Genomic DNA, 57,671 nt, shown 5'->3' with positions numbered 1-57,671 from the left:
CGCCCTCCTCGTATCGGCGCATCCCTGACGGCCTGTCGGCCAATTAGTGACCAGTGGTTACTAATGGTGTTAGGGTCACTGCTGGCCGCCTTCGTCGTCGCCTTCACCCAGGGCGCCGTCATCCCCGCGCTCCCGCTGTTCCGGCGCCAGCTGGGCGTCTCCGCGTCATCCGCCGCCTGGCTGGTCACCGCGTTCATGCTGGCCTCAGCGGTGGTCACCCCGATCGCCGGGCGGCTGGGCGATCTGCTCGGCCACCGCCCCGTCCTGCTGGCCTGCCTCGGATTCCTGGCTGCCGGCGGCGCGCTCGCCGCGGCGGCCGACCACGCGGGCTGGTTCGGCGGTGTGCTCGCGGGGCGGGCACTGCAGGGCGTGTCCGGCGGTGTGTTCCCCCTGACGTTCGGGCTGGCCCGACGCTGGACCCCACCCGAACGACTGCACGGTGTGATCGCCGCGCTGAGCGCGATGTTCGGCGTCGGCGGGGCACTCGCGATGGCGGTCGCGGGGCCGCTCGCCGGTGCGCTGGGCACGGCGGCGCTGTCCCTGCTGTCGGTGCTGATCACCTTCCTGGCCCTCGCCGGGGTGCTCACCCGGCTGCCGCGCGGTGCCGCCCCGGCGCGCACCGGACGGCACGGCACAGTGCTGGACCTGCCCGGCACCCTGCTCCTGGCGGCGGCGCTGGTGGCGCTGCTGCTGGGCGTGACCCAGGGCCGTACGTGGGGATGGGGGTCGGCCGCCACTCTCGCCACGCTCACCGGCGCCCTCGTGCTCGGTGCCGGCTTCGCCGCCGTCGAGTCGCGGTCGCCCGAGCCGGTCGTGGATCCGCGCCTGCTGCGCGGCCGTGGCCCCGCGCTCATGCATCTGGCCACGTTCGTGATCAGCGTGGCGATGTTCGCCGCGGTCACGCTCATCCCGCAGTACGCGCAGACCCCGGTACACGCGGGCTACGGGTTCGGGACGTCGGCCACCGAAACGGGATTGCTGCTCGCGCCGATGGCCGTGGCGATGGTGGCGGCAGCGCCGCTGTCCACGCGGCTCGCGGCCCGCGCGGGCAGCAGGGCCGCGTTCCGGGCGGGCGCGGCCCTGGCCGCGACGACCCTCGCGGCGCTCGGCGCGGCGCACGGCGCGCTGTGGCAATTCGCCCTGGCCGGGACGGCGCTCGGGGTGGCCTACGGGTTCGCGTTCGCCTCGTTGGGCGGGCTGGTCGTGAACGCGGTGCGTCCGGACCGGACCGGCGCGGCGACCGGCGTCAATACGCTGCTTCGCACGCTCGGTGGCGCGGTGGGCGCACAACTCGCGGCCGTGATCATCACCGGCTCGGCTGCCGCGCCCCCCACGGAGGCCGGCTACACCATGGCCTTCCTCGCGTCGGCCGCGGTCGCCGCCGTGGCCCTCGCCCTGTCAACCGCGCTACCGAGGAAGCGGACGCCAGGCGGCCGGCATCCGACTCGATCGCCATCGAGGCTGTGCGCTGCCCGGCGAACCCGGCGGGACAGCGCACGGCCGTGACATGGATCCCGACTACCCCCGTGCCACCGCGATCGAGCCCTGGAGCCGTTCCCCCGCCTCGAAGATCATGTACGGCACTCCGCGTTCGGTGCCGAACGACGGCGCCGCCGACCTGCCGTTCTCCGGTGGCCCGGAGCGGGAGTTGTAGAAGACGCCCAGATGGCGACGGCGCGAGAAGTCCGCGCCCACCTCGGTGATCATGAGGTCGCCGCCGCTCTCCTTGTCCTTGTTGTAGACCACGTACGCGGAACCGTCGCGCGTGAGCAGGTGGGGGCCGCCGACGTTCACCGCGCCGACGTCCGAGTGGCGCACCAGCGGGGTCTGGTCGAAGGTCCAGCTCCGGCCGTCGGCGGACCAGCCCCAGCAGATGTCGCGGTGGTTGGTGGTGTTGTTGAGCATGAACAGCATCACGTAGCGGGCTCCGCGCGAGGGCAGGTCGTGCCGGAAGACCCTGGCGTACGACGTCTCGGTGGTGCCCGACGGCATCATCGAGGCGGACAGGACGACCTTGTCGTAGGTGAAGTGGACACCGTCCCGGGAGCGGGCGAGCCGTGTCGTGGTGTTCTCGCCGTGGAAGTACAGCCAGAACTCCTTGACGTCCTCTCTCCACAGCACATGCGGCGAGGAGACATGGCTGACGGAGTAGTGCGGGCTCCACTTGTTCGACACGATCGGGTTCGCCGGGTACTCCGTGAAGGGGCCCTCCAGCGAGTTCCCGTAGGCGAGGCAGATGCCGCCGGGCGCGTCATGCGGCGCGTAGTAGAGGTAGTAGCGGCCGAGCGGTGACGCCAGCTTGTCGTAGACGCCGCGCACGGTCGGGAAGATGATCTCGCCCGTCGGGTTGTACTTCAGCTGCGACGGCGTCAGCAGTGTCCGGACGTACGTGTAGTCGGGGAAGCCTCCGGGCGCGGCCGACGCGGTCTGCGTCGACAGGCCGCCGAGGGTGAGCGCGGCGCCGGTGACGGCGGTCGCGCGCAGAAACATACGACGATCCGGGCCGGACTGCGGCTCTTGCATGATCGGCTCCTGAGGTCGGTTGCGGTTGAAGGGGGTGCTGTTGACGGGGTTGTTGGCGGAGGGACGTCACAGTTGGGTCGCGGCGGTGACACACAGGCCCCCGAGCGCCACGGCCCATACATACGGCAGTGTCCGCACCATCACCTGTTGCGGTGAGACGCCCGAGTACTGGGCGGCCCACACGGTCTGGGTGCTGGTCGGATCGGCGACACCGAAGACCTGGTTGTACGAGGTGGCCATGCCGAGGACGGCGGTGGCCGGGTAGATACCGGTGGCGATGAGGACGCCCGCGATGCCGGCGCCGAGGCCGAAGACATTGAGCGGGCCGCGGTACAGACACAGGGGCACCAGCACCGTGAAGACCAGCACGAACAGCACCGCGTTCTGCGGGCTGACGGCCTTGACGAGCGGTTCGAGGGCGTCGACCGCGCCGGGCAGCTTCACCGCGGCGAGCAGGATGCCGATCGCCACGAACAGCGTGATCGGGGGCGCCGCCACCTCGAAACCGCCGTACAGGGTGCGCAGCAGCCGTCGGTTCATCTCGCGCGGCCGTGTCGTCGTCACCAGCGCGTACAGCACCCCCGCCAACAGCGAGGGAATAATGGCCAGTTCGAAGCCGAGGGCCAGCACCAGCGGTACCACCGGCGTCAGCAGCGCGTACCACGGGGCGTCGCCGAGCGACTGCCGTCGGCCGCGTGCGGCCGGCCCGCCCTCGAGCGACTTGAGCGACCAGGTGTGCTCCACGCCGCGCCGCCGCGACTCCACCAGGACGTATGCGACGGCCGCCACCAGCGCGAACGGGAACAGCTTCACCATGAAGCCGCGCACGGTGTCCACGGGCAGTTCCAGCGCCGTGGAGAAGAACTGCCACACCGGCAGCTCGAACGGGACACCCACCGCGATGCCCATCAGGATCGTACCGGCGGCCGTCACCTTGGGGATGCCCACCGCGATCATGGCCGGGATCCCGATGAGCCCGGCGAGCATCGCCGCGGGCGCGGACCCCGTCACCGTGCCCACGAGGGCCGACACCGCGAGGACGCCGAGCGCCACGAACACCGGCCGGTCGCCGCCGAACTCCACGATCTTGCGGACCAGCGTGGCCGCGATACCGGTCTCCTCCAGGAGCTTGCCGAGCCACGAACCGAGCAGGATCGCGATCATCGTGGCCGCCAGCGCGGGCGCGCCCTCCTGGAGCACTGTGTCGAGCACGCTGTTCTTGCCGGTCAGCGGCGCGCCCGCGGCGAACGCGATCGCCACGGCGAGCAGCACCAGCGCGAACGCGGTGGGCAGCCTGCGGGTGAGCATGGCGGCGACGCCCGCCGCCATGAGGAGCAGAATCACGACACCCATGGGTCCGTCTCGCTTTCGGGCACCTCTGGTTTTTTGGACATTGCGGCGGCCAGCGCCTCGGTGAGCAGCAGGGGGCTGCGGCCGAGGCCGCAGACAGCGCGGGCGTAGGCGTGCGCGGCGAGTTCGTCGGCGCCCGCGACGTGCGCGTACAGGCGACGCGGCCCGAGCCGCAGCGCGGTGTGGCCGAGCGCCCGCTTGAACTCGGCCCGGACACGCGCGTGATGGAGCCAGGCGTGCGCCCGCTCGTGGGCGAGGGCCGCGGCCAGCACCGACCCGGCGGGAAACCAGTTCCGCCAGCCGAGCTCGGCGACGAGCCGTTCGGCGCGGTCGACCGTGTCGACGTACACCTCGACCACCGGCGGCCGCGACCGGTACCGCGCCAGCAGCCCGGCGGCGAGCCCGCCGTCCCGCTCGACCACCCGGACCGGCACCGGATCGGGACTCATACGGCGTCCGAACTCCTCGGCCGCCTCGGCCCATCGGCGCAGGACCAGCGGATCGCGACCCTCATGCGTGGGCGTCCCCGCGAGCAGCCGCACGGCGAGGTCCAGATCCTGGTCGCGGCCGGGGTCGAGGCCCAGGTCGCCGCTCATGCGCGGGACTCCACGACCGCGACCACCGGCTCGTCGGCCGCGCGCGTACGCAACTCACTGCGGGCCAGCGCGAGCAGCGCCTCGGGTTCGAGCACCCCGGACAGATCCGCGATCCGGCCGCCCACCAGCAGGCGCACCGCGGGCGCCCGCACCCCGCCGTCGCCGTACGAGGTGGACTCCCGCACCAGCGAGGCGAGCACCTCGCCGGCCGCGCCCACCGTCGTCGTCCGCACCCGCGCGTCGGACACCCCGAGCCGCACCACCCCGTCCGCGTCCACGACCCGCACCGGCTGCCGTCCCGCCCGCAGCCGGCGCCGCACCTCCGTGCCGTACACCGTGTACGCGTCCGTGCCGGCCAGGATCCGCACCCGGGCCTCCTGCGCCTTGAGGCTGGCGGCGGCCGCGCGCAGCCGCTCGGCGTCATCGGCGCGGTGCGCCCGGTCCCGGGTGCGCAGCTCGGTCGCGCCGGTGGCGACGGCCCGTACGGTGCTGGTCTGCGGGTCGACCGTCACCTCGACCTCCACGCCGTCGGCCGCGGCGCCCTGTGCGACGACCGCCCGCTCGGCCTCGGCGCGCACGGCGAGGATGTGCTCCTGGGTGGCGCCGGGGATGATCCGCTCGACCTGCTCGCGGACCAGCGCGAGCGCCACCCCGATCGGGCTGATGACCTCGTGGTGACGGGCGATGCGCCCTTCCAGACCGGCGGCCCGGGCCAGCTGCGGGGTCACGGCCGCCGCTCCGCCGCCCCCGCCCACCAGAACGGCGGTCTCCCGGCCGAGCCGGTAGTCGCGGATCATCGTGTCCACGACCGCCCGCACCGACGCGGTCCCCGCGTCCAGCACGGCCCGCGCCGCGCCCGCCACATCCAGGCCGAGCAGGGCGGCGAGCGGGGCGAGCGCCGCCCGCGCCACCTCCGGGTCGCACCGTGCGAAGTCGCCCTCGGGAACCCGGCCGAGCGCGTTCGCCGCGCATGTCATCGTCACGGCGAACCGGCCGCCCGCCGCGTCCAGCACCACATGGTCGTCGGGGTCGCCGTCCACCGGCCGCACCATGGTGACCTTCGCGTCCCGCAACTCGTCGAGCGAGGCGAAACAGGCGTAGGGAAGCCCGGCGATATGCGCGCTGCGCGGACCGATGCCCGTGACCTTCCCTCCGGAGACCCGCACCATGGACCCGCCACCGACACCGACGGTGCGCACATCCAGGGCGTTGAGGTACGACGCCCTGCCGAGGATCGTCGCGTGCCGCACCGCCACCTTGCCGCGTCGCACCACACTGATGTCCGTCGATGTGCCACCCGTCTCCAGGAACATCCCCTCGCTGATCCGCTCCCGCATCAGCGCCCCCGCCACACCCGCAGCCGGACCCGACAGGACCGTCAGCAGTGGACGGCGCCGCATCTCGTCCAGCGACATCACACCGCCGTCGCACCGCATCACCATCAGCGGCGCCGTGACCCCGGCCTTGGTGATGGACGAGTCGACGAGATCGGCCGTGGCCAGCATGCGCGGCAGGATCGCCGCGTTCACCACGGCGGTACGGGTCCGCTTGTGCAGCCCGTACAGCGATGTGATCTCGTGTGCCGCCGCGACCGGCAGCCCCGTGGACCGCGCCACGTCGAGCACGGCCTGCTCCCCTTCGGGCCGGTCCACCCCGAACGGCTCGGTGGCGACGATGACCTGGGCGCCCTCCTCCTGTACGAGGGTCACGGCCGCCCGCACCGCAGCGCTGTCGAACGGGTCCGCCACATGCGCGTACACCAGCGGAAGCCGCTTGCCGGGGGCCACTTCCAGCTTCCCGAACGCGGCGAGGCGCCGGGTGAACACGGCACCCGCGCCCGTGCCGATCCCGATGAGCCCGACCTTCGCCACATCGCCCTCCAGGAGCGCGTTCGTGGCCTGGGTCGTGCCGTGCGCCAGGAACGTGACGTCGGCCGGGGTGCGCCCGGTCTGTTCGAGGAGACGGCCGAGCGCCTGGACGATGCCGTGTGCGACGCCGTCCTCATGGTGGTGGCTGGTGGGCACTTTCACCTGGCCCACCAGTTCGAGCGTCGTGGCATCGACGGCCACGGCGTCGGTGAACGTGCCGCCCACGTCGATACCGACGCGGACGCGACGGTCAGGGGACATGTCAGGCACCTCCTTGTGCGTTGACGTGCGTATGTTGCCGAAGGGGGACCGGTCAGTAGCCGCGGACGTCGGGCCAGCTCCGCTGCACGCCCGACCGGTCCAGCACCCGCGCGAATTCCTCGAACCGCTTGTCGTCCGCCTGCACCTGGTGCGGCTCCACGTCCTCGGCCAGGCAGTGCGCGGCGAGCGCGCCCGCGACCTCGCCGACGTTCCATTCCACGGGGTGCAGGCGGTAGCAGCCGTTGGTGATGTGCGTCGTGCCGATGTTCTTGCCGGCGGGCAGCAGGTTCCGCACCCGGCGCGGGACCATCGCGCCCAGCGGGATCTCGAACGGCACCGAGCCGATGTCGATGTAGGTGTCGCCGCCGGTCGAGGGGTGCAGATCGATGCGATAGCCCCCGACGCCGACCGAGTCCCGGTAGTGCTTGGTGCCGTACGGGCCCACGACGTCGATGGCGACGTCCTGCTCGACGACGGTCGTCACCGCCTTGACGCGCCGCGACTCGCGTACATAGGCCGCCTTGGCGAGGCCGTCCGCCGTGCCCGTCACATCGGGGCGGATGCGCAACCCGGGGAACCCGGTGCCACCGTCCGCGCGCGGCGCCTCGGTCTGCAGCCAGTACAGGACGGACAGCGACAACTGCCGTGCCTCGCGCAGCGCTTCGGCCTCCTGGCCGACGAAGGGCTTCAGCCAGTAGTCGTTCAGGGGCCAGTTGACCAGGGTGATGTCCGAGTCGAAGGCCCCGGGCCGGTGCAGCTTGCGGGCCAGGATCCGGCGGAAACCCCACAGCTCCTTGTCCCCGGCGTCCGCGCTCTGGTCCGCGCTGACATCCAGCGGATCCAGCTCGGGGTTGGGCACGAACGTGCGCGGTACGGGCTCCAGGGTCCGCGGGTCGGGAGCCTCGAACCCGAGCAGTGGCCCCGGCCAGAATTCGGGGCGGTAGGCGCGCCAGAAGTCATAGGTCTCGGGCCGGTCGATCGTGTGGTCCTGGCCCTCGTGGTGGGAGAGCGCGAAGCACACCGTGATGCCCTGCTGATTGCCGGGCTGGGCCTGGGCGGGGGCGTGCGGCTCCCCGAACTCGTCGTGCGACTCGGCCCCGCACGCATGCTCCACACCGGCCGGCTCGAGCAGCTCACCGGTCTCGGTGGCGTCGATGACGTAGGGGGCGGCGACGGTGCGCAGCGTGCCGGTGCGCAGGTCCCGTACCGTGACGGCCGTGATGGCATCGTTGTCATGCTCGGCGGAGACGGCCCGGTGCTCGGTCAGGACGGTCAGCAGCCCGGAGGCGCGGTGGGGCGCGAGCATCGCCTCCAGGACGGCGAGCGCGACGCGCGGCTCGTGGCACAGTTTGCTGACGCGGCCGGCGCCCGGGTTGAGTTCGGTGAGCCCGAGCGCCTCGCCCCGCAGCGGATACCACTGCCGGTAGTAGGCCCGGATGCCCTCGCGCAGGGCCCGGTACGTCGCCGTCGTGCCGAACCGCTCCACCCACGGGTGCTCGTCCGGCGGCACGGCCTGCGCCGTCAACTGCCCACCGATCCAGTCGGTCTCCTCGGTCATCACCACGCGCCGGCCCGCGCGGCAGGCGGCGAGTGCGGCGGCGACGCCGCCGAGGCCGCCACCGACGATCAGGATGTCTGGCTGGGGTATCACCGTGCTCCTCGTGCTCGTGACTGAACTTCGTTCCATGGCCCCGGAGTTGCCCCGGCGCCGGTCGCTACCGTGGCGGGACGGGCGGGCCCGCCGTCTCGCCCGCACGGAACTCGCAGGCCACCAACGGCTCCTCCGCCTCCTCGCCGGCCACGAGCGCGGCGAGCAGCCGGACGGCCGCGGCGCCGAGCCGGTGCCGGGGGATGTCGAACCCCGTCGGCACGGGCCGGGCGGCGAGGTCGGCGGGCGGGCTCCCGAGCAGCCCCAGCGAGACGTCGCCCGGGCAGCCGAGCCCGGCCTCCCGGACGGCGGCGTTCAGCGCCCGCCACGCCGCGCCCGTGTCGGTCTCCTCGGCCACGAACGCGGTCACCCCGTCCGCGACCAGGGCCCGCACCCGCTGTGCGGTCAGCTCACCCGCCGGATCGGCGCAGCGCAGCACCGCGCCGGGGCCGCCCGTGAGGCCCGCCGCCGCCAGACCGTCCAGGAAGCCCCGCTGACGGTCCGTGGACGCGGGCGCGTCGTCGTCCTCCCGTACGAGCACGATCCGCCGGTGCCCCAACTCGGCCAGATGGGCGACGACTTCACGGCTGGCGCTGACATAGTCGGCACCGACCCAGGCCACCCCCTCCAACTCCTCGCGGCGGCCCAGATGCACCACCGGAAACCCGTCGGCGACGAGCCGCTTCAGCTCGGCGCGCGGTACATGCCGGCCGAGGAAGAGGCATCCGTCGGCCAGCCGGACCCGGCTCAGCGCGTCCGGTCCCGCGGCGCCCGCGCCACCGGTGCTCGACCCCGTGAACAGCACCAGGTCGTATCCCCGGGCGGCCGCCTCCTGCTCCACGCCCACCAGGAACGGGTAGTACGAGTGCTGTACATCGGTCGGGAAAGTGGCGGTGAAGCTGAAGACGCCCAGCAGGTTGTTGCTGGCCGCCGCCAGTCGCCGGGCCGCCGGGTCAGGCACGTAGCCGAGACTGCGGGCCGCGTCGAGGACGCGCTGCCGGGTCTCCTCGGAGATCGCGGCGGCTCTGCCGTCGCCGCGCGCCGACAGGACCAGCGACACCGTCGCCTGCGACACTCCGGCGAGCCCGGCCACCTCGGCCTGCCGCGGCCGTGACGTACGGCTCGCGGGCGCCGGATTCCGTCCCGGTTTCGCCCGCTTCCTCGGCTGATCCACCCCTGACGTCCCCTCGCTCACCGATCTGTTAATGCGCATTACTAATGCGCATTAATGAACTCTGGCGTGAGCTTCACCCACCGTCAAGAGCCAGGACGGAACCATTCCCACGGGACGGAACCATCCTCACGGGACGCACACCTCACGGAGCACGGAGCGATCGCTGTCGCGCCGTGCCGGCGCCCGGTCAGGCGGGCCGCGGCGGTGGCCGGTCCCCGCACGATCCCATCGTCAGATTCCGGACGTCCTCCTGGTCCACCCGGAGCGCCACCGCGGTCAGCAGTGGGGCCAGGGCGCTCAGATAGGCAGCGGCCGACGGCGCCGTCCCCTCGGGCTCCGCCGCGGCGAGCTCCCGCACCGACCGCTCGGCACGGCGGGTGACCGCGCCGGCCAGGCGCAGCAGTCCCGCGCCCGCGCAGCCACCGGCCAGGACACGGCCCCCCGGTGGGGGAGTGGTGGCCGGGGCGTACCGTTCGCGGGCCGCTTCCAGGCGGTGGTACGCGGCCGGGCCGAGCCGGGGCGGGTCCGGCTCGGTCAATCCGGCGGCGAGGTCCAGCAGGTCCCGCTGGACCTCGCGCAGCAGCGCGTCGCAGTCGTCCGTCATCGCGTCGGCGGAGATCGCCGCGCCGATGGTGGCGTTGGCCTCCTCCACATCGCCGAGGGCGGTTTGCCGGGCCAGGGTCGCGTCGGTCACGGTCACGGCACCATCCAGGACAGCAGGGATGTGGACTGCAGATGGACGAGCAGGCACATCAGGGGCACGAAGACCGCCGTGGCGGCCAGCACCCGGCGGAAGAGCTCGCCCTCCCGTCCGGAGAGGCCGACGGCGCTCGCGCCGATGGCCAGGTTCTGTGGGCTGATCATCTTGCCGAGCACACCCCCCGACGTGTTCGCCGCGGCGGTCAGCACCGGCGAGTGCCCGGCCCCCTCGGCGGCGCTCACCTGGAGGGCGCCGAAGAGGGAGTTGGACGAGGTGTCCGAGCCGGTGACCGCGGTCCCGAACCAGCCGAGCAGCGGCGACAGCATGGGGAACAGGCTCCCGGCGCCGGCCAGGAACGCGCCCATCGTGGCGGTCTGCCCCGAGGCGTTCATGACGTACGCGAGCGCCAGCACGGCCGTCACCGTGACCGCGGCGGTGCGCAGCTGACGCAGTGTGCGTCCGTATGCCGCCACCGCCTGCCACGCCGGTACGCGCAGGGCCAACGCCGTGATCAGGCCGGCGACCAGAAGCACGGTGCCACCGCCGGCGAGCCAGTCGAGCTTGAACCGGACCAGCCCGAGCGGCTCCCCGTCGGGCGAGGTGATGTGCAGTCCCGGCCAGTCGAAGGTGGCGGTGGTCCGGGCGAGCGCGTCCGCGACCGCCGGAACGGACACCACCGAGAACAGGGCGATGACGACCGCGTACGGGGTGAAGGCGCGGACCACCTCGGCGCGGGTGTCCGCCGGCCGCGGCGGTGCCTGGACGCGCACCGCCGTACCGGCCGTACCGGCGCTCGCCGTACCGACGGAAGGCGTACCGGCACCGGCCGGGTCGCCCCCGACGGGCGCGGGACCCTCCGCTCCACCCGCCCCACCGGTTCCATCGGGCTCCTCCGCCGGTGCTTCCCCCGCCGGCCGCCACCGCCGCAGAAGCAGCAGCACCGCGGCGGCCGAGACCAGCGCCGCGGCGACATCGGTCAGCTCCACCGGCCCGTAGTTGGCCATCAGATACTGCACCGCGGCGAACGTGGCCCCGCACACCAGCGCCGCCGGCCACACCTCCCGCAGCCCCCGTCGGCCGTCGAGCACGACCAGCAGCGCCAGTGGCACGAAGACCGCGAGCAGCGGCACCTGGCGGCCCGTCATCGCGCTCACCTCGTCCAGCGGCAGCCCGGTCACCCGGGCCAGGGTGATCACCGGGAGTCCGACGGCTCCGTACGCCACCGGCGCGGTGTTGGCGATCAGGGCGACCGTGGCCGCCTTGACCGGGGTGAGGCCGATCGCGATCAGCATCACCGAACAGATCGCCACCGGTGTGCCGAAGCCGGCCAGCGCCTCCAGCAGCGCCCCGAAGCAGAAGGCGATGATGACGCCCTGCACCCGCCGGTCGTCGCTCACCTTGGCGAAGGCGCGGCGCAACACCTCGAAGTGGCCCGAAGCCACCGTCATCTGGTAGATCCAGATCGCGTTGACCACGATCCACAGGGCCGGGAAGAGGCCGAACGCCGCGCCCTCCGCGGCGGAGCCGAGCGCCGGTCCCACCGGCATCCCGTACACCGCGACGGCCACGGTGAGCGCCAGTACCAGACCGGTGAGCGCGGCCAGCCAGGCGCGCACCCGGACCACGCCGAGCAGGGTGAAGAGCACGAGCAGCGGTACCGCCGCCACCAGTGCGGACCATCCGGGGCTGGAGCCCACGGGGTCGGTCACTTGCTGGTACACGGAAAACCTCCCAGTTCCGCCGCGCCGAGGGCGACCGGTGTGGTGGGCAGGGCCGAGCGGGGTCAGAACACGGGGGTCTCGGTGTAGCTGCCGAAGACCTCGCGCAGCGCGCCGGTGATCTCCCCCATGGACAGATGTGCCTTGACCGCCTCGATGGTGGCGGGCATCAGATTGGCGTCGCCGTCCTTCGCGACGGCGAGGAGCCGGTCCAGCGCGGCCGCGGCGCGCCGCGGGTCGCGGTCCTGGCGGATCCGCCGCAGCCGGGCGATCTGCCGGGCCTCGGACGCGGGGTCGAGCTGATGGGTCTCGATCTTCTCGGAGTCCGTCTCGTCGACGTACTTGTTCACCCCGATCACCGGGCGGTCTCCGGCCGCCTTGCGGCGGGCGAATTCATAGGCGGTGTCGGAGATCTCCCGCTGGAAGAAACCCTGCTCGATGGCGGCCACCACACCGCCCAGCGCCTCGATCTTCTCCAGGTAGTCGTCGATGCCCCGCTCCAGCTCACCGGTGAGGTTCTCGACGTAGTAGGAGCCGCCGAGCGGGTCGATGACATGGGGCACCCCGGTCTCGTCGGCGAGGATCTGCTGGGTGCGCAGCGCCGTCTTCATCGCCTGCTCGCTGGGGATGGTGTACGCCTCGTCCAGGCCGTTCGTGTGCAGCGACTGGGCCCCGCCGAGCACCGCGGAGAGCGCCTGGAGGGCGGTCCTGATGACGTTGTTCATGGGCTGTGGCTTGGTGAGGGTGGCCGCGGCGGTCTGCGCGTGGAAGCGCAGCCGCATCGACTGCGGATCCTCGGCGCCGAAGCGTTCGCGCATCATGCGCGCGTAATAGCGGCGTACGGCACGGAACTTGGCCACCTCCTCGAAGAGGTCGGCCTGGCTGACGAAGAAGAACGACAGCCGGGGGGCGAAGGAGTCCACGTCCACCCCGGCCGCGACCACGTCCTCGACATACGCCTTGGTGATGGCCATGGTGAAGGCGATCTCCTGCTGGGCGTTGGCCCCCGCCTCGCTGATGTGATACCCGCTGATGTTGACCGGGTTGTAGCGGGCCATCTCCCGCGAGCAGTGGACGATGGTGTCCCGGACGATGCGCATGCTGGGGCGGACCGGGAAGATCCACTCCTTCTGCGCGACGTACTCCTTGAGGATGTCGTTCTGAATGGTGCCGGAGAGCTTGTTCAGGTCGTAGCCACGCCGCTCGGCGACCGCCACGTACATCGCCAGCAGGATCCACGCCGAGGGGTTGATCGTCATCGAGACGCTGATGTTCTCGAGGTCGATGCCGTCGAAGAGCGCTTCCATGTCGGGCAGTACGTCGATGGCCACGCCCTCGCGGCCGACCTCGCCGAGGCTCATCGCGTCGTCGCTGTCCAGGCCCATCAGGGTCGGCATGTCGAAGTCCACGGACAGACCCGTCTGGCCCTGGGCGATCAGGTAGCGGAAGCGTTCGTTGGTCTCCTCGGCCTGCCCGAAACCGGCGATCTGCCGCATGGTCCAGGTGCGGCCCCGGTACATCGTCGGGTACGGGCCGCGGGTGTACGGATAGCGGCCCGGGAGGCCGATGTCGGACCAGTCCTCCGGCAGGTCGGCCGGGGTGTAGACCCGCTTGACGGGCAGGCCGCTGCCGGAGAGGTACCGCTCCTTCGACTCGGGCCGGCGGGTGGTGAAGGCGGCCAGCTCGCGGCCCTCCCAGTCGGCCAGTTCCTCGGTCACCGCGTTGGCCAGCGCGTCGGTGGTCAGCCGGGTGTCATCCGTTCCAGGGGCGTCGCCGTTGCCGTCAGCCACGTCGGGTTCCTCGCTTTCGTGTGCTCACAGTTGTCCGATCAGCCGCCGGGCGGCCGAGGCCGGGTCGTCGCGCTTCGCCGCGACCTCGTCCACGGCCGCGTCGAAGGCCCCGGTGCCGGGGCGCAGCCGGTCCCGTATCAACTCCTCGGCCGCCCACCGGATCCGGGTGGCGGCGGCCCGGCGGGTGCGCCGCTCGCGCTCGCCCACGCGCTCCATCCAGCGCAGGTGTTCGTCGAAGCGGTCGATGAGGGCGCGTACGCCGTCGCCGCGGTCGGCGGCGGTCCGCTCGATGGGGACGTTCCACTGGCCGGGCCGCCGCTTGCCCAGCCGGAGCATCTCGCACAGTTCGGCCGCCGTACGGTCGGCGCCCTCGCGGTCGGACTTGTTGACCACGTGCACATCGGCGATCTCCAGCAGCCCCGCCTTGATGGCCTGGACACCGTCGCCGAGCCCGGGGACACTCACCACCGCCACCGACTGCGCCCCGCTGACCACATCGACCTCGGCCTGACCCACACCGACCGTCTCCAGGACGACGACGTCGCGACCGGCCGCGTCCAGGACGGTGACCGCGTCGAGCGCGGCCCGCGCGAGGCCGCCGAGGGCGCCCCGGGTGGCGAGGGACCGGATGAAGACGCCCGGGTCGCCCGCCAGCGCCGACATCCGGATCCGGTCGCCGAGGATCGCCCCGCCGGTGAAGACGCTGGACGGATCGACGGCGATGATCCCGACCGTGCGTCCCGCCCCGCGGTACTCCGCCGCCATGGCGGACACCAGGGTGCTCTTCCCGCTCCCCGGCGGTCCCGTCACACCGATGACGTGTGCCCGTCCGGCCGCGCGGTGCAGCGGGGCGAGGAGGGCGTCGGTGCCGGGGGCGCGCCGCTCCACCTGGGTCAGCGCCCGTGCCACCGCCGACTGCTCCCCGCGCAGCACCCGTTCGGCGAGCGGCGCCATGACCGTCACGGCTCCCTCCCGGGCAGCGGCTCATCGGCCATGCGCCGCAGCAGTTCCCGGTTGTCGATCACCCGGCGGGCCTTGAACTCCGTGCGGTCGAAGGTGTGCTGCCGCACCGGCACCACCGTCGCGCCCACCCCCAGTACGGTGCGCAGCCGGTTGGAGATGCGCTCGGCCCAGCCGGGCAGCGAGCTCTCCGGCTGCCCCGGGTCGTACTCGACCTGTACCGCCAGGGTGTCCATCGCGGTCTCCCGGCTGATGACGACGCGATGCTCCCCGCCGTAGCCGGGGACCGCCATGACCACGTCGTCGATGGCGCTGGGCTGGATGTTCTCGCCGCGGATGGTGAACATGTCGTCGATCCGGCCGTAGATGCCGCGCGGCAGGAAGGGATAGGTGCGCCCGCGCTCCGCCGTGGGGGCCTCCCACCGGGTGAGGTCTCCCGACAGCAGCCTGATCATCGGCTGGCTGGTCCGCTCCAGCGTCGTGTAGACCGGGGTGCCCTCCGCGCCGTACGGCAGCCTCCGGTGCCCGGCCGGGTCGCACACCTCGGTGTAGACGAGGTCCTGCCAGCACAGCACCCCGGGTTCGTCCGCCGCCGCGGCCAGATTCATCCAGGGCGCGACCTCGGCCATGCTCCCCGAGTCGTACACCTCGGCCCCGAACGCCTCGACGATACGGGAGCGGGTGCTGGGGATGCTCGCCCCCGGCTCGCCGGAGAAGAACATCGCCCGCAGGCCCAGCGAGGCCGGGTCGACGCCTTCGTCCGCGGCGACCTCGGCGAGGTGGAGGGCATAGGACGGGGTGCCGTAGAAGACCGTGACGCCCATCTGCCGCATCCAGCGCACCGTGCGCGCCGTCTGGCCAGGAGTGCCGGCGCCGAACGGGAAGACCCGGGCGCCGAGCCGCTCCGCGCCGGTGTACGCGCCCCACGAGCCCCAGTAGAGGCTGAGCGGGGAGGCGATCAGCACGGTGTCCGACGGGCGGATGCCCATCGCCCACATCACCCGGGCGTGTGCGTTGGCCACGCTGCGCCAGTCGCGCTCGCCGATGCCGAAGGCGGTGGGGCGGCCGGTGGTGCCGGAGGTGCCGTTGATGTGCTTGACCTCGTCCGGGGACACGCACAGATAGCTGCCGAAGGGCTCGTTCGCCGCCTGGTCCGCGCGCAGCTCCTCCTTGCGCACCACCGGGACCTTCTCGAAGTCGGCGAGGGTGCGGACGGACGACGGGTGGATGCCTGCCTCGTCCCACTTCCGGCGGTAGAACGGGGCGTTGTCCCAGGCGTACGCCATCACCTCGCGGATCCGTGCCGCGATCAGCTCGTCACGCCGCTCGGCCGGCATGGTCTCGCGGCGCGGGAACCAATGTGTCTGGCCGTCCGGCGGGCGGTGTGTCTCGTCGTACCGCGGGGGCCAGACCCACTGTTCCATGGGGGAGTTCGGCGTCACCCGCGTCACCTCCGCACCAGGGAACGGATCTCGGCGACGATCGCCTCCGGTGTGGAGTCCTGGCCGAGCACCCCGGCCACGCCCATCTTCCTCAGTTCCGCCTCGTCCTCGTCCGGCATCACACCGCCGGCGACGATCGAGAACCGGTGCGGCTCCGCCAACTCGCCCAGCAGCTCGAACAGCCGCTTGAAGATGGGCATATGGGCTCCTGAGAGCAGGCTGATGCCGAGGACGTCGACGTCCTCCTGCACCGCCGCCTCGACCACCTGCTCGGGCCTGCGGTGCAGACCGGTGTAGATGACCTCCATACCGGCGTCGCGCAGTGTGCGGGCCACCACCTTCACGCCCCGGTCATGACCGTCCAGACCGATCTTCGCGAGCATCACCCGGATCGGCTCGGCAACGGTTTCCTCCTGTACTGCCGTCATCACCACTCCAGCGACTTTGGTTCTTCCTCTGTGTGGTTGGACCATAGGTGTGGTGGGGGTCACAGGCAATGGTTCGGAACCGACTTTCCCGGAAGGGGGCGGACGAGCTGTTCCTCAGCCACCCTCCGGACGCTGGTGCTAGCGTGGTCGGACCACAGGCGAACTGAACCGGTGAGGATGGGGTTGAGCGGCGACCCGGAGTGGCGGACGGTGCGGCGGTTCCGCACGCACGAGCAGGTGCTGACCCAGATCCAGGAGAAGATCCTGGAAGGGCGATTGCGCATCGGGGACCGGCTGCCCAGCGAGCGTGAACTGGTCGAGGCGCTCGGCGTCAGCCGCAACAGCGTCCGCGAGGCACTGCGGGTGCTGGAGTCGATGGGGATCGTCGACGCCCACGTCGGGTCCGGGCGGGACGCGGGCTCAAGAGTCGCCGGCCGGTCCACCGACGCGCTGGGCAACCTGCTGCGACTGCATATGGCACTGGCGCAGTTCCAGCTGGGCGACCTGGTCGATGTGCGGATCGAGCTCGAGCGACTGGCGGTCAACCGTGCGGCGGCCGAGGCCGGCGCCGGGGAGCTGAAGGGCCTGCACGCCCTCACCGCGGCGATGGCGGAACCCGGTCTGGACCACGAGCGCTTCCACGAACTCGACAGCGAATTCCACATCGGGCTCGCCCGCGCCTCCCACAACGCCCTCGCGGCCGACCTGATGCAGGCGCTCCGCGACGCGGTGAAGACCGAGATGATGGCCGCCTTCGCCCAGGTGGAGGACTGGGAGGCGACGGTCGCCGGCCTCACCGCGGAGCATCGGGCCATCCTCGCCGCGGTCGAGGAGGGCAGGGGCGAGGAAGCCGCCGAGCTCGTCACCCGGCACATCCGCACCTTCTACGAGACGGTGGGCGGGGTCTCCGGCTGAGGAGCGTCTCCCGGCAGCAGGGGACCAGCCGGTTCGGGTAGTCTGACCATCATGTTCACTTCGTGAACAGGCGTGTCAGCCCCTCGATCACCATCCGGCGGAGGCTCCCATGAGCAAGTCGACGAGGTCGTCCGATGCCGCGCGCGTGGACCGGGGCGACCAAGCCGATATCCAGGCGGTGAGCAGGGTCAGCCAGATCCTGTCGCTGTTCGAGCCCGCCACTCCGGAAGTGACCGCCGTCGAGGTCGCCGAGCGGCTCGGCCTGAACCGCACCACCGCGTACCGGTACTGCACGTCCCTGGTCGCGGCGGGGTTGCTCGAGCGCAATGCCGAGGGCAGCTATGTGCCCGGTGGTCTGCTGCTGCAACTCGGCGCCTTCGCCATCGGCCACCGCAGTGTCATCAATCTCGCCCCGCGCCATATGAGGGCGCTCGCGCGCGCCACGCAGACGACCGTGGTGCTCAGCCTCTGGGGCCTCACCGGGCCGGTGGTCTCCCGGGTCGAGGAGAACATCTCCACCGTGGTCGTGGTGTCCGTGCGAGTGGGCAGCCATCTGCCGCTGGATTCGGCGCAGAGCAAGGTCTTCCTCGCGTACCACGCCGACCAGCTGTCCATGGAACGGCTGATGGCGAATCTGTCGGGCCAGGCACGGGAGGAACTGCGCGCCGACGTCGAGCGGGTTCGTGCCGTCGGCCACTGCTCCGCGATGAGCACTCCCGGTGTCGTCGCGGTGGGGGCGCCCGTGTTCGACGAGGACGGTATCTGCGCCACGATCGCGATCGTCGGCCCGGACAACACCCTGTCGATGTCCGACGACGCCCCCGAGCTGAGTGTCGTCGTCGACACCGCGCGTGCGCTCACCCACGAACTCGGCGGCCACTACCGGCCCGACGACCTCGGCCGGCGGGCGGTGTAGAGCCGCCGCGGGCCGCATGGGGCCGGGCCGGGTGGCCCGCCGGGTCAGGCCAGTTTCGGGATCGTGCTGTCATCGGCCATGTCGACGTCCCTCGTCTCCGGGCCGAGGAAGCCACCGAACGCGATCAGCGCACCGGCGAGCGCGATCAGGACGGCCGGGGCGAGGTGCGCGGGCATGACACCGTTGAACTGCCCCAGGTAGAACTGGTAGAACGCCGGGGCGATGAGCGCGAGGCTGTACCCGACGCCATAGCCCGTGGACCGGATGCTCGCCGGAAACCGCTCGGTCAGATACGCGGCGATCGGGCCGAACGTGCCGACGGTGAAGACGCCGATCATGACGCCCCAGCCGAGGGCCGTCCCCAGTCCACCGTCGGAAACCATCAGCAGCGAGTACGAACCCGCGCCGATCACGGTGACCGACAGTCCGTAGCCGATGTAGAACCGCCGTCTCCCGATGCGCTGCGACAGCAGTCCGAAGAGGGGGTAGGACACCGCCGCGGAGGCGTTGATCACGAGCATGGTCAGCGTGACCTGCTTGCTCGACAGCAGAAGGTGTTCCTTGAGCTGCCCGGGGGTCACGGCGGCCTCCATATTGGTGGCCAGCCAGGTGCCGGTCATCAGCACGAACACCTGGGCCAGCGATTTCGGGTAGCGCACCAGCAGCCGCGCCAACGGCAGTTTGTGCCGCTCCCCGGTGTACTCGGGCGGCGGCTCGTGTACCTGCGTGAGGTAGTAACGGAACAGCAGGGCCGACAGCAGCGCGCCGACCAGGAAGGGTATCCGCCAGCCCCACTGCACATAGCCGCTGTGCAGTCCGGTGGACGGCAGCGCCTGCAGCAACAGCAGGGTGAGCGCGGCGATCATCGCGTACGCGGCGGGGGAGGTCGAGGTGATGAGCGAGGCGTAGAGGCCGCGCTTGTGCCGTGGGCTCCACTCCATCGCCAGGGGCACCGCGGTGGTGTACTCACCGCCGAGGAAGATCCCGTCGATGAATCTCAGCGCGATCAGCAGGCCGACCGACCATGTCCCGATCGTCTCGTGGCCCGGCAGACATGCGGTGATCAGGGTGATGACGCCGAAGCCGCCGACCGCGACGAGCGTGGTGCGCTTGCGCCCGACCGTATCGGCGAAGTGGCCGAAGATGATCGCGCCGAGCGGACGGCCGATGAGCGTCGACGCGAATACCAGTGATGCGAGCAGGGCCGTGGTGCTCGCGCTCAGGTTCGCGGACTGGAAGTAGTCCGTCGCGGGGGCGAGCACCACGATCGGCAGATAGATGTCGAACTGGTCGACGAAGTAGGCGAACGCACCGCCGCGCACCGCGGCGTGCGCCTTGGCGGTGTCCGGACCGTGCGGGGTGTTCGGGTGGGCGTCGTCGTCCAAGGCCGCCGACTGCTGCTCTGCGGGGGGCAGTGGGGACATCGTGTCCTCCGGGATCTGTTGCTGGCTACCCGCAGCTCTGAGGTGCCACATTCGGCGCGTTGCGAACTGCGTGTTCACGAAGCGAACTGCCGACCACCCTAAAGTTGTGACTTGCGCCGCACAAGACTGCTGCAAGGGGTTGACTCGCGGTCTACAGTGAAACGCGAATTCACAATGCGAACCGAGGTGGTCTCCTATGAGGGAACGTCCTGCCGTCGCCGCCGTCCTGGACGGCCTGATCGATATGCATGTCCACTCCGGCCCCAGCCCGTTCCCCCGTCGCTTCGACCACGTCGAAGCCGCGCAGGACGGTGCCCGGATCGGGATGCGCGCCATGGTCGCGAAGTCTCACCACCACAACACCCAAATGGACATCCTGGCGATGAAGGGACGCCTGGCCGGAGTCGCCGCGTCCGCCTACGGCGGTATCGCGCTCAACAGCACCGTCGGCGGTCTCAACGTGCACGCGGTGCGCATGTGTCTGCGCATGGGCGGCAAGGTCGTCTGGTTCCCGACCATCTCCTCGGGCCGGCACATCGACTGCCACCCCGAGGACGGGGCGTTCCCGACCACCACCGTGCCCCTGACCCTGGAACGCATCGACATCGTCGACGACAGGGGGGAACTGAAGCCCGAGGCGGCCGGGATACTCGACGAGATCAAGGAACAGGAGGCCGTCGTCAACGGCGGCCATATGTACCCCGAGTACATCCGCACGCTGTTCCGGGCCGCGAAGGACCGCGGCATGACGCGGATGGTCGTCAGTCACCCCGACTATGTGATCGGCGCCGACCCCGACCTGTGCCGCGAGCTCATCGCACTCGGCGCGTTCATCGAGCACGAGGTCGGCATGTACGACCCCGAGGGAGCCCAGAAGAGGGACCCCAAACGACTGCTGGCCTGGATCGAGGCGCTCGGCCCCGAACACACCGTGCTGGCCTCGGACTTCGGGCAGGCGATCAACCCGAAACCGGTGGACGCGTGGTTGCGGGTCGCGGGGGCGCTGCTCGACCTCGGCCTGCCGGAGAAGGACCTGCGGCGCATGGTCCGCGACAACCCGGCCTATCTGCTCAACCTCGACAGCTGAGCGAAAGGACACCACGGTGTACGAAAAGGACGACCCCCGCTCCTCGCTCGCGACGGCGACCGCACCACGGCCGGACAGCGGCGCCGCGATAGCCGCCGCTCAGTACTTCGATCTGCACCGCCTCGCCCCGCCCGGCGCCGCGACACCGGACGCCCGTACCGCGGTCGTCCGCGCTCAGAACGTGGTGCTGGCGCACACCGAGGCGCGGGCCGGTGACGACCTGGACAACGGGACGCTCGACGGCGAGCTCGCCGTGGTGGTCACCGGAGCCTCTCCGGCCTTCACGGTGGTCACCGGCGACGGCAGCACACGCGTCGACGGGCCCGGGCTCGTCGTGGCCCCGCCCGGTGGCTCGCGGATCAGCGTGCACGGCGACGGCCCGCTGATCCGCCTGGTCGAGGCCGCCGAGCCGGCATGGCGGGACCGGGCCGCCAACGCCGGGGCGTACGCGGAGGACCACCCGCGCGTCGCACCGCTGGAGCGGTGGCCGGAGCCCGTCGGCGGGCCCGCCGTGCGGTGCTATCCGCTGGCCGAGGTTCCGGACGACCCGGCACGGTTCGGCCGCATCTTCCGCACCCGGTCGTTCATGGTCAACTTCCTGCCCGAGCTGGACGGTCCGCGCGACCCGCACAAGCTCTCACCACACACCCACGACGACTTCGAGCAGCTGTCGCTGGCCGTGCGGGGCCAGTATGTGCACCACATCCGCACCCCCTGGCTGAGCGACAGCTCCCAGTGGCGCGACGACGAGCATGTGCGGCTCGGCAGCCCCTCCCTCGCGATCATTCCGCCACCCACCGTGCACACCTCCGAAGCCGGCGATCCCGATGTGAACCAGCTGATCGACATCTTCAGCCCGCCCCGCACCGACTTCTCGGAGAAACCCGGCTGGGTGCTCAACGCCGACGACTACCCGATGCCATGAGCGCGCGACGACGCACCGGCGGCGGGCTGTTCGCACCGGGCCGCGCCACCACCCCGCTCGGCACCTGGCTGAAGATCGCCTCGGGTGAGCCGGTCGAGATCATGGCGTACGCCGGGTTCGACTTCGTCGTGATCGACCTGGAGCATGCGCCGCTGGACCTCCAGACCGCGTACCGGCTGATCAACTCGGCCGCCGCGCTGGGCATGGTGCCCCTGGTGCGGGTGCCGGACACGACGGCCTCGACGATCCAGAAGATCCTCGACGCGGGGGCCATGGGCATCCTCGTACCGCACGTCGACACCGTCGAGGAGGCCGCCGCCGTCGGGCGGGCGTGCCGGTTCCCGCCGCACGGTGTGCGCGGCGCCGGCGGCACCAGCCGTGCCGGAGCGTGGGGGCTGCGCCCCGGCACCGACTACCTGGCCACCGGCAACGACGACGTGCTGTGCGTTCCGCAGCTCGAGAGCGTCGAGGCCATCGAGGCCGCACCGCGGATACTGGCCCTCGACTCCGTCGACGCGGTGTTCGTGGGCGCCGCGGACCTTTCGATGTCGATGGGTTCCACGCCCGCCTCGCCGGAGGTGCTCGAGCTGATCGTCTCCGCGCGGGACGCCGCGCACGCCGCGGGAAAGCGCTGCGGGCTCGCGTTCGGCGGCGCGCCCGAGCGTGCCGCGCGGGCGGTGCGCGACGGCTGCGACTTCGTCCTGCTCAGCAATGACACATCGATGCTGGCGGAGACCGCGCGCGGGCTGGTCACGGCGTTCCGGGAAGCGGACGGTCACCGATGACGCTCTCCCTGCCGCGCTCGGCGCTGTCGATCGCCGAGCTGGACGACCTCGACCACGGGGGAGCGGTGCGCTTCCTCCGGGTACTGGAAGAGGCCGGCCACCCGATGGTCTGGATCCCCGAGGTCGCCGGGCGCGAAGCGTTCACCACCGCCGCGCTCGCGCTCGGTTCGACGCGACGGATGGTCGTGGGCAACGGCGTCGCCCGCGCGCTCGAACGCGTGCCGAAGTCCGCGGCCTCGGCGGCGCGGGACCTCGCCGCCGGCTATCCCGGGCGCTATGTGCTGGGGCTCGGGGTCAGCGGAGCGGTCCGCGAGCGGGGTGTCGGCCCGCTGCCGTTCCTCCGCGACTACCTCGACGAAGTCGACGCGACCATCGCCCGCCGCGGTGGTAGCCGGGCGGCGGTGCCGCGGGTGCTCGGCGCGTACTCGGCCGGGATCACCCGTCTCGCCGCCGAACGTGCCGACGGCCTGATCACCTTCCTCGTCACACCGGAACACACCCGCTGGGCGCGCGAGACGATCGGGGACGACCTGTTCCTGTCGGTCGTCCAGTGGGCGGTGGTGGGCCGCGACCGTGCCGCCGCCCGCGAGGTGGCACGCGGGCGTCTCGCCTACTACCTGACGCTGCCGCACCAGATCGCGAAGCTGACCCGGCTCGGGTTCACCGGAGCCGACCTCACCCCGCCCGGGTCCGACCGGCTCGTCGACGCCCTCGTCGCCTACGGCACGCCGGAGCAGGTGCGCCAGGCGGTACGGCGACAGTACGACGCGGGCGCCACCCAGGTCGCCATCAGCCTGGTCGGCCGGCTCGACGACGCCAAGCTCGACGCCTACCGGGCGCTCGCCCCCGCACACCATCCGCCCCCGCACACCATCCGCACGACGGGAGAGGACACATGACCACCACCGAGGAGAAGAACTGATGCGGGCGGCCGGGAAGGTCATCATCACCACCGCGGTGACGGGATCCGTGCATGTGCCGTCCCAGAGCCCCTATCTCCCGCTCTCCGCCGAGCAGGTGGCCGAGGCCGCACTCGAGGCGGTCGAGGCCGGATCCGCCGTCGTGCACCTGCACGCCCGGCAGCCGGACGGGCGGCCCACGTTCGAGCCCGAGGTCTTCGAGCGGATCGTCGAGTCGATCACCGCGCGGACCGACGCCGTCATCAACATCACCACCGGTGGTTCGCCGGCGATGACGATGGAGCAGCGCCTGGCGGCGGCCGTCCGGCTCCGGCCCGAGCTCGCGTCGATGAACATGGGCTCGATGAACTTCGTGTACGCGGGGATGGCCGACCGGGTGACCGACTGGAAGCACGACTGGGAGCGGCCGCACGTGCTCAAGTCGTACTCCCGCCCGTTCATCAACACCTTCGAGACGATCGAACACGCCTTGCGTACGCTCGGCGAGTCCGGCACCCGGTTCGAGTACGAGTGCTACGACATTGGACACCTCTACTCGCTCGCCCACTTCGCCGAAAGGGGCCTGGCCAAGCCGCCCCTGCTGATCCAGGGCGTGTTCGGCGTCCTCGGCGGCATCGGTGCCGATCACGAGAACCTGGACCACATGGTGCGCGTCGCGGACAAGCTCTTCGGCGACGACTACTCGTTCTCCGCCTTCGCGGCCGGCCGCGACCAGATGCGGTTCGCCACCCACAGCGCCCTGCTCGGCGGCCATGTGCGCGTGGGGCTCGAGGACAGCCTGTGGATCGGCAGGGGGCGGCTCGCGGAGAGCAACGCCCAGCAGGTCAGGAAGGTCCGCTCCCTCGTCGAGGACTTGGACCTGCCGATCGCCACACCGGCCGACGCCCGGGCGACGCTCGCGCTGCGCGGCGTCACGGACATCGACAGGAGCACGGTCTCATGAGCACTCCGCCGCTCGCCGGTAAGGTCATCCTCCTTGTTGGGGCCAGCGCGGGAATCGGAGCCGACGCCGCGCGCGTCCTCGCGGAAGACGGCGCCGCGCTCATGCTCGTAGCACGCACCAAGGGACCGCTTGCCGCGCTCACGGAGGAACTCGCCTCCGCCGGACACGATGTGGCCTTCACCACCGGAGATGTCTCCGACGTGGCGAGCGTGACCGGGTTCGTCGACGCCACCGTCGCACGGTTCGGCCGCCTCGACGGGGCGTTCAACAACGCGGCGATGACCCAGGGCGGGCGCCTCGACGCGGTCGCGGAAGCGGACTTCGACCGGATCATGGCCGTGAACGTGAAGGGCACCTGGCTGTGCGTCCGCGAAGAGGTGCGCGTCATGGAGCGGCAGGGCTTCGGCTCGATCGTCAACGTGAGCAGCATCGGCGGTCTCCGCGGCAGCTCCGGCATGGGCGCGTACCAGGCCACCAAACACGCGGTCATCGGCCTGACCCGCACCGCCGCCCATGACTTCGGCCCGCTCGGGATCCGGGTGAACGCGCTGGCCCCCGGCCCGACCGAGACACCGATGCTCGCCGAGACGCGGCGCGCGATCCCCGGCGGCGTGGAGGCCCGGATCGCGGCCACTCCCTTGCGCAAGGCCGGTACGGGACGGGAGGTCGGAGCGAGTGCGGCATTCCTCCTGAGCGAGCGCGCGAGCCACATCAGCGGAGCCGTCCTGCCGATCGACGGTGGGCTCTGCGCCTGAACCGCCCGGACTCCCCGCAACGCTCACCGAGGGGCCCGTCGGCAAGGCCCCTCGGTGAGCGGTGGCGGCTAGCCCCGCTCCTGGCCGTCCGCCAGTACCACGCAGGCGCCGAGATGCCAGGTCTCGTCCTCCTTCGAGGACAGCTCCAGATCCACCTCGCGTCCGGAGGATCCGCCGTCCAACGGGATCCGGAGCCAGATGAACTCCCGGCCGTCGAGCCGCTCGCTCCGGGCCTTCTCGATCCCGTCCACCCGGACGATCAGCGACCTGTTGAAGGTGTTGGGGTCACCGGTGAGCAGATGCGCGGTGCAGCGTCCGGCCGGCAGCCTCAGCCGCAGCACGGCCGGGACGCTGTCGCGTACGTAGTCCCGGCGGACGACATCGAACAGTCCGGTGTCCGTGGCGTCGGGCGTGTTGCCGACCCAGCCGAACCCGGCGCCCTCGTGCCACCCGTCGGCCGGCGACAGACGGGTGTAGTCCTTCAGCACCGGCGCCGAGGCGGGCCCGGCGTCCAGCGCGTGGACGCATCGCGCGGCGGGTGGGACGACCACGACCCTGGCCAGGCTGCGCAGCGAGGAGTCGAGCACCGGCACCGCGCCCGACCTGGGGCGCGCGTGCAGGGTGGCGAGCGCGGGGGCCGGTGGCGGCACCACGGTCATCTTCACCGTCTCGCCCTCCCGCGAGGCCACGTAGCGGGACGCCTCCTCGGACCGCCAGCCCTCGGGAACGTCCAGTGTGGTCACCGTGCGCAGCCCGGAGCCCGTCGCGTTGACCACCTGCACCGGAAGCTCGTTGCGCTCCCCGCCCAGCAGCGCCGTGTCGGCCGGGGCGACGATCGCCTGCAGCCAGCCGCGGCGCTCGTCGCGGATCCGGCTCAGGTCGAACCAGTAGGCGACCAGGGTGTCCCGCCACTGGGCGGCCTCGGTGAGCTGCTCCCCGAACTGGCGGTGCACCTCGGTGAACCGCCGGTGGTCGACCCGGCGGCGCAGCCCCTCCCACTCCGTGCGCATCTCCGCCACCCGCGCCGCGCCGGAGAAGTGGGTGTCGTAGATGTGCTGGATCACGGTCCTGCCGCTGTCCAGCCGGTGGGTGTACGGGACGTGGTGAAGGAAGAGGAGCAGTTCCTCGGGGCAGCTCTCCAGCGACTCGTAGGCGTCCCGTGTCGCCGGCGCGTACAGCTCGGTGTAGCCGTCGCCGGTGGCGGCGGTGCGGTCGTAGCCGATGCCCTCGCGGTCCGACTTGTGGAACTGGGTGGTCGTCGTCGGGCTGGGGTCGAAGTGCCCGGTCACCGAGCCGTCCGGCGGATGGGTGAGATATCCCGTGCCCAGCGGCGAGGTGTAGTCCTCGTAGGTGCGCCAGGAGTCCAGCAGCAGGCCGGAGACGGTCTTGACGACGTCCGGGTCGTTGCCGAAGGTCATCCGGGTCCACTCGTCGGCCAGGTGCCGCGCGGACAGGTCCGGGTTCCAGGAGAGCCGTCCGTAGCCGTGGGTGTTGGCGGCGGCCAGGTGTGAGCCGGTCCAGTTCCTGGCATCGCCGAAGTTCATCACCCCGGCGAATCCGAAGTGCGCGTAGGAGTGCACCCGGCCGGTCACGACACGGGCCACGGTGCTGCCCTCGCCCGCCTTGAGGGTGTCGAAGTCCAGGACTTCCCTCCACTGCGGAACCAGATAGCACAGATGAGTGGCGTGCCCGGTGTACTCCTGCGTCACCTGGAGCTCGATCATCGAGTTGGTACGCGGCAGCGAGCCGAAGAGAGGGTGGGCGGGCTCGCGGACCTGGAAGTCGATCGGCCCGTTCTTGATCTGCACAACGGCGTTGTCCGCGAACTTCCCGTCCAGCGGTGTGAAATCGAGGTCGGCCTGCCGGTCCCACTTCGCGTCACTGTCGTGCACGAAGGCACGCCACATCACGACCCCGCCGTACGGTCTCAGCGCGCCCGCCAGCAGGTTGGCCCCGTCGGCGTGGGTGCGTCCATAGTCCAACGGCCCAGGGCGGCCCTCGGAGTTGGCCTTCACCAGGAAGCCGCCGAAGTCCTCGATCCTGCCGTAGATCTCCTCGGCCTTCTTCGTCCACCAGTCGCGTACCCCCGGGTCGAAGGGGTCGGCGGTGTCCAGCCCGCCCAGGTCGATGGGGGCGGCGAAGTTCGCCGTGACATACAGTGCCACGCCGTAACGGCGCAGCACACCGGCCAGCGCGGCCAGCTTGGTCAGGAACGGCTCGGCGAGGTAGTCCGCCGTCGTGTTGACATTGTTGATCACGGCGCCGTTGATGCCGAGCGAGGCCAGGACACGTGCGTAGTCCGTGTACCGGTCGTCGAGTCGCGGCAGCTTCTCCCAGTCGAAGAAGGACCGGCCCGCATAGCCGCGCTCGATCGAACCGTCGTCGTTGTCCCAGTGGTTGGCCATGCGCAGCGGGGCGGCCGGGCGCTCCGTGAGATCGACGTGCTCCAGCGGCCGCCGGGTCTGTACGAGGCGCAGCAGATGGAACGCGCCGTAGAGCACACCCCGGTCCGCGTGGGCCGCGACCACGGTGAACTCCCCGCCGCGCCGGGTGACCCGGCGGACGACATACCCCTCCTCGCCCAGCTCCGCCAGGTCGGCCGCGGGGACGAGCTCGCGGATCAGGGCGGAACTCGCCGGGGTGCCCACCACAAGTGCCGCGCGTAAGGAGGCGTTGGCGCGTGGCCTCACCCGTATGCCGAGCAGCCCGCTGAGCCCGCGGACCAACTCGTCCACCGCCGACCGCTGCAGCGGCCCACCTCCCTGCCGGACCAGCGTCCCCAAGGCGGCCCGGTACCGCTTGAGCTGACCGGAATCCTCCACCTGCCGGTAGCGCAGCCACAGGTCGTACCCGTCCTCGCCGGGCAGCGTGCCCGCCGACGCTCCGGCGCCGGCCACCGGCCGCGCCGACGCCGGAGCGGAGAGACCTGACGAACCGGCTGCGCTTCCCAGGGCGGCCGCGGACAGAATGCTGCGGCGCCGTATTCCTGAGCTCATGAGTCCCACTTCCGTTGATGAACGAACAGTGCACATCCAGGCCAGGAGCAAGCACCGCAACCGTCACACGCGTCATGACAGGTGTCAACGTAATGAACCACAAGGGAACACGGCGGCTTTGGTCAACGATCAAAATCCAACAGAGGGTGTCGAGGCTTCTCAGGAGGGGGTTGCCTCGCTGGGCTCGGTCGTAGCAGGGGCCGCGTCCGGGGCGGTAGCCGAGTAGAAGACGGCCCTCTGTCGCTTGGTGCGGTGTGCTTGGCCCTTGGCGACGAGTGACTCGAGGGTGCTGCGTACGACGGTGGTCTTGATCTCGCGGTCCGGGAGGGCCTGGGTGAGGGCGGTGCTGACTTCGGCCGCGGAGCGCGGTTCAGCGTGCTGAGTCAGGTCGTCGCGGATGAGGTCCCCGAGCGTGGGCACACCTGTCTTTCGTACCCGCTTGGGACGGCTGCCGCCTGACTCCGCCCGCTTCCGCTTGCCGCTGGTCGTGTCGGCATCCTTCTTCGGCTTGCGTGCTGTCGGCAGTGACGCGGACTTGCCGGTGGCGGACGAGCCATTGTCAGAGCCGCTGACGTCGGTGTTGTCCGGTGCGTCACCGTCACCGGTGGCTTCGTTGCCGAGTGTCTGCCGCATGCTGAGCAGGAGCGCCCGGTTGCTCTCCAACGCCGACAGTTGTTGTTGCAGCGTCGCGACGTCGGCGCTGAGGCGTTCGTGCTCGGCCGCGTTGCGTTCGAGGTCGGCGGTGATCTGTGCCGTGTACTGGGTTTTCAGGCTGGTGTTGTCAGCAGAAGTGTCCATCACTAGCTCCCTCGTCTGGGCGCCTTTTCATGTTGGTGGTGGATGGTACCTCTGCGCGATGGCTACGTGGCTACTGACTTCAGCGGGCAGGTGTGTAGGTTGGAGCGATGACCGCGCCGTGTGCACTGGGTCCGGGGTCCGGGGTCCGGGGTCCGGGGCCCGGTCGGCCTCGCGGCCCTGGTGGGCCCGGCCGCGGTCGGGCCGGCCGGGACCGACCGGCCTGGCGAGGCGGTCAGTGTCAGCTCTCGTAGCCGTAGAAGAGGCGTTCCATCACGGTGCGGGCGCGGCGGGTGGTGCGGCGGTAGTCGTCCAGCATCTGGCCCACATGGCCCGGGCCGTACCCCAGGTGGCGGGCGACCGCGGCCAGTTCGCGGGAGTCTGTGGGGAAGGTGTCACCCGGGCGGCCGCGCACCAGCATCACCGCGCTGCGCACCCGGGTCGCCAGCACCCAGGCCTTGTCCAGGGTCCGGGCGTCGTCGCCGCCGAGCAGACCGGCCTCGTGCGCGGCGGTCAGGGCCCGGCGGGTGCGGGTGGTGCGCAGTCCCGGTTCGGCCGCGCCGTGGCACATCTGCAGAAGCTGCACCGTCCACTCCACGTCGCTGAGTCCGCCCCGGCCCAGCTTGGTGTGGGTGGCGCGGTCGGCGCCGCGGGGCAGCCGCTCGGACTCCATCCGGGCCTTGAGCCGGCGGATCTCGCGGATCGCGTTCTCGTCCAGCCCCTCGGCGGGATAGCGCAGCGGGTCGATCAGCTCGATGAAGCGCGCGCCGAGGTCGGAGTCGCCCGCGACCGGCTCGGCACGCAGCAGTGCCTGGCTCTCCCACACCAGCGCCCAGCGCCGGTAGTACGCGGCGTACGAGGAGAGGGTGCGCACCAGCGGACCGGACTTGCCCTCCGGGCGTAGATCGGCGTCGATCAGCAGCGGCGGGTCGACGGTGGGGGACTGGAGGAGCCGTCGTACCTCGTTGGCCACGGCGAACGCGGCGCGGGAGGCCTCGTGTTCGTCGGCGCCCTCGCGGGGCTCGTGGACGAAGAGGACGTCCGCGTCTGAGCCGTAGCTCAGCTCGTGGCCGCCGAACCGGCCCAGGCCGATTACCGCGAAACGGGTGGGCAGCTCATCGCCCCAGGTGTCGCGGACGGCGGCGCGCAGCGCGCCCGCCAGAGTCGCGGCGTTGATGTCGGAGACGGCGTCGCCGACCATGTCGACCAGCGCCCCCGGGCTCGCGGGCTCCTCGGGCAGCGCCGTACGGTTCGAGGGGCCGGCCGGGACGCGGAGCCCGGAGTCGCGCAGCGCGCTGGGTATCCCGGCCGCAGGTCTCGTGCCAAGTGAGTCGCGTGAGCCGCGCGACCCGCACGGCGCCGGGGAGATGGCCGGGGAGCCGTCGCCGCTCGGCGGCGGCCAGCTCACGGTGGGCCATACCGTCCGACTGGCCGGCCGCGCGCTCTCGATCACGTCCGCCGCGGCCGTGCGGAACAGCTCACGCTGCCGCACCCTGCGCGCCGCCGCGACCGCCTGTTCGGCGCCGTCGGCGCGGCCGACCGCGGCCAGTACCTCCTGCTCCAGATGGGCCCGGCCGCGCGGGCGCAGCCCCTCCGGGTCGCCGAGCAGGGCGACCGCTTCGGGGGCGCGCAGCAGCAGATCGGGGGCGAGCCGCCCGGCGGAGAGCACCTGGGCCAGGTTCTCGGCGGCGGCGCCCTCGTCGCGCAGCAGCCGCAGGTAGTACGGCGTCTTGCCCAGCGCGTCCGAGACCTTGCGGAAGCCCAGCAGCCCGGCGTCCGGGTCGGCGGAGTCGGCGAACCAGCCCAGCAGCACGGGCAGCAGCGAACGCTGAACAGCCGCCTTACGGGTCACACCGGACGCCAGGGCCTCCAGATGCCGTAGCGCGCCGGACGGGTCGGCATAACCCAGGGCTTCCAGCCGCCGGCCCGCTGCCCGCGAGCTCAACCGGGCCTCTCCGGTCTCCAGTCGTGCCACCGCGTCCAGCAGCGGCCGGTAGAACAGCTTCTCGTGCAGCCGCCGCACCTCGCGCGTGTGCCGCCCCCATGCCGCGCCCAGCTCCGTCACCGGCTCCGTACGGAACCCCAGCGACCGGCCCAGCCGCCGCAGATCCGCCTCGCCCGCCGGCACCGGATGGGTGCGGCGCAGCCGGTGGAGCTGGACGCGGTGCTCCACCGAGCGCAGGAACCGGCACGCTTCGGCCAGCGCGGCCCCGTCCGACCGCCTCACGTAACCGCCCGCGGCCAGCGCCGCAAGCACATCCAGCGTGGTGCCGCCGCGCAGCGACTCGTCCGACCGGCCGTGCACCAACTGCAGGAACTGCACCGCGAATTCGACATCGCGCAGGCCTCCCGGGGCCAGCTTCGGCTCGCGGTCGATCTCCGTGATCTCCGTGATCTCCGTGATCTCCGTGATCTCCGCGACCAGGATGTTCTCCACCATCCGGCGGCGCATCTGCCGCACGTCCGGCACGAAGTTCTCACGCCCGGCCGCCTGCCGGACCGGGGGCGCCAGCGCGTCCACGTACGCCTGGCCCAGCGCCCCATCACCCGCCACCGGCCGAGCCTTCAGCAGCACTTGGAATTCCCATGTCCTGGCCCACCGCTGGTAGTACGCCACATGGCTGGACAGCGTCCGTACCAGCGGGCCATTGCTCCCTTCCGGGCGCAGATCCGCGTCGACCGGCCAGATGGTGCCCTCGACCGTCACATCCGAGCAGATCCGCATCAGCCGTGCGGCCAGCCGGGTGGCCGCCTGCACGGCCGCGGACTCCTCCAGCCCGTCCGGGGCCTCCGCGACGAAGACGACCTCCACGCCCGAGACGTAGTCCAGCTCCCGCCCGCCGCACTTGCCCACCCCGATCACGGCCAGCCGGCACGCCGCCGCGTCCTCGGGCTGCTCCTCCGCCGCGATCTCCAGCGCGGCCCGCAAGGTGGCGGTCGCCAGGTCCGTCAGCTCGACGGCGGCCTGCGTGACGTCCGTCGTACCGCACACATCCCGCGCGGCGATCGCCAGCAGCGCCCGCCGGTACGCCACACGCAACGCGTCCGGCCGCGTCAGCCCCACCCCCGGCTTGCCCCAGATCCCCTCGGTCAGCGCCCGTTCGAAGCCGGAAGCGGTCAGGTGCAGGTCCGCAGGCTCGTACGTCACCAGCGCCTGCCAGTGCCGTGGATGCCGGGCCAAATGGTCGCCCAGCGCCTCGGAGGTCCCGAGCACTCCCAGCAACCGGTCGCGTATCGGCTTCGCCGCGACCAGGGTGTCCAGGAACGTCTGTCGCGAGTCAGCGCACTCCTTGTCATCCCCGTCCTCGGGGGTCTCCGGAAGTGCCTCGACCAGCCGTACCAACATGCGCAACGCCAGATCGGGATCGGCGGTTGCCCCGAGCGCCTCCAGCAGCACCGGATCGCTCCCCACCGAGGCCAGCCCTGGCGCGTCCAGCAGCCGCCGCGCCGCCGAGGCGTCGGTGAAACCATGTCGCAGCAGCCGGGTGAAGCCGCTGCTCCTGCGTCCATGCGGTAAGCCCATGCGGCCGCCTCCATTCCTGTCCCACATTCCTGCCCTGCCATCGTCAAGGCCCGTTGGCGAGCCCACGCGAACGCCATGGAAAAGCCGACCCAGATCATTCCTGAGGAAAATGATTACTTGCCAATGGGTCGGCGGGCCGAGTTTTCAAGGGGCCATCCGTCCCTTTTTGCAGCGGACATTTTTGCCGTTTCCCGCATCAGGTGGAACGCCTGAATCCGGTGGCAAAAACGTAGGAGGCTCCCTCGATGGAGGTCAAGGCTGAGGCAATAAAACGTTGAGCGATACATCGATGCGCAAAGTGGGGCAAAATAGGTTTACTCGACACCGCATTCGCGAAGTTTTGGACAGTGCTCCCCCTTGTGGATGATCCAGCCCCTTCGGCGGCTCTTTTAATCAATATTCGTCAAGTGTTTATCCGTGTTTTAATTTGTGGTGAAAGTGGCGGCCGGTTCCGGCTCGGCCGCCCGTGTTGGTTCCCCGTGGGTGGTAAAAGGATTCCCGTCGTGGTAAAGGGATTCCCATCGCTGTGGCCGTGATGGTTCAGGTTCGGCAGGACGTGAACTGGCAGGCTGGCCGGAAAACGAGGAGCGAGACATGGCGCAATGTGAACGTGCTGCCAGAGAACGCGAAGGCGTCATCTTTTCCCTGGAGCACACCGCCGAGTACCACCTGGCCATGCGGCTGCGGCTGCGGCAGCGGCAGCTGCGCGAGCAGAGCCGAAGCGGCGCACCGGCCAGGAGCGCCTGGTGAAGCCGTGCCCCGCTCCAGGTGTGCGGGCAGCGTGATCCGTCGGACCGACCTCACAGCCAGCGCTGAGCCGCTTCGACACTGTCTCCGCCACTGGTGTTGAACGCGATGGCGGCCTGGGGCGCGTGCCGACGGATCAGGTTGACGATCTGTTCGAAGAGCGGAAGCAGTGGCTCAGTCTTGCGGATACCGCCCCCGACGACGACCACATCCCACGGCCGTTGGGCCAACGATGCTACGAGTGTGGACTCAGCCGACTCGTCGAAGACCACCAGCGTCATGGCCGCGTCGATGCCGTGCTCACCGAACCGTGCCAGCTCCTTGTCCAGGGCGACGCGAAGGCTCTCCGCGTCAACGCCGGGTATCGCCTGCGGATCGTAACCAACCACAAGTACGGAAGTCATGCTGCCAACCTACTGGAGGTAACCGAGCCTGATCCGCCGGACAGGCCCTGACCGTGACCGCCGGCCGCACGCTGGGCAGCGCACGACGTGCCCGGTCTCCCGGCCCAGGGCTGCCTCCCACTTCATCGACGGTGGGGGCCAGGAGCCAGACCCGCCGTTGCCTATCCACAGCTGGGTCAGGCTAGGTGTTACGAGGCCGTCCATACTCGAAGCCATGGATGGAAAAACGCAGCTCGGGAGCTTTCTGCGGGCGCGGCGCTCCCAACTGCGCCCGGAGGATGTCGGGGTGCCCACCTACGGGGAGCGCCGGCGTGTGCCGGGGCTTCGGCGCGAGGAGCTGGCGATGCTGGCGGGTGTGAGCACCTCTTACTACGCCCGGCTCGAGCAGGGGCAGTCACTGAGCGCATCGCCTGAGGTTCTGGACGCGATCGCCGGGGCTCTGCGACTGGACGAGTCCGGGCGGCGACACCTGCACGACCTGGGCCGGGTGGACAGGCAGCGCACCCGGGGCCGGCGTCCGGCGCCGGAGCGAGTGACGGAAGCGATGCGCCAGTTGCTGGACGCGCTGGGCGACGTTCCCGCGATCGTGCTTGGCCGGCGCAGCGACGCACTGGCGTGGAACCGCCTGGGCCATGCGTTGTTCGCCGGGCATCTGGACCCCGGTGCCCCCGACCTGCCGGTACGGCGTCCCAACATGGCCAGGCTGCTGTTCCTGGACTCTCATGTCCGTGACCTGTACGCGGACTGGCCGAGCAGGGCGAGGGCGGTGGTCGCGAATCTGCGCCTGGTGGCGGCCCAGCATCCGGAGGACGTGGCGCTGCACGCGCTCCTGGGCGAACTGTCCGCGAAGAGTGCCGAGTTCGCCTCGATGTGGGCCGAACACCGTGTCAAACCCTGCACCGTCGCCACCTATGACATGCGCCATCCGCTGGTCGGGCCCCTGACCGTCATCCTGCAGACCTTGACCAGTGAGCCGGGGCCCAACGTGGTGGTCGCCACCACGGAAGCGGGCTCGCCCTCGCGGGCCGCGCTTGCTCTGCTCGCCCAGGCCACCAGCGAGGCCATCACGCGACCGGGCCTCCCCGCCGGCGCGGCACAGAAGCGGTTCCGCGCCGGCAAGGACTGAACCCCAACGGCACCGGGCACTGCCGCCGCACTATGGCGGTCCGGGAAAACAGCGGGCGAATCATCCCTCCCGCCGGGCCTCGCCCTGTGGGAAGAACCCACGCGTCCCAAGTCATGCATCGGCATGTCCTGCCGTATGCCCGGCTGTAGTCAACACAGAGCAGGAGGAGAGATCATGGCCACCTATGTACTGGTCCACGGTGCTGGACATGGCGGCTGGTGCTATCGGAAGGTCGCTCGTCTACTGGAGGCTGAGGGCCACACCGTATATTCCCCGACCCTGACGGGGCTGGGCGATCGGTCACACCTCGTGAGCCCCGATGTCGATCTGAACATGCACATCACCGAAGTGGCCAACCTCCTTTTCTACGAGGGCCTGAGAGACGTGGTGCTCGTTGGTCACAGCTACGGCGGTACGGTGATCAAGGGAGCCGCTGATCGCGTCAGCGACCGGGTCGGGAAGCTCGTGTTTCTCGATGCCCCCGATGGCCGGTCGCAGATCGAGGCATTCCCGGCCCTCCTCAAGGAGCGGGAAAATGGCCAGGTCATCAACGGTGTCGAGCTAGTGCTCTTCCCCAGCGAGGACCTGGTCAGGTTTTTTGGAGTTACGGACCCCAAGGACATCAAGTGGACGCTGCCACGCCTCACCCCTCACCCATGGAAAACTCTTGAGCAGCCACTCGTCCTGAACAACGAGCCAACGCTGGAGGCGATACCGCAGTACCGGATTGTCTCCACCACAAGTCTGGGTCGCGGTATCCATAACCAGGATCTGATAGCCAAGGCGCGCGCTGAAGGCCGATTCTGGGAGATCGACAGCGGACACGATCTCATGATCAGCGAGCCTGAGGCTGTCGCCGCCCTGCTGACAGAGATCGCGTCCGCGGCGGTCCGGACCACAGGCGGAGTGTAGGCGTCGGCTGCATGGACCTGCGGTCGAGCAACTCGAGCAACTCGAGCAACTCGAGCAGGCTCTCGGCCGCAGGGAGCAGTGGGTCGCTGTCGGCACTCGCAGCGCCGTCGGCAAGCCGACGGACGCCTTGTCGGTGCACTACCTCACCTCCGCCTGGGCGATTCGGTAGAACGGCGCGGCCGGTTCGCGCCGGCCCAGTGGTTCCAGGTAGAGGGCGGCGGCTTCTCGCGCGGAACGGTCCAGGGCCAGTCGGAACCCCCGCTCGGCCAGATACTCAGGGAGTTCGTCCGGCAGGAACCCGAAAGTGAAAGGCTCACCAGCAGCGCGCACCGTGTCCGCCCATTCGGCGACTCCGTCGAAATCGCCGGTGCCATCCAACGCTCTTCGGTCCATGTAGGTGAAGATGACCCGACTCCCGGCCGGCATCGCCGAGGCAAGTCCCGTGAGCGTGTCGTGTACCGAGCGCGGGTTGAGATAGTTCGTCACGCCCTCCCACGTGACCACCGTACGCTCGCGTTGGAAACCGGACTGCCGCAGAGCTGCGACCAGGTCCTCACGCAGGAAGTCGACCGGCACAAAGCGGACGCGATCCTGCTGGTCGGCGGGGACGTGCCGGGCGACGAGTTCGCGCTTGATGGCCTGGGTCGCCGGGTGATCGACTTCCAGGACGGATACGGCACGAGCCGCAGCAAGGCGGAACGCGCGGCTGTCGTATCCCGCTCCCAGCAGGACCGCCTGCCGCGCGCCGTCATCCAGGGCTCCAATGAACAAGTCGTCGATGAGCCTGGTCCGCACCACTGCCGACGCGCGCGGACCGGCAGGCCAGCGTTCATCGATGTAACGCTCGACGCCACGCCCCACACGCGGCACCCGGGCAAGCGCGACCACCAGTTGATAACCGAAGCTGAGCGAGGATGCGGCATACGGGTCATGGAACAGGCGAGGCCCCTGCCGTACTGACTCCAACGCCCGGAACAACGCCACATGTTGCGCGGTGCGACTCGGTTTGGCCCGCATGACCCCGATTATAATGAACGTCCATTTTTATGGGCCCCGGAGTCAGCCCATCATGCACTCAGCCCCTGGCACAGCCATAGAGCAACGACCTCGAGCATGGCGTTGGCCTGGGCATTTGGGCAAGTCCATGGGCCACCCTCTCCAGAGGGGCCGGACCGGATCCGTCTCCTTCCGCGCCGTCGAACGGAGGGATTTCCCGACAGGTCGTTCACCGGCACTCGACGCTCGAATCGTCTTCGGTCTCCTCGGGTACGAGGTACTCGCCGTACCTCCGCCGCTCGGAGCGAGTCCCATCGGCGAGCCCCATCGTGCCCTTGTCGATGCCCCCATCCACCTCCTCATCCGTAGTCCCGCGGAGGAAGGACCGGCATGACCACTACGACCATCGCGATCACCGGCGCCACCGACGGCCTCGGCCGCGCCCTCGCTCTGCGCCTCGCGACCGACGACGACGTCCGACTCGTCCTGCACGGCCGCGACCCCGCCAAGCTCGAGCGGCTCATCGCCGAGGTCCGCAGAGCCGGCGCCACCGCACCCGTCACCGCGGTCGCCGACCTGTCCGACCTCGCCCAGGTGGCCGGGCTGGCCGACACCATCGCGGACAGCGCGGACACCCTCGACGCGCTTGTGAACAACGCGGGCATCGGCTCCGGCGAGCCCGACGGACGCGAGCGCCGCACCAGCCGCGACGGCCATGAGCTGCGCTTCGCGGTGAACTACCTGGCGACCTTCGTACTCACCGAGAACCTGCTCCCGCTCCTGCGGGCCTCCGCGACCACGCAGCACGCCGCCCGCGTCGTCCATGTCTCTTCCCTGGGGCAGCACCCGCTCGACTTCGACGACCTCATGCTGGAGCGCGGCTACTCAGGCACGCGCGCCTACGGCCAGAGCAAGCTCGCGCAGATCATGCACTGCTTCGACCTCGCGGGACGGTTCGCGCCCACCGAGCTGACCGCCACCTGCCTGCACCCCGGCACCTACATGCCGACCAAAATCGTCCTGTCCGAGATCGGCGTCACCGCCGACACCCTCGAATCGGGAGTCGAGGCCACCCGCAGGCTCGCCGTCGACCCCACCCTCGAAGGCACCACCGGCCAGTTCTTCGACCGCCTCCGGCCCGCCCGCGCGAACGACCAGGCCTACGACGAACAGGCCAGGGCGACCCTGCGTGACCGCAGCCTCTCGCTCGCGGACGGCTACCTCGCGACGACGCGCTGACCCAGACGCCGCCACTGGACTGGCGGTGGTGCCTGTGTGCTCGGCCAAGGCATCGGCCACCGACGCAGAGCCCGCCTGGCTGAGATGTGTTGCCGCGAGAGGGGCCGCTGCACTTCGGTGAGCGGCCCCGAGCGGCGTCAGGAAGAGATGACGGGGCCGTTGGGGACGGCGTCCAGCACGACCGCGCTCACGGTGACGATCTTGTCCCAGTCGAAGGAGTACTTGTCGAACACCGCCGCGCTGGTGATCCCGCGCTTGACGCCGTTACTGACAAGGTAAACCGTGGCGGAGGAAGGCGACTTGGCCAACATGGCGCCGTCCGACAGGTTGCCGCCGTCGTCGATGCTGTCGATGTCGATCACGTTCTGAATTCCGTCCCAGCTGCGGAACAGATTGAAGTACGTGGTCTCATTGGGGATCCCGCGGCGCTTGCCGTCGAGGACCAGGTAGACGGCGGCGCTGCTCACCGTCTTGATGCGGTAACCATTGAGTTCCGGGTGTTCTCCCCGGATCTGTGCGGACGAGCCCTGTGCAGCGGATGCTGCTCCGGCGGCATGTGCCACGGGGGAAGTGACGAGTCCGAGCAGGGCGGCCACTACCAAGCTGACCGCGCCGAGTAAGGCGCGTCTTCGGTTCATTAGTCCTCCAAAGGATCGAGAGAGCATCCGGACCAGGGCGAGGACCGCCGCCGATCCGGGTCACAAAGGTGAATGCTGGAAGGGATCTGGCGGATAATCCTCATGCATCGGATGCTGCGGGGAAAGGCCAATGCGAGTCACGCTCGATGCCCCACTGCGGACCACGCCCGCGCAGCCGTAGCGCCGCGACGCAGGCGGCGTCGCCGGCGATCCGGACGACGAGGACTAGGGGTTCGCCGACGATCGCCCCGCGACCAGGGCGAGGAGTGCATGACGACCGAGCACCGCGCCGCCGCGGGCCCGTACGTTGAGCAGGATGGGCCGGAAACCCACCTTCATCGGGAGCAACGTTCCCTCGGATCTTCTCGGGGGCGTCACCGGCGAGGAGGCCGTCTGCCTCGTGGGGGCTGGTCGCTCCCTCTGAGCCGGGGCGTGCGGCCGGACCGCTCCTGTCCTGCCGGGGCGGGGGCGGGAGCCGGATCTCTGGGGGCTGCGATGAGTCCGATCAGCGCGGTCAGCAGTCCGAGGACTTGGCCGAAGAACCCCAGCCACGTCGTCAGCAGGGCCGGCTGGTTGGCCTCCGTCTGCTGTGCCGGTTCGGCGGTGCCCCCGGGCGGGCCGGACGCTCCGGGCGGCGGGGGCGCTTGCGACGAGCCGGGGGCGGAGGTCGGCGGGGAGGTTGGCGGTGCCGCGGAGGTGGTCTGCGGGGCCGGGGTCGTTGGCGCCGTGGGAGAGGTTGTGGGAGGCGTCGGCGGGGTGGATGTCGGCCCGTGGGAGTGCCGGGGCTTCGGGGTCACCCTCCGCACCGGATTCACCGTCAGCGTGGTCAGACCGCCTGCTGTGAGGAGAGTCCCGGCCAGCAGTAACCCGAGGGCGGCCATCAGCACGGTGGACTGGATCGTGAGGACGGCGAGGGTGCCGCGTCACGGAGGGCGCCCCGCCGGGTGGGCGGGCCGGGGGAGTTGATCAGGGATCGCTCCGGGGCGAACCCTGATGCGCGGGCACGTGCCCGCTGACAGCGTAAGGAGCATGACCTCAACGCGCATGTCACGAAGGGCCTTTGCGGGTGCCGCCCTGGGGGCGGCCCTGGCGGGGGCGGTCGCGCTGCCCGCCCGCCGCGCCGCCGCCTCGCCCGTGGCGCTCCCGCCGCTGGACCCCACCGCCCTACAGGCGACGATCGACGACCTTGAACACCCACCGTCAACCGCGGCCCAACTGCGAGTCGGCGGCACGGCCGGATACTGGCGCGGCACCTCGGGCGTGGCCGACATCGGGACGCAGCGGCCGGTGACGCCGCAGGACAAGGTCAGGATCGGCAGCATCACCAAGGTTTTCGTCGCCACGGTGGTGCTGCAGTTGGTGGCCGAGGGCCGGGTCGACCTCGACGCGCCGGTGCGACGTATCCTGCCGGATCTGCTGCCGGCCCCGTTCGCGGCCGTCACCGTGGCGCACCTGTTGAACCACACCAGTGGGCTGCCCGACCACGTCGGTATCCCCGAGCCGGAGACCCCGGAGGAGGTGTTACGCCACCGCTTCGATCACTGGACGCCGGAGGAGTGGGTGGCGACCGCGACGCACGGTCCGCTGAAGTTCGCCCCGGGCACCCGACAGGAGTACCGCGGCATCAACTACGCACTGGCCGCACTGATTGTCGACAAGGTGACAGGCCGCCCGTACGGGGAGGCCATCGCGGCCCGCCTCCTGCGTCCACTGGACCTGGCGCGCACCGTCGTGCCGGGCAACGACCCACGCATCCACGGCCGACACGTGCACGGCTATCTGGCGATGTCCGACGGCAGCCTGCGGGACATCACCGCCTATGACCAGTCGTCCGCCCGGGGCGAGGGCGACATGATCTCCACCACGGGCGACCTCGACCGGATGCTCGCCGCGCTGTTCTCCGGCGAGCTGCTTCCGCCGGAGCTGCTTCTGATGATGTTCACCCTGCCGCCCAATGACGTACGGATGCTGGACGGCTCTCCGGCTCGCTACAGCACCGGGCTGCAGCAGGCCACCGTGAACGGCATCACCCTCTGGGGCAAGACCGGCGAGACCTACGGCTACAAGAACGCCGCGTTCTCCACTCGCGACCAGCGGCGCCGCTTCGTGCTCGCTTATCATCCGACAACCGCCCGCAACGGTGCGGAGAGCCAGATGGTCGCCCGGGTCGCCGACCTGCTCACCCGCGCCCCGAGTGCCGAAGGCTCAGCGGTCTAGGTGGGCTGTGGCGGCCGCTGAGTCGATCGCCCGCGCGGCCGACTGACTGGTCCGACCGAGTGAAGAGAACGTGACCAAATATGGCGAAATAGGGGATGCGGCGGTGCCCCGCGTGATGGGTTACCCCTGGACGTGACGACTGACAGGGGGAGTACGGCATGAAGCGGAAGTTGGGGCCTGGCGAGGCGGGGGGCGAGCCGGGGGCCGAGCGGCCGGCGGTGACGCGGACCGGGACGCAGATCCTGGAGCCGGCCGGGCTGCCGCCGGCCGCCCGGTCGGCGTTGAAGCGCACGTTGACCAGCCTGAACCTGGCGGAGCACCCCGACCTGCCGGCCGGGGCGGTGGTGCGGCTGCATCCGCGGCTGGAGGTGGGGGCCGACGGGTTGATCAAGCGGCTGGTCATCAGCCGGCTCCAGCGCACACCGTCGCCGTTCGGGAGCCGGATGGGCGACCACACCGTCGCCTGCCAGACGATCGTGGACTCGGTGCATTCGATGGTGCACGGCCGCACCGTGCCGGCCGCCGCACTGGTGCTGCTGGAGTGGCAGAAGGTGGTCAGCTCCTGGATGGGCGACCCCGACTCGCACGGCATGAAGCTGCTGAACCGGCTGGAGGACCGCGCCGAGCGGACCCTGCTGCTGGAGGACGCCGGCTGGCGGGTCGGCTCGCTGCTCGCCCGGCAGCCGGCCACCCCGGAGGAGTGGCGGGCCAACCTGGAGGAGCGGCGGGCCAACCTGGAGGCGGCGATCGCCCACCACCTCGCCTACGTCAGCTACCTGCCGTTCGCCACCGTCCCGGCCAAGTCCGCGCGCGGCTCGCGCGGTTCCGGCGAGGGCACCTACCGGGCCCATGTGCTGGCCCTTGAGGAGTCGGGCGCGCCGGACCTCGTGCCACCGGCCTCGGCGGATGTCGGCGGACCTGAGGGGATGAAGGCGGCGCTGTGGCGGCTGTTCGCCTTCGACGCCGCCATCCGGGCGGCCGACCTCGCCTTCGCGCTGCGGCCCGGCGCGGTGGCCGACGTCGTGAAGACGAACGCGGCCCGCGAGCCGTTCGCCGTGGCGGCCGTGGCGGCCGTGGCGGCCCGCGACGTGGTGCTGCTGACCCGCCCCTTCGCGACCAACCGGAGCGCCCGGGCCAGGGAGCGGGCGGCCGACGCCGCCGCCGGGCTGCTGCCGCCGGTGCCCGTCCCCGCGCTCGGCACCGCCCAGGTGCTCCAGGGCCTCGCACCGTACCTGGCCGCCCCGGACGACGAGGAGGGCGAGTACACCGCCCTCCACCAGCTCGCGCGCAAGATCCGGGAGGCCGCGGAGCTGGCTGCCTCGGCGCCCGACCCGGTCACCGCCGACGACCACAAGGCCGTCGAGGACGCCAAGCTCGGGGTGTCCGCCTGGCTGGCCGAGGCCGCACAGCTGGAGGCCGACCTGCGGGCGCGCACCGACGCGCTGCGCGGCGCGGCCGAGATCCTTGCCCACCTGCTCCACGACCACCAGGTCACCGTCGCGCAGGCGTACCCGTACACCGTCAAGGCGTCGCGGTTCCTGGGCCCCGACGCGACCTCCGCCGCCGTCGACCGGCTGGCCGACGCGGTCCGGGACACCGTCCCGAGGGCCGACCCCGACCTGTGCGCCAAGCTGCTCGACGCCGTACGGGATATCCACCCGAAGCTCCAGCCCACCCCGCAGCCGGCCAGGACCAACGGCTGGGTCGCGGTCGCCGCGACCACCGAACTGGCCGTCACCTTCCCCACCGGCGGCCCGCTCCGGACCACCGGCCGGGCACCGACCCCGGCCGGGGTGGCGGGCATGGGCTTGCACACCACCGCGTGGGTCGTCGAACGGCTCGCCGCCGACGCGCTGGCCAGCGGCGCGGAGGGCGGTGTGCGCGGCGTGCCGGCCGCGCTGCGAGGGCAGGCGGTGCGCGACCTGAAAGGCCAGGTGATGACCCTCGACTGGCTGCTGCCCACCGAACAACTGCTCGCCGGCCAGTTGCGGAACGTCTTCGACACCGCGCTCGACCTCTTCGACGCCACCGACGTGCCGGCCGCCGCGACCGCCTACCTCACCTTCCGCAACCTGCTGCCGTACGCGACCGTCGACGCGGGCGACCGGGGCGGCCACGGCGAGTCGATGAACGCGTCCAAGGAGGACCTCTTCGACCGCAAGTCGCTCCAGACCGCGGCCGGACTCAAGTCGGACGAGCTGATGGACGTCAGGCGCCGCCCGGCGGCGGCCCGCGCACTGGCCAAGGTCGCCCGCAGGCTGCGGACCCAGGCCAACCCCGACTGGGCGCTCCAGGCGGACGTCCGCGACGCCGTGGCCGCCTCTATCGTCCGACTCACCGACGCCTCCGTCGAGTTGTCCGGCGGTGTCCCCGACGGGCCCGCTCTCGCCGTACTCATCGAGGAGGTACGGTCCGCCGAGCACGACAAGGCGTACAAGCTCGCCGAAACCTCCCGTCTGAGGAATCAGGCGTGAGCCGGCCCTCCTGATCGGCACCACGGCGGTCACCGAGATCTGCCCAACCACACCGTCCCCTTGGGGACCCCTGGGCGACGACCGCCCGCGTCGACGACCCCCGAACCGGCCCGCCGGGAAGACCTAACGGAGGCCGGCGAGGACCGACCTGGCGTCACGGAAGAGTGTCTGGCCGTATTCACGGTAGGGAGGCGACTCCGCGTACCGGAAGTGATCACGCACCGCTGCCCGCGCGGCCTCGGGGTCTCCGGACTCCAGCGCCTCGACAATCGGGTCGTGCGAGCCGATGCCCCACTGGTCGCCGCTCTCCGGCTTCGGGGGGATGGAGCTGACGATGATCAGCTCCTGAAGCGGTTCGATCAGCAACTCCAGCGCGGGCAGCCGCAGTGCCCTGATGATCGACAGGTGGAACTGCAAGTGCTCCTGGTGCGCCGTCGGCCAGTCCTTGGCCCGGACCCCGTCCTCGAACCGCCGCAAGTGCCTGCGAAGCGGCTGCAATGTCTGATCGTCACACACCCGCGCGGCCTCGGCGGCAAGTGTTGACTCGAGCGTGACCCGGGCAGCGAGAACCTCGCCGATGGTGACCTCCGATCGCTGCATCCGCAGCGTCAGGGCGGTGGTGAGGATGTCGTCGCGCGGGACGGCGACAAAGATGCCGTGTCCCTGCCGTACCTCGACCAACCCCATGGACGACAACGTCCGCAGAGCGTCGCGCACGACGCTCCGGGAGACTCCGAGTGATTCCGCGAGCGATTCCGCGGTGGGCATCCGGCTGCCCGGTGCGTACTTCTCGTGCACGATCGCCTGTCGCAGTTGTGCCACGACCTGGTCGCTGAGCCTGCCCACTTGTTCTCCTCGATGTCCTCGTGTGACGGCCCTACGCCTGTGCTCGGAACTCCGCGGCGGCGCCGGCGCCGTCGGAGGTGATCGTACTGGCAGGGCCTTGTCAGAGGAAAGCATCATACCTATCATCCATATCCATCATAGGTATGATCCTTCCGCCGTCCGTGGGCGGGACCTCTGCTCGTCAGAGCACCGACACAGGAGTGAGCAGATGAGAGTTCTTCACGGCATCGCTGCGACGGCCGTCGCGATGGCGGTGCTCGGGACGAGTGCATGCAGCAACGACGACAGCGCCGGTGCCGGCACCGGCGCGCAGCCCAAGAACGCGGGTCTGCCCTCCACACCGCTCGCGGTGAAGAGCGCGGTCGACTCAACGTTGCAGGCGAGGTTCCCCAAGGACATCCGCACGCGCGGCGTGCTGCGTGTCGCTGCCGATCCCAACTATCCGCCGAGCGCGTTCAAGAGTTCCTCAGGGAAGATCATCGGTGTCGGCGCCGACTTCGCCTCGGCCATCACGGCCAGGACAGGCCTTCGCTTCGAGTGGGTCGAGGTGCCCTTCGACGGAATGCTCGCGGGTCTGAAGGCACATCGCTTCGACGCCAGTTGGTCCGCCTGGACGGTCACCCGCGAGCGCACGGAAGTGCTGAACCTGGTCACCTACCTCGAGGGAGGCACTTCCGCACTGGTCAAGGCCGGGAACCCCAAGGGGATCGGGAAACCGCTCGACCTGTGCGGACGCACCATCGCCGCGCAGACCGGCACGACCCAGGCCCAGGGCAACATGGACAGCCTCCAGCACCAGTGCAAGGCGGCGGGCAAACCGGCGATCAAGCCGATGATCGTGCCGCAGCAGACCAACGTCAATCAGGCGGTGGCCACCGGGCGTGCGGATGCGATGCTCGCCGACAACTCGGCGGTCGCCTACCAGGCGAAGCTCCAACCCGATCTCTTCAAGTCCGTTGACACCATTCTGCTCAGCCCGGAGCCGGTCGGAGTCGCGGTACCCAAGAAGGACGCGCGGCTCGCCAACGCGCTCGCGGCGACCTACAACGCTCTGATCGCCGACGGCACTTACGCGAAGATCCTCAAGCGCTGGGACATCACCAACGCCGCGATCACGAAGTCCCAGGTCAACCGGGTGACCTCATGAGTGGGTCCGCCGACGCCCCCACCGGCACAGCGCAGCGAGCCCATCGGTCAACGCCGGCGAGGAGACACGTATGAGCACCGACACCCGTTTCCACCACGACCGGGTCGACCTGGCGGATCTCGTCGCCATCGCCGATCACGAACCGGTCCGGCGGCGGGCCGCCGGGCAGGCGGTCGGCGGTGCCGTGATCCTGGTGCTGGCCGGGTTCGTCGTCGCGATCCTGGTCACCAACCCGGGCTTCGACTGGCCGACGGTCGGCCGCTATCTCTTCGACGTCAGTGTCCTCAGGGGCATCGCCGTGACCCTGGAACTGACGATCGCCGCCATGTCGGTCGGCATCGTGTGCGGTGTCGTCCTCGCCGTGCTGCGTCAGTCGGGGGGCCCGATACCCCGCTCCGCGGCGACGCTCTACATCTGGTTCTTCCGCGGTACGCCGGTGCTGGTCCAGGTGCTCTTCTGGGGGTTCGCCGCGTCGCTGTTCCCCCGGATCGGGCTGGGCATCCCGGGTGGGGAGTTCTTGGTGAGCTGGGATACGAACGAGGTGATCCCGATCTTCGCGGCAGCGGTGCTCGGCCTCGGGTTCAACGAGGCCGCATACGTCGCGGAGATCGTCAGAGGCGGACTGCTCAGCGTGCCGGCGGGGCAGTCGGAGGCCGCGGACGCGCTGGGTCTCGGGCGGCTCGCGACCCTGCGGTTCGTCGTCCTGCCGCAGGCGATGCGAGCGATCATCCCACCGATCGGGAACCAGTTCATCTCGATGCTGAAGATGACCTCGGTCGTACTGGTCATCGGCGTCGGGGACCTGCTCGAATCGGTCACCCAGATCTACTCGCGCAACTACCGGCAGATCCCACTGCTGATCGTCGCCAGCATCTGGTACCTGGTCATGACCACGCTGCTCACTCTGGTGCAGGCGCGCCTGGAGAAGCGGTTCGGCCGCAGCCTCAGCCGAGTGGGTGGCACCCGATGACCGATGTCGCGACCGGGCCGGTCATCCAGGCCCACGACGTGCACAAGAGCTTCGGCAACCTCGAGGTGCTGAAGGGGATCGACCTGACCGTGGAGCGCGGCGAGGTGGTGTGCCTGCTGGGAGCCTCGGGTTCGGGCAAGTCCACCTTCCTGCGCTGCGTCAATCACCTGGAGACCGTCGACCGCGGATTCATCCTCGTCGATGGCCGGCTGATCGGCTCCGATCTCGTCCGGGGACGCCTGCACGAGGCGCGTCCATCGGTCGTCACCGAGCGCAGGTCCCGGATCGGCATGGTGTTCCAGCAGTTCAACCTGTTCGGACACATGACCGTGCTGGAGAACGTGATCCTGGCGCCCATGCGGGTCAAGAAGGAGCCCCGGGAAGTCGCCGTCGAGCGCGCTGTCCGGCTGCTGCGGCGGGTCGGGCTCGGGAACAAGCAGGACTCCTACCCCGCGCATCTCTCCGGCGGGCAGCAGCAGCGCGTGGCGATCGCGCGGGCGCTGGCGATGGAGCCGACCCTCATGCTCTTCGACGAGCCGACCTCCGCGCTCGACCCCGAGCTCGTCGGCGAGGTCCTGGACGTGATGCGGGATCTCGCCGCCTCCGGGATGACGATGATGGTGGTGACGCACGAGATGGGGTTCGCCCGTCAGGTCGCCGGCACCGCGGTCTTCATGAGTGAGGGCCGTGTCGTCGAGCAAGGGCCACCGGAAAAGGTCATCGGCGCACCGGACCACGAGCGCACTCGTGCTTTCCTGGGGAAGGTGCTGTGACGGCCCGGGAAACTCTGGCACGGCAGGTCACCGAGCGGATCGAGCGGCTCGCTCCCAAGTTGGTGGAGCTGAGCCGAATGATCCATGAGCTGGCCGAGCCGGGGTTCGCCGAGCACAGATCCGTCGCCGCCATCGCCGAATTGGTGACGGCGCACGGGATCGAGGCGCGGGTGGGCGTTCACGGCATGGAGACCTCGCTCGAGGCCCGTGCGGGTGATCCGGCCGGTCCCCGGATCGCGATCCTCGCCGAGTACGACGCGCTGCCCGGCATCGGACACGGCTGCGGGCACAACATCATCGGCGCGGCGGCGGCCGGAGCGTTTCTCGGGCTGCTCGACGTGGTCGGCGGGACGGGCGGCTCGGTCGTCCTGCTCGGCACGCCGGCCGAGGAGAACGGCTCCGGCAAGGAGATCATGGCCCGCGCGGGAGCGTTCGCGGGAATCGACGCCGCGATCATGCTCCATCCGGCCAACCGCGACGACATCCACTTCGCCGCGCTCGGGCTGCGTTCGGTCGAGGCGACGTACCACGGGGTCCCGGCCCACGCCTCGGCCCGGCCCGAGGCCGGCCGCAACGCCCTCGACGCCGTGGTCGCCGCCTACCAGGGCGTCGCCGCCCTGCGTCAGCACATGCCGCAGACCGACCGCGTGCACGGAGTCATCACAGAAGGGGGCGAGGCCGCCAACGTCGTGCCCGCCAGGGCGTCGCTGCGGCTGCTGATCCGGTCCCCCCAAGTGGACTCGCTCCTTGCTCTGAGCGAGCGGGTACAGCGCATCCTCGCGGGTGCCGCGCTGATCACGGAGACCAGGCTCGACGCGGTGTGGGACCGGATCCAGCCATGCCTGCCGGTGCGCGGCAACGACGCACTCTCCACCCGCTTTGGTGTGCACATGGCCGGGCGCGGGCGGACCTCGGGTGCGCCCCAGAGCGCCCAGGGCTCGACCGACCTGGGCAACATCAGCCTGCGCGTCCCGGCGATCCATCCCACCCTCGCCATCGCGCCGCCGGAGATCGCGCTCCACACTGCGGCCTTCGCCGGGTACGCGGGCTCGGAGCGGGGCGACCGGGCGGTCGTCGACGGGGCGGTGGCCCTGGCCCTGACCGCGCTCGACTTCCTCACCGACGCCGAGCTACGGGAACGCGGCCGCCAGGAGTTCGAGGCCGCCGGCGGCGTCGTGGACGTACCGGCTCTGCTCACGCCTCCCGGCGGGCAGCCGGGAACATCGGAAGGGTCTTGAATGAACCAGGACGACCGCGGGCTCGCGACCAGGTTGCTGCACGGCCGGGGAGCGAACCCACTGGGGGCAGTCGCGGCTCCGGTCTTCGACACGGCGTCGTTCGTCATGGCGGACATGGCCGCCCACAAGCGGACCGTCGAGGACCCGTCAGTCCACGACTACTATTCGCGGGTCCGCAATCCGACCGTCGCCGCGCTCGAGTCGACGCTGGCGTCGCTCGAGTCGGCGCCGCGCGCGCTGGCCTTCACCTCGGGGATGGCGGCGATCACAACGGCGCTGCTCGCACTGGGCCGCCGCGGGGGGCACTTCATCGCGTCCGACCAGCTCTTCGTCAACAGCCGGGAGTGGCTGGCGCACGATCTTCCGGACTTCGGATGCGAGGTGACGTTCGTCGATCTGAGAGACCTGACGGCACTGGAGGCCGCATTCCGCCCCACCACCCGCGCGGTGTTCTTCGAGGAGTTCACCAACCCTCTGCTCGACGTTCTCGACATCGAGGCCATCGTCGCGATCACCCATGATCACGACGCGCTGGCGGTGGTGGACAACACCTTCGCCACGCCGGTGCTGATCCGGCCGCTCGAACTCGGCGCCGACATCGTGATCCACAGCGCGACGAAGTATCTGGCCGGGCACGGCCGGGTGCTGGCCGGGGCACTGGCCGGCAGCGGGCCGGCCATGGACGCGATAGCCGTGCTGCGCCGCAGACTGGGGACGATCATCACCCCGCACAACGCCGCCGCCGTCATCGAGGGGATGAGCACGCTTGAACTGCGAGTCGACCGGGCCAGCGCCACCGCGCTGCGACTCGCCGAACTCGCCGACGCGCACGATGCGACGAGCATGGTCAACTATCCAGGGCTCCCGAGTGCACCGGCGCACGAGCTCGCCTGCCGGCTGACGGGGGGCCACCGCTTCGGCGGGATGCTCTCGTTCGCACTGCTCAGGCCGGAACGCAAAGCCGCGGTCTACGACACCTTCACGCAGTTCATCAGGGCCACCAGCCTCGGTGACGTCGTGAGCCTGGTGGACTCGGTGGACGACCCCGATGTCCTGCGCCTGTCCGTCGGTATCGAGAGCGCCGACGACCTGCTCGTCGACCTGGAGAAGGCACTCGACGCGGCACTGTGAAGCGAGGCCCGCCCAGAGCCGCTCGGCTCCTGACCGCTGGACCGTCCGCCGTGCTGCTCCAGGTCCAACTGCCCCTTGAGGGCGTCGTTCCCGGACTCGATCAGCTGCCGCACCGACTTGGGCGGGCCCTCGCCCTTGCGCTTCTCCTCCCGCTTGAACGGCAGCTGACGTCGAGGTCGTCGACGTCCTGTCTGACGACGTCGACCCAGCGGAACGCCGCGCTCTGGCCGAGCGAGAGCAGCAGGGCTACTCGGCACCTGGGTCGTGCTGGACATCAAGCCCCGCGGCGGCCGGGCCGCATACGTGTCGGGACCGCACCAGCAGCTGTCAGACATCGTCAACGGCTTCCCGTCCGTACTCCCGGCCCGGGGTTGGCACCACCTCTTCCCCCAGGGACTTCCGCCCCGAGCAATCACCCATGCTGGGCGCACACACGGAAGGGGGTTGACGACGGCCGTCGTCAACCCCCTTCCGCGTGTGCGCGGGCGGTCGGCAATTCCGGTCGCGCGGTGGCGTCGATGGGATATTCTGTCCGGGACTTCGCGCGGCAGGTTCTCTGCCGCCCCGCTCGGCGCGCTCGGCGTCGACACGCACCGCGTGCCCTGCCCGGAAGGAGGCGAGAGACATGGACCGTGCCGAATGCGTTGCGGCCATAGTTGCCTCCGGCCGTGTGCCCTCCCTCCTCTGCGGCGCGCGGTAACTCTTCCCCCTTCTTGTTTCTTGTCTGCGGCATCTTCCTGAGATGCCGCGTCACGAGATGTCCTGGCCTGCCCGGTTCGTCGCCGCGCGGGCCGCGGGGGCGCGTGCCCGAAGACGGGCCCTTCTTTCGCTGGTCACCGTGATCTCGGCACTCTCCGCCTCACGACCGGCAAGAGCGCCGGCGTGAGTGACACGCAGCTGGTGAGGCAGGCCCCGGGTGCTGTCCGCGGTTCCCGCTGCCCCACCGCCATGCCGTGTCCCCGTGCTGCGTACACCGGCCCGTCGTCACCACTGCGACCATCCCTGGCCGGCTGTCTCGACAGCACTTCGACACGAAACGTGCGTGATCGCCATGAGCAAGAAACGCCCCGGAGGGGAATCCCTCCCGTCCGCCCCTTCCACGGCCACCGACCGTTCCCCGGACCGCGAGGTTCCCGCCGCGACTCCGGCACCGGCACCGGATCCGAAGCGCTGGTGGGCGCTGGCTGTCATCGCCCTCGCCCAGCTGATGGTGATCCTTGACGGCACCATCGTGAACATCGCGCTGCCCTCCGCCCAGCGCGCTCTCGGCATGTCGGACGCCGACCGGCAGTGGGTGATCACCGCCTACACGCTGGCCTTCGGCGGGCTGCTGCTGCTCGGCGGCCGGATCGCCGATCTGGTGGGCCGCAAGCGCACCTTCGTCATCGGCCTGGCCGGGTTCGCCGCGGCCTCCGCGCTGGGCGGCGCGGCGGCCGGTCCCGGGATGCTGTTCGCGGCGCGGGCCCTGCAAGGTGCGTTCGCGGCGATCCTGGCGCCCTCGGCCCTGTCGCTGCTGACGACGACGTTCACCGACCCCAAGGAGCGGGCCAGGGCGTTCGGGGTCTACGGTGCGCTGGCCGGCGGCGGCAGCGCGGTCGGGCTGATCGTGGGCGGTCTGCTGACCGAGTACCTGAACTGGCGCTGGTCCCTGTACGTCAACGTGCCCATCGCGCTGGCCGCCCTGCTCGGCGCACCGGCCTTCCTGCGCGACCGCTCCGGCCGCCGGGGCGGGCACCTGGACGTGCCGGGCGCGCTGCTGGGCTGCGGCGGGCTCGTCGCCCTCGTGTACGGCTTCAGCGAGGCCGAACCTCGCGGCTGGACCAGCCCGTCGGTGCTCACACCGCTCGTGGCCGGCGTGATCTTGCTCGCCGCCTTCGTGTGGTGGCAGAGCCGCGCGGCGAGCCCGCTGCTGCCGCTGCGCATCGTCAAGGACCGTGTCCGGGCCGGATCGCTCGCGACGATGGGCTTGGCCACCATCGGCATGTTCGGCGTCTTCCTGTTCCTGACGTACTACCTCCAGGTCGTCCTCGGCTACCCGCCGGTGCGGACGGGCCTGGCCTTCGTGCCGATTTCAGCCGGTATCGTCATCGGCGCGACCCAGATCGCGGCCCGCCTGCTGCCACGCACGGCGCCGCGCACCTTGATGTCGTCCGGCATGGTGCTGGCCGCCGCCGGCATGGTGCTGCTCAGCAGCCTGACCGTGCATGCGCAGTACGTCCCGCACGTGCTGCCCGCCCTGCTGCTGCTCGGTCTGGGCATGGGCCTGACCTTCATGCCGGTCTACGCGACGGCCACCGCCGGCGTGCCCGCGCAGGACGCCGGTGTGGCCTCGGCTGTCCTCAACACCGTTCAGCAGATGGGCGCTTCGCTGGGCACCGTACTGCTCAACACCATCGCCACCGGCGCCACCAGCCGTTACGTCCACTCGCACGTGCACGATCCGGCCCACGGCGGCGCGACCCTCAACGAAGGCATGGTGCACGGCTTCTCCGTCGCCTACTGGTGCTCGGCGGGCGTCCTGCTGCTCGCCGCCCTGGTAGCGGGCCTCACCGTACGGCACAAGACGCCGAAGCACGCCGGAAACGACGCACCGGCCTAGTGAGCCGGGGTCGTGTCCCGCCACCGTCCACCTCACCCCTCGAAGGATGCTCCATGAAACCCCTGACCGAGCACGACATCCGTACCTCGTTCGCCAACTGCTCGAAGGGCGAGGCCAAACGCCTCCCCCTGCCCAAGAACCTGGCGGACCTCGACCACTGGGACGACCTGGACTTCCTGGGCTGGTTCGATCTGTCCGCGCCCGATCGCAAGTATCTCGTCGTCGAACGCGCCGATGAACTCGTCGGCCTGTCGCTGCGCTCCGCTTCCGGCAACCGCGGCTTCCTGCGCCGCAGCCTGTGCTCGCTGTGCCTGACCACGCATCCCGGCAGCGGCGTCTCCCTCATGGCCGCCCCCAAGGCAGGCCCGGCCGGCCGCGAAGGCAACTCGGTGGGCCTCTACATCTGCGCCGACCTGGACTGCTCGTTGTACGTACGGGGCAGGAAGAAGGCGGCACCGGGCGGGCGCATGGAGGAGTTTCTCACTGTCGAGCAGCAGATCGAGCGCCTGCGCGGCAACCTCGACGCGTTCGTGGAGCGGGTCTTCCACTGAGGCCGACAGGGGCTCGACGGCCATCGTCGCCGAGCCCCTGCCCACTCCTTGAACCGCCGTCTCCTCGCGGCTCCTCCGGTCTTACGCGCCGGACCTCAGAGGGCGTTTGAAGTAGGCAGATTACCCTGTGGGCTGCCCACCGCAGTTGAGCGATGCCGAGCTGGTCACGCTCGCGGTCGTGAGTGAGCGCGGCAAGTTCTGGGAGCCGGTCACCGGCGAGAACGCTGCCGTGGTGTTGCTCGACCATCAAGTGGCCCTCCTGTCCGGGGTCCGGGACATCCCGCTCGGCGAGCTCAAGCACAATGTGGTGGCGCTGGCACGCGCGGCGACCGTGCTGGACATCCCACTGGTCGTCACCACCACCGCGGCCGACAGCATGTGGGGGCCGACCGCCCCTGAACTGGTCCAGGCGTTGCCGGCCGGACAGCAGATCATCGACCGCAGTACGGTCAACGCCTGGCACGATGACCGGGTCCGTGAGGCCATCGAGGCCACCGGCCGGAAGAAGCTGATCTTCGCCGGCGTGTCGCTCGAGGTGTGCGCGGCGCTGCCCGCGATCGCCGCGACGGCCGCGGGATACGACGCATACGTCGCCGTGGATGCTTCGGGCACCTTCAGCCAGGCCAAGCGGGAGGCCGGCCTGCTGCGCATGCAGCAGGCGGGCGTCATCGTCAGTGACTACGCGACTCTCATGGTGGAGGCTCTGGCCGACAACGCCGCCCCCCAAGCCGGCGCCCTCTACGCCGCCCTCGACATGCCGTTCGCCGTCCTGGCAGGCCAGGTCTCCGCCGCCTACCGAGCCTAGAGAGCCACCCGGGAATTTGTCCGGCCGGTCAGCAATGGGTGTTTAACGCCACCGGCCGGGGCAAGCGCCACCTGAGCGCGGACGGCCGGTCAGCCGCGTGGGCCGCGTGGGCCGTTCCCGCCGTGGTAGCCGAGTTCGAGGTAGCGGGTGCGGGCGCTCCAGGCGCCGAGGTCGGGCGTGTTGGCCAGGACGTCGCGCCAGGGCGGGGCGCCGGGAGCGGCCGCCCCGCCGGAAGCCGCCGCCTTGCCGGGAGTCGCCTTACCGGAAAGGTCCCCCTCGCCGTGCGCGGGCCGCGGATAGCCGGGGCGCCCGTCCCAGAGCCGCACTCCCGACCGTGCCTCGGACTCGCGGACCGGCTCCCACCAGCCCACCGAGAACATGCCGACGAGCTGGTGCATGGCGATGAAGCTGGCCACGCCGCCCTCGGGGTCCGTGCGGTCCGGGCGCTCGGTGAGGGCGTGCCACAGGATGTACATGTTCGGCAGCCGCACCTCGGGCTGGAAGCGGTACACGAGCCGCTCCAGCCTGATCGAGCCAATGCGCGGCAGCTGTACCCGGGTGAGCGGGACGACCTCGCGCTCGCCGCCGGTCCAGGTCAGCGTCTTGTTGCGACCCATGTAGCCGGGCTCGCTGAAGATCGTGACGTGGAGGTGTTCCCTGCGATCAGGCCGGCGGTTGTGCAGCAGCCCCGCGCCGGCGACGACGCCGCCCACGGAAGCCAGGCCCGCCAGGAGAATTCTGGTCTTGCGCTTCATCGAGCGGCACCTCGCTTCTGACGGGACGGGCGCCTCCATCATGCGCCACCGACAGCCCGTTGATCTACCGTCAGATCCGGTGCCGAGAAGGACCTCCATGGGACCCCGCATCCCGCCGCCCGCGTGGCTGCCCGGCCCAACTCAGCCGCTGAGAGTTCGGTATGAGTCGTCCGGGGCCGAAGATTCCGCTCAGGCGGAGCGCCGCGCCAGACTCTCCAGGATGGCCACCGCCCGATCAGCGTGCTGGTACGGGACGAACAGGTGGTCATGATGAAACGCGGCGACGACGTTGCAGCTCAGGCCGGCGTCGGCGAGTTCCCGCGAGACCGAGGCAGTCAGCCCGACCGCCTCGAGCGCGGAATGGATTCGCAAGGTGATCCAGCCGGCCACATAGTCGTATGCCAGCCCCGCCGCATCCGCCTCTTCAAGAGGCACGACCAGGGTCAGGCCCTCATACTCGGCGACTGTGACCACAGGGGTGACGCCGGAGGGCACACCACCCTCGACAGTGGTGAACACATAGCGGCCCGGATTCAGCTCCGGACGCATGCCGCTCAGCAGTTTCCGCAGGTCACTCTCGCCAGTCACGACCACCACCTTACGCACTGTGCGTCACGATCAGCACTAACGGATCAGACCCGCTCTCTGCGGAGCAACCGCAACGACTGCGGCTGACGGCCCCGGACCGGGTGCCGCAGTTAGCCCTCCCGCGCCCACGGCCGCAGCTTCTCCGGGTTGCGGACCGCCCAGATCCGGGTGACGCGCCTGTCGGAGACGTCGAACGAGGCTACGGTCACGACGACGCCGGCGCGCCGAGCCACCAGGCCCGGCACACCGTTGACCGACCGCTCCAGGAGTTCGAGCCCCGGAGCCTTATCGGCAATGGCGACCATGTACTGGGCGATGCGCGCGCCGCCCTCGACCGGGCGCAGGACGGTGCCGACCATGCCGCCGCCGTCGGCGGTCATCATGGCGGCCGGGTCGAGGAGACCGACGAGGGCTGCGATGTCCTTGGTCTCCCATGCCTCTTTGACGTGCCTCACCACGTCGGCCTGGCCGGTCGCCGTCTCCGGAGCACGCGCGACGCTGACCCGCCGCCGGGCCGAGGCTGCCAGCTGCTTGCAGGCCGCGGGGGTCCGGCCGAGAACGTCGGCGATCTCGGCGAACGGGTACCGGAAGACGTCGTGCAGGACGAACGCCACCCGCTCGGCGGGTGTCATCGACTCCAGGACCACGAGGAAGGCCATGGTCACTGACTCGCCCAGAACGATCTGGTCAGCGGGGTCCGCAGGGCCGGTGGGGCCGGCGCCGCCCGTGTGGTCCCACTCGGTGCGGTCGGGCAGCGGCTCGGGCAGCCACGCGCCGACATAGCGTTCACGGCGAGCCCGCGCCGAGCCGAGCAGGTCCAGGCAGATGCGGCTGGTCACCGTCGTCAACCAGGCGCCGGGGGACAGGATCTCCTCCTGCCGGCTACGTGACAGCCCGTACCAGCGCGCGTAGGCGTCCTGTACCGCGTCCTCGGCCTCGGTCAACGAACCGAGCAACCGGTAAGCGACATTGATCAGTTGGCGTCGCTCACCGGCTGTCTCATCTGTGCCGGTCCCGACAGTCCCCATGCTTCCGGCCGCCCCCTCGCCTTACCTTTCGCAGGCCCGCGTCGTCGGGCTGGTGAGACCTATTCTTCTACTGCCCGAGGGCGGACAAGGGGACTGTGGCATGGCCACCCGGATGACGACGTCGAACGCACAGCGCACCTCCTCGTTCCTGCAGATCGCGATAGCCCTGCAGACCCTGACCATCTTCCTCCAGGCGGTCTCCGCCGGACTGCTGCTGACCTCGTCCTACGGAGAGGCGCTGCACAGTGTCGGAGCCCGTGTGATGTACGGGGCGTCGATGCTGTACGTGCTTGCGGCGGTGCTGGCGTGGAAGCCGGGCGGCGGCTCGCCCCGGCCTGTCTGGCATGCGTCAGGTTTCCTCGTACTCGCCTCGGTCCAGGTCGTGCTCGGTATCGCGCACGTTCCGTCGGTCCATCTCCCCCTGGGTGTGCTGATGTTCGGTCTGAGCGTGCTGGAGCTGGCCCGGCGCTAAGGTCCGAGGGCGTTCGTCGGACGGGAGTCTCTATCGGGTGATCGCGGCGGGGCCGGGCACGATCCGGCCGCTGCTCCCGGTGCCGGGCTGGCTGCAAGGCCGCGGCGGCCAGCGGGAAGGGTACTGCCACCGGCAGATGCTGGACGCGATCCGCAATCTGGTGGACAACGGCATCAAGTGGCGGGCGGCGCCGGCCGACTTCCCGCCGTAGGACCGGGGCCGTGCCTTCTTCGCCGCTGGCGCGAGAACGCGCTGATCCAGGAGTTCCACGACCGGCCGCGCGGCAGGCTCGCGAGCGGGCAGGCCGGGACGCGCAGCCGAGTGCCGGGGTGATCGATGCCCAGTCGGTCAAGGCGGACGCCGTGGTCGGCGCCGACAGTCGGGGCTTCGACGGCGGCAAGCTGATCAACGGCCGCAAGTGGCACGTGGTGGCCGCCGCGCACCACCGGCTGGAGCTCGCCTGGGCGGACGGTCGGTGACACATGAACTGGAACTGCTGCCGCGGCTGTTGACCGCCGACGCGCTGCCGGAGGAGGACAGGGCTCGGGCCCGCAAGTGTGTGACCGCGTAGAACGGCGCGGGCCCCGCACCGGCGAGGCCCCACGTCGTCTCCGGGCCGAGCCCCGAACCAACCTTCGGTCACGAGCGCGAGTGGTCCGCCGTGCCGACGACGCTGCGGGTCATCGCGGTCGCGCTGCCCAGATAGCGGGCGGGATCGCACAGCTCGCTGATGCGCTCGGGGCCGAGCTGGTCCATCAGCTCGGCGTGCGTACGGAGTTCGGCCTCCAGCGTGGTGCCGGTCTCGATGGCGGCGCGGCAGGCTTCGTAGACGACGTCGTGGGCCCGCTGGCGGCCCAGGACGGGCGCGATGTCCATCATCACCGCTTCGGCGACGATGAGCCCTCCGGTGATGTGGGTGTTCCGGCGCATCCGGTCCACGTTCACCTCCAGACCGGAGAGCATGAACTCGGCCTGGTGGAGGGAGCTGGACAGGAGCAGGAAGGCCTCGGGCACGGCGGCCCACTCCAGGTGCCAGGGGCCGGTGGCGCGCTCGAAGTCCTGCATCATCGCGTCGAGTACGGTCGAGGACTTGTCGCGGAGCAGTTTGGCGGCGGCGAACATCAGCTCACTGGAGATGGGGTTGCGCTTTTGCGGCATGGTCGAGCTGGCTCCGCGCCCGGAGACGAAGGGCTCCGCGAGTTCGCCGAACTCGGAGGAGCACATCATCATCACATCCCAGGCGATCTTCCCCAGCGAGCCGCCGACCGCGGCGAAGAGCGTGACGAGCTCCACGAGCCCGTCACGTGCGACATGCCAGGTGATTTCGGGATCCCGAAGCTCCAGTTCCGCCGCCAGGACCGCACGCGTCTCCAGGCCCTCCGGGCCCGGGCCGAGCGAGGCCAGAGTCCCCGCGGCGCCCCCGAACTGCACCATCAGGGCCCGTCGGCGGGCCTGCTCCAGGCGCTCGGCGTGCCGGTCCAGGGCGGAGAGCCACACGGCGCAGCGGTAGCCGAAGGTGACGGGGAGGGCGTGCTGAAGGTGGGTGCGTCCGGCGGTGACGGTGGTGGCGTGC

The 57,671-nt window shown here is 70.6% G+C and carries 50 protein-coding genes and 1 pseudogene (1 of these 51 only partly in view); 26 read left to right on the top strand and 25 right to left on the bottom strand.

Annotated elements, in window-relative coordinates:
• Nucleotides 1-63 precede the first annotated feature (63 nt).
• Nucleotides 64-1,506 carry an MFS transporter gene (locus tag JK364_RS39830; RefSeq protein WP_201856292.1) on the top strand — a complete coding sequence of 481 codons (1,443 nt, stop codon included), beginning with the start codon at nt 64-66 and terminating at the stop codon, nt 1,504-1,506.
• A gap of 12 nt (nt 1,507-1,518) precedes the next feature.
• On the opposite strand, the gene JK364_RS39825 is transcribed toward JK364_RS39830, so the two are convergent.
• The 12 genes from JK364_RS39825 to JK364_RS39770 all read right to left on the bottom strand — a co-directional run bounded on the left by JK364_RS39825 (nt 1,519) and on the right by JK364_RS39770 (nt 16,458).
• Entirely contained in the window at nt 1,519-2,523 is a 1,005-nt protein-coding gene (locus JK364_RS39825; RefSeq protein ID WP_201856291.1) for a glycoside hydrolase family protein, read from the bottom strand.
• Nucleotides 2,524-2,589: 66 nt separating this feature from the next.
• A complete protein-coding gene (locus JK364_RS39820; protein WP_201856290.1) occupies nt 2,590-3,876 on the bottom strand; it encodes a TRAP transporter large permease in 1,287 nt (428 codons plus the stop codon).
• Nucleotides 3,864-4,469: a hypothetical protein gene (locus tag JK364_RS39815; protein WP_201856289.1), complete on the bottom strand. Its 606-nt coding sequence runs from the start codon at nt 4,467-4,469 to the stop codon at nt 3,864-3,866. The genes JK364_RS39820 and JK364_RS39815 overlap by 13 nt, the downstream gene beginning before the upstream one ends.
• On the bottom strand, nt 4,466-6,598 hold the full coding sequence (locus JK364_RS39810; protein WP_201856288.1) for a hydantoinase/oxoprolinase family protein: 2,133 nt from the start codon (nt 6,596-6,598) through the stop codon (nt 4,466-4,468). Before JK364_RS39810 ends, JK364_RS39815 begins: the two co-directional genes overlap by 4 nt.
• A 52-nt stretch (nt 6,599-6,650) precedes the next feature.
• Nucleotides 6,651-8,249: an FAD-dependent oxidoreductase gene (locus tag JK364_RS39805; protein ID WP_201856287.1), complete on the bottom strand. Its 1,599-nt coding sequence runs from the start codon at nt 8,247-8,249 to the stop codon at nt 6,651-6,653.
• A gap of 64 nt (nt 8,250-8,313) precedes the next feature.
• Nucleotides 8,314-9,420, bottom strand: coding sequence for a LacI family DNA-binding transcriptional regulator (locus JK364_RS39800; RefSeq protein ID WP_307841521.1), 1,107 nt, complete (start codon nt 9,418-9,420; stop codon nt 8,314-8,316).
• A 187-nt stretch (nt 9,421-9,607) separates the two neighbouring features.
• Nucleotides 9,608-10,114, bottom strand: coding sequence for an ATP:cob(I)alamin adenosyltransferase (locus JK364_RS39795; protein WP_201856286.1), 507 nt, complete (start codon nt 10,112-10,114; stop codon nt 9,608-9,610).
• Nucleotides 10,115-10,116: 2 nt separating this feature from the next.
• A complete protein-coding gene (locus JK364_RS39790) occupies nt 10,117-11,841 on the bottom strand; it encodes an L-lactate permease (RefSeq protein WP_201856285.1) in 1,725 nt (574 codons plus the stop codon).
• Nucleotides 11,842-11,903: 62 nt separating this feature from the next.
• Nucleotides 11,904-13,628, bottom strand: coding sequence for a methylmalonyl-CoA mutase family protein (locus tag JK364_RS39785; protein ID WP_307841520.1), 1,725 nt, complete (start codon nt 13,626-13,628; stop codon nt 11,904-11,906).
• Between the two features lie 24 nt (nt 13,629-13,652).
• Entirely contained in the window at nt 13,653-14,591 is a 939-nt protein-coding gene (gene meaB, locus JK364_RS39780) for a methylmalonyl Co-A mutase-associated GTPase MeaB (protein ID WP_201856284.1), read from the bottom strand.
• Nucleotides 14,588-16,030 (bottom strand): phenylacetate--CoA ligase family protein, encoded by a 1,443-nt coding sequence (locus tag JK364_RS39775; RefSeq protein WP_307841519.1) that lies wholly within the window; start codon nt 16,028-16,030, stop codon nt 14,588-14,590. The genes meaB and JK364_RS39775 overlap by 4 nt, the downstream gene beginning before the upstream one ends.
• Nucleotides 16,031-16,035: 5 nt before the next feature.
• Nucleotides 16,036-16,458: a cobalamin B12-binding domain-containing protein gene (locus JK364_RS39770; protein ID WP_201856283.1), complete on the bottom strand. Its 423-nt coding sequence runs from the start codon at nt 16,456-16,458 to the stop codon at nt 16,036-16,038.
• A gap of 183 nt (nt 16,459-16,641) precedes the next feature.
• Here JK364_RS39770 and JK364_RS39765 point away from each other — a divergent pair, with 183 nt between their 5' ends.
• Both JK364_RS39765 and JK364_RS39760 read left to right on the top strand, forming a co-directional pair.
• A complete protein-coding gene (locus tag JK364_RS39765; protein ID WP_230993202.1) occupies nt 16,642-17,373 on the top strand; it encodes a FadR/GntR family transcriptional regulator in 732 nt (243 codons plus the stop codon).
• A 109-nt stretch (nt 17,374-17,482) separates the two neighbouring features.
• The gene (locus JK364_RS39760; RefSeq protein ID WP_201856281.1) at nt 17,483-18,289 is read left to right on the top strand and encodes an IclR family transcriptional regulator; all 807 of its coding nucleotides are present in this window, start codon (nt 17,483-17,485) and stop codon (nt 18,287-18,289) included.
• A 44-nt stretch (nt 18,290-18,333) separates the two neighbouring features.
• Here JK364_RS39760 and JK364_RS39755 read toward each other — a convergent pair whose 3' ends face one another.
• Entirely contained in the window at nt 18,334-19,713 is a 1,380-nt protein-coding gene (locus JK364_RS39755) for an MFS transporter (RefSeq protein ID WP_201856280.1), read from the bottom strand.
• A gap of 196 nt (nt 19,714-19,909) precedes the next feature.
• Here JK364_RS39755 and JK364_RS39750 point away from each other — a divergent pair, with 196 nt between their 5' ends.
• The 6 genes from JK364_RS39750 to JK364_RS39725 are packed head-to-tail and all read left to right on the top strand — an operon-like array spanning nt 19,910 to nt 25,128.
• Nucleotides 19,910-20,800, top strand: a complete 891-nt coding sequence (locus tag JK364_RS39750; RefSeq protein WP_201856279.1) for a DUF6282 family protein — start codon at nt 19,910-19,912, stop codon at nt 20,798-20,800.
• A gap of 16 nt (nt 20,801-20,816) precedes the next feature.
• Nucleotides 20,817-21,725, top strand: coding sequence for a cupin domain-containing protein (locus tag JK364_RS39745; protein ID WP_201856278.1), 909 nt, complete (start codon nt 20,817-20,819; stop codon nt 21,723-21,725).
• Entirely contained in the window at nt 21,722-22,510 is a 789-nt protein-coding gene (locus tag JK364_RS39740) for an HpcH/HpaI aldolase family protein (protein ID WP_201856277.1), read from the top strand. The genes JK364_RS39745 and JK364_RS39740 overlap by 4 nt, the downstream gene beginning before the upstream one ends.
• Entirely contained in the window at nt 22,507-23,409 is a 903-nt protein-coding gene (locus JK364_RS39735; protein WP_201856276.1) for an LLM class flavin-dependent oxidoreductase, read from the top strand. The genes JK364_RS39740 and JK364_RS39735 overlap by 4 nt, the downstream gene beginning before the upstream one ends.
• 22 nt (nt 23,410-23,431) lie before the next feature.
• A complete protein-coding gene (kce, locus tag JK364_RS39730; RefSeq protein WP_201856275.1) occupies nt 23,432-24,373 on the top strand; it encodes a 3,5-dioxohexanoate:acetyl-CoA acetone transferase in 942 nt (313 codons plus the stop codon).
• A complete protein-coding gene (locus JK364_RS39725; protein ID WP_201856274.1) occupies nt 24,370-25,128 on the top strand; it encodes an SDR family NAD(P)-dependent oxidoreductase in 759 nt (252 codons plus the stop codon). Before kce ends, JK364_RS39725 begins: the two co-directional genes overlap by 4 nt.
• Nucleotides 25,129-25,196: 68 nt before the next feature.
• On the opposite strand, the gene JK364_RS39720 is transcribed toward JK364_RS39725, so the two are convergent.
• From JK364_RS39720 to JK364_RS39710, 3 genes are all read right to left on the bottom strand, one after another.
• Nucleotides 25,197-28,124 (bottom strand): alpha-glucuronidase family glycosyl hydrolase, encoded by a 2,928-nt coding sequence (locus JK364_RS39720; protein WP_201856273.1) that lies wholly within the window; start codon nt 28,122-28,124, stop codon nt 25,197-25,199.
• Between the two features lie 159 nt (nt 28,125-28,283).
• Nucleotides 28,284-28,922, bottom strand: coding sequence for a hypothetical protein (locus tag JK364_RS39715; RefSeq protein WP_230993201.1), 639 nt, complete (start codon nt 28,920-28,922; stop codon nt 28,284-28,286).
• A gap of 238 nt (nt 28,923-29,160) precedes the next feature.
• Nucleotides 29,161-32,442: a bifunctional [glutamine synthetase] adenylyltransferase/[glutamine synthetase]-adenylyl-L-tyrosine phosphorylase gene (locus JK364_RS39710; protein ID WP_201856271.1), complete on the bottom strand. Its 3,282-nt coding sequence runs from the start codon at nt 32,440-32,442 to the stop codon at nt 29,161-29,163.
• A gap of 594 nt (nt 32,443-33,036) precedes the next feature.
• Between JK364_RS39710 and JK364_RS39705 the strand changes: the two genes are divergently transcribed.
• Nucleotides 33,037-33,192 carry a hypothetical protein gene (locus tag JK364_RS39705; protein ID WP_201856270.1) on the top strand — a complete coding sequence of 52 codons (156 nt, stop codon included), beginning with the start codon at nt 33,037-33,039 and terminating at the stop codon, nt 33,190-33,192.
• Between the two features lie 50 nt (nt 33,193-33,242).
• Here JK364_RS39705 and JK364_RS39700 read toward each other — a convergent pair whose 3' ends face one another.
• Nucleotides 33,243-33,593 (bottom strand): hypothetical protein, encoded by a 351-nt coding sequence (locus JK364_RS39700; protein WP_201856269.1) that lies wholly within the window; start codon nt 33,591-33,593, stop codon nt 33,243-33,245.
• Between the two features lie 214 nt (nt 33,594-33,807).
• Between JK364_RS39700 and JK364_RS39695 the strand changes: the two genes are divergently transcribed.
• Nucleotides 33,808-34,719, top strand: a complete 912-nt coding sequence (locus tag JK364_RS39695) for a helix-turn-helix domain-containing protein (protein WP_201856268.1) — start codon at nt 33,808-33,810, stop codon at nt 34,717-34,719.
• Nucleotides 34,720-34,893: 174 nt separating this feature from the next.
• The gene (locus tag JK364_RS39690; protein WP_201856267.1) at nt 34,894-35,631 is read left to right on the top strand and encodes an alpha/beta fold hydrolase; all 738 of its coding nucleotides are present in this window, start codon (nt 34,894-34,896) and stop codon (nt 35,629-35,631) included.
• A 138-nt stretch (nt 35,632-35,769) separates the two neighbouring features.
• On the opposite strand, the gene JK364_RS39685 is transcribed toward JK364_RS39690, so the two are convergent.
• Nucleotides 35,770-36,648, bottom strand: a complete 879-nt coding sequence (locus tag JK364_RS39685) for a class I SAM-dependent methyltransferase (protein ID WP_201856266.1) — start codon at nt 36,646-36,648, stop codon at nt 35,770-35,772.
• Nucleotides 36,649-37,017: 369 nt separating this feature from the next.
• Between JK364_RS39685 and JK364_RS39680 the strand changes: the two genes are divergently transcribed.
• On the top strand, nt 37,018-37,866 hold the full coding sequence (locus JK364_RS39680) for an SDR family NAD(P)-dependent oxidoreductase (RefSeq protein WP_201856265.1): 849 nt from the start codon (nt 37,018-37,020) through the stop codon (nt 37,864-37,866).
• Between the two features lie 137 nt (nt 37,867-38,003).
• Here the strand turns inward: JK364_RS39680 and JK364_RS39675 are convergent, their stop codons facing one another.
• A complete protein-coding gene (locus JK364_RS39675; protein WP_201856264.1) occupies nt 38,004-38,504 on the bottom strand; it encodes a hypothetical protein in 501 nt (166 codons plus the stop codon).
• 1,029 nt (nt 38,505-39,533) lie between these two features.
• Between JK364_RS39675 and JK364_RS39670 the strand changes: the two genes are divergently transcribed.
• Nucleotides 39,534-40,721 (top strand): serine hydrolase domain-containing protein, encoded by a 1,188-nt coding sequence (locus tag JK364_RS39670; protein WP_201856263.1) that lies wholly within the window; start codon nt 39,534-39,536, stop codon nt 40,719-40,721.
• 158 nt (nt 40,722-40,879) lie between these two features.
• A complete protein-coding gene (locus JK364_RS39665) occupies nt 40,880-43,195 on the top strand; it encodes a hypothetical protein (protein WP_201856262.1) in 2,316 nt (771 codons plus the stop codon).
• Nucleotides 43,196-43,318: 123 nt separating this feature from the next.
• Here JK364_RS39665 and JK364_RS39660 read toward each other — a convergent pair whose 3' ends face one another.
• A complete protein-coding gene (locus JK364_RS39660; RefSeq protein WP_201856261.1) occupies nt 43,319-44,041 on the bottom strand; it encodes a FadR/GntR family transcriptional regulator in 723 nt (240 codons plus the stop codon).
• A 247-nt stretch (nt 44,042-44,288) separates the two neighbouring features.
• On the opposite strand from JK364_RS39660, the gene JK364_RS39655 reads away from it, so the two are divergent.
• From JK364_RS39655 to JK364_RS39635, 5 genes are all read left to right on the top strand, one after another.
• Entirely contained in the window at nt 44,289-45,188 is a 900-nt protein-coding gene (locus JK364_RS39655; protein WP_201856260.1) for an ABC transporter substrate-binding protein, read from the top strand.
• 70 nt (nt 45,189-45,258) lie between these two features.
• Nucleotides 45,259-46,158, top strand: a complete 900-nt coding sequence (locus JK364_RS39650; protein ID WP_201856259.1) for an amino acid ABC transporter permease — start codon at nt 45,259-45,261, stop codon at nt 46,156-46,158.
• Nucleotides 46,155-46,931, top strand: coding sequence for an amino acid ABC transporter ATP-binding protein (locus JK364_RS39645; protein WP_201856258.1), 777 nt, complete (start codon nt 46,155-46,157; stop codon nt 46,929-46,931). Before JK364_RS39650 ends, JK364_RS39645 begins: the two co-directional genes overlap by 4 nt.
• Complete coding sequence (locus tag JK364_RS39640; RefSeq protein ID WP_201856257.1) at nt 46,928-48,169, top strand: amidohydrolase; 1,242 nt, start codon at nt 46,928-46,930, stop codon at nt 48,167-48,169. The genes JK364_RS39645 and JK364_RS39640 overlap by 4 nt, the downstream gene beginning before the upstream one ends.
• The gene (locus tag JK364_RS39635; RefSeq protein ID WP_201856256.1) at nt 48,170-49,300 is read left to right on the top strand and encodes a trans-sulfuration enzyme family protein; all 1,131 of its coding nucleotides are present in this window, start codon (nt 48,170-48,172) and stop codon (nt 49,298-49,300) included. It abuts the gene before it with no gap.
• Nucleotides 49,301-49,338: 38 nt separating this feature from the next.
• Here JK364_RS39635 and JK364_RS58515 read toward each other — a convergent pair.
• A pseudogene (locus tag JK364_RS58515) lies at nt 49,339-49,458 on the bottom strand (IS982 family transposase); the annotation flags it as partial.
• An 893-nt stretch (nt 49,459-50,351) separates the two neighbouring features.
• Between JK364_RS58515 and JK364_RS39630 the strand changes: the two are divergent.
• From JK364_RS39630 to JK364_RS39620, 3 genes are all read left to right on the top strand, one after another.
• A complete protein-coding gene (locus JK364_RS39630) occupies nt 50,352-51,899 on the top strand; it encodes an MFS transporter (RefSeq protein ID WP_201856255.1) in 1,548 nt (515 codons plus the stop codon).
• Nucleotides 51,900-51,952: 53 nt separating this feature from the next.
• Nucleotides 51,953-52,450 (top strand): FBP domain-containing protein, encoded by a 498-nt coding sequence (locus JK364_RS39625; RefSeq protein WP_201856254.1) that lies wholly within the window; start codon nt 51,953-51,955, stop codon nt 52,448-52,450.
• Between the two features lie 145 nt (nt 52,451-52,595).
• A complete protein-coding gene (locus JK364_RS39620) occupies nt 52,596-53,255 on the top strand; it encodes an isochorismatase family protein (protein WP_230993200.1) in 660 nt (219 codons plus the stop codon).
• Between the two features lie 89 nt (nt 53,256-53,344).
• On the opposite strand, the gene JK364_RS39615 is transcribed toward JK364_RS39620, so the two are convergent.
• The 3 genes from JK364_RS39615 to sigJ all read right to left on the bottom strand — a co-directional run bounded on the left by JK364_RS39615 (nt 53,345) and on the right by sigJ (nt 55,626).
• On the bottom strand, nt 53,345-54,010 hold the full coding sequence (locus tag JK364_RS39615) for a hypothetical protein (protein WP_201856253.1): 666 nt from the start codon (nt 54,008-54,010) through the stop codon (nt 53,345-53,347).
• Nucleotides 54,011-54,199: 189 nt separating this feature from the next.
• Complete coding sequence (locus JK364_RS39610; protein ID WP_201856252.1) at nt 54,200-54,598, bottom strand: ACT domain-containing protein; 399 nt, start codon at nt 54,596-54,598, stop codon at nt 54,200-54,202.
• 110 nt (nt 54,599-54,708) lie between these two features.
• Nucleotides 54,709-55,626 carry an RNA polymerase sigma factor SigJ gene (gene sigJ / locus JK364_RS39605; RefSeq protein ID WP_201856251.1) on the bottom strand — a complete coding sequence of 306 codons (918 nt, stop codon included), beginning with the start codon at nt 55,624-55,626 and terminating at the stop codon, nt 54,709-54,711.
• Nucleotides 55,627-55,726: 100 nt separating this feature from the next.
• Between sigJ and JK364_RS39600 the strand changes: the two genes are divergently transcribed.
• The 3 genes from JK364_RS39600 to JK364_RS39590 all read left to right on the top strand — a co-directional run bounded on the left by JK364_RS39600 (nt 55,727) and on the right by JK364_RS39590 (nt 56,577).
• Nucleotides 55,727-56,098: a hypothetical protein gene (locus JK364_RS39600; protein WP_201856250.1), complete on the top strand. Its 372-nt coding sequence runs from the start codon at nt 55,727-55,729 to the stop codon at nt 56,096-56,098.
• A gap of 37 nt (nt 56,099-56,135) precedes the next feature.
• A complete protein-coding gene (locus JK364_RS39595) occupies nt 56,136-56,309 on the top strand; it encodes a transposase (RefSeq protein WP_307841518.1) in 174 nt (57 codons plus the stop codon).
• A gap of 118 nt (nt 56,310-56,427) precedes the next feature.
• Nucleotides 56,428-56,577, top strand: coding sequence for a hypothetical protein (locus JK364_RS39590; protein WP_201856249.1), 150 nt, complete (start codon nt 56,428-56,430; stop codon nt 56,575-56,577).
• Nucleotides 56,578-56,737: 160 nt separating this feature from the next.
• Here JK364_RS39590 and JK364_RS39585 read toward each other — a convergent pair whose 3' ends face one another.
• A protein-coding gene (locus JK364_RS39585; RefSeq protein ID WP_201856248.1) for a class-II fumarase/aspartase family protein crosses the window boundary here: on the bottom strand, nt 56,738-57,671 show its 3' portion. Its footprint extends 428 nt past the window's final position; only the last 934 of its 1,362 coding nucleotides appear in the window; its start codon lies off the right edge, out of view; its stop codon occupies nt 56,738-56,740.

Origin of the sequence: Streptomyces endocoffeicus (assembly GCF_016741935.1) — a bacterium.
Classification (GTDB): domain Bacteria; phylum Actinomycetota; class Actinomycetes; order Streptomycetales; family Streptomycetaceae; genus Streptomyces; species Streptomyces endocoffeicus.
This window is presented reverse-complemented; position numbering and strand designations above follow the sequence as displayed.

Excerpts from the sequence above, each read along its gene's own strand:
- sigJ (WP_201856251.1), bottom strand. The coding sequence starts at position 55,626 with ATGGGGACTGTCGGGACCGGCACAGATGAGACAGCCGGTGAGCGACGC.
- JK364_RS39680 (WP_201856265.1), top strand. The coding sequence starts at position 37,018 with ATGACCACTACGACCATCGCGATCACCGGCGCCACCGACGGCCTCGGC.
- JK364_RS39615 (WP_201856253.1), bottom strand. The coding sequence starts at position 54,010 with ATGAAGCGCAAGACCAGAATTCTCCTGGCGGGCCTGGCTTCCGTGGGC.
- JK364_RS39720 (WP_201856273.1), bottom strand. The coding sequence starts at position 28,124 with ATGAGCTCAGGAATACGGCGCCGCAGCATTCTGTCCGCGGCCGCCCTG.
- JK364_RS39710 (WP_201856271.1), bottom strand. The coding sequence starts at position 32,442 with ATGGGCTTACCGCATGGACGCAGGAGCAGCGGCTTCACCCGGCTGCTG.
- JK364_RS39655 (WP_201856260.1), top strand. The coding sequence starts at position 44,289 with ATGGCGGTGCTCGGGACGAGTGCATGCAGCAACGACGACAGCGCCGGT.
- JK364_RS39715 (WP_230993201.1), bottom strand. The coding sequence starts at position 28,922 with ATGGACACTTCTGCTGACAACACCAGCCTGAAAACCCAGTACACGGCA.
- JK364_RS39650 (WP_201856259.1), top strand. The coding sequence starts at position 45,259 with ATGAGCACCGACACCCGTTTCCACCACGACCGGGTCGACCTGGCGGAT.
- JK364_RS39600 (WP_201856250.1), top strand. The coding sequence starts at position 55,727 with ATGGCCACCCGGATGACGACGTCGAACGCACAGCGCACCTCCTCGTTC.
- JK364_RS39690 (WP_201856267.1), top strand. The coding sequence starts at position 34,894 with ATGGCCACCTATGTACTGGTCCACGGTGCTGGACATGGCGGCTGGTGC.
- JK364_RS39815 (WP_201856289.1), bottom strand. The coding sequence starts at position 4,469 with ATGAGCGGCGACCTGGGCCTCGACCCCGGCCGCGACCAGGATCTGGAC.
- JK364_RS39820 (WP_201856290.1), bottom strand. The coding sequence starts at position 3,876 with ATGGGTGTCGTGATTCTGCTCCTCATGGCGGCGGGCGTCGCCGCCATG.
- JK364_RS39825 (WP_201856291.1), bottom strand. The coding sequence starts at position 2,523 with ATGCAAGAGCCGCAGTCCGGCCCGGATCGTCGTATGTTTCTGCGCGCG.
- JK364_RS39705 (WP_201856270.1), top strand. The coding sequence starts at position 33,037 with ATGGCGCAATGTGAACGTGCTGCCAGAGAACGCGAAGGCGTCATCTTT.
- JK364_RS39685 (WP_201856266.1), bottom strand. The coding sequence starts at position 36,648 with ATGCGGGCCAAACCGAGTCGCACCGCGCAACATGTGGCGTTGTTCCGG.
- JK364_RS39735 (WP_201856276.1), top strand. The coding sequence starts at position 22,507 with ATGACGCTCTCCCTGCCGCGCTCGGCGCTGTCGATCGCCGAGCTGGAC.
- JK364_RS39675 (WP_201856264.1), bottom strand. The coding sequence starts at position 38,504 with ATGAACCGAAGACGCGCCTTACTCGGCGCGGTCAGCTTGGTAGTGGCC.
- JK364_RS39830 (WP_201856292.1), top strand. The coding sequence starts at position 64 with ATGGTGTTAGGGTCACTGCTGGCCGCCTTCGTCGTCGCCTTCACCCAG.
- JK364_RS39725 (WP_201856274.1), top strand. The coding sequence starts at position 24,370 with ATGAGCACTCCGCCGCTCGCCGGTAAGGTCATCCTCCTTGTTGGGGCC.
- JK364_RS39630 (WP_201856255.1), top strand. The coding sequence starts at position 50,352 with ATGAGCAAGAAACGCCCCGGAGGGGAATCCCTCCCGTCCGCCCCTTCC.
- JK364_RS39670 (WP_201856263.1), top strand. The coding sequence starts at position 39,534 with ATGACCTCAACGCGCATGTCACGAAGGGCCTTTGCGGGTGCCGCCCTG.
- JK364_RS39645 (WP_201856258.1), top strand. The coding sequence starts at position 46,155 with ATGACCGATGTCGCGACCGGGCCGGTCATCCAGGCCCACGACGTGCAC.
- JK364_RS39755 (WP_201856280.1), bottom strand. The coding sequence starts at position 19,713 with ATGTCCCCACTGCCCCCCGCAGAGCAGCAGTCGGCGGCCTTGGACGAC.
- kce (WP_201856275.1), top strand. The coding sequence starts at position 23,432 with ATGCGGGCGGCCGGGAAGGTCATCATCACCACCGCGGTGACGGGATCC.
- JK364_RS39750 (WP_201856279.1), top strand. The coding sequence starts at position 19,910 with ATGAGGGAACGTCCTGCCGTCGCCGCCGTCCTGGACGGCCTGATCGAT.
- JK364_RS39760 (WP_201856281.1), top strand. The coding sequence starts at position 17,483 with ATGAGCAAGTCGACGAGGTCGTCCGATGCCGCGCGCGTGGACCGGGGC.
- JK364_RS39770 (WP_201856283.1), bottom strand. The coding sequence starts at position 16,458 with ATGACGGCAGTACAGGAGGAAACCGTTGCCGAGCCGATCCGGGTGATG.
- JK364_RS39700 (WP_201856269.1), bottom strand. The coding sequence starts at position 33,593 with ATGACTTCCGTACTTGTGGTTGGTTACGATCCGCAGGCGATACCCGGC.
- JK364_RS39810 (WP_201856288.1), bottom strand. The coding sequence starts at position 6,598 with ATGTCCCCTGACCGTCGCGTCCGCGTCGGTATCGACGTGGGCGGCACG.
- JK364_RS39625 (WP_201856254.1), top strand. The coding sequence starts at position 51,953 with ATGAAACCCCTGACCGAGCACGACATCCGTACCTCGTTCGCCAACTGC.
- JK364_RS39665 (WP_201856262.1), top strand. The coding sequence starts at position 40,880 with ATGAAGCGGAAGTTGGGGCCTGGCGAGGCGGGGGGCGAGCCGGGGGCC.
- JK364_RS39740 (WP_201856277.1), top strand. The coding sequence starts at position 21,722 with ATGAGCGCGCGACGACGCACCGGCGGCGGGCTGTTCGCACCGGGCCGC.
- JK364_RS39695 (WP_201856268.1), top strand. The coding sequence starts at position 33,808 with ATGGATGGAAAAACGCAGCTCGGGAGCTTTCTGCGGGCGCGGCGCTCC.
- JK364_RS39635 (WP_201856256.1), top strand. The coding sequence starts at position 48,170 with ATGAACCAGGACGACCGCGGGCTCGCGACCAGGTTGCTGCACGGCCGG.